Below are 53,364 nucleotides of genomic sequence, written 5' to 3'. Positions count from 1 at the left end.
TCAAAAAAATTTGGTTGTTTGTCGATAAGAACCCGTTCCCATTCGTCGGAGAATTTGAGTTTTTCCCGGAAAGCGGCAAGGCCGATTTGGCGATGCGCGTGCGCGTTAATACTTACAGCGATATTCGCGCCATTGCAGAAACCAATGACGGCAAATTAAGCATGGCAAAAAAGTTTGTTAAAGCTAGCGGCGGCTGCTCCGCGCCGATTGGTGCCGATCTGGATGAGGCTATGAAACGGCTCGGCAAGGTTAAGTTTCGTCTGGATGACGGCGTTAAGACAGGAGAGCCGGTGTTGACGCAGTTGATGATAAGTCATCCTAACTTGACTGGTATGCAGATGGATCAAATGACCCGGTTTGTCAGAAAATCCCATTTTATTGATCAATTGAAAGTCACGTTTAACGGCAAGCCGGTACTCAATGCCAAAATCGACATAGCGATCAGTGCCGACCCGAATTTTCGCTTCTATTTTGTGCCGGATAAAGCCGGCGAGTTGAAGGCCGAATTTACCGATGTATCCTGCGAATCGCCAATAAGCCGTAATGTGTGCAGTAAAGGTAATAGTTACTCGCAAAGCTATTCGGTAATTCCCTAATGGAGAGGTCTCTCGTTAGAGAGGGCTTGCTGGCGTTGGGTATGCTGGCTTTCGTCAGTGATGCCTTTGCTCTGCGTTGCGGGCATCAATTGGTCCAGATTGGCGCTTACAAGTCCGAAGTGCTGGAAAAATGTGGCGAACCGGATTCTGTAGAGGAGCACAGAGCGGTACGCGGCAGTCGTTTGCGGCACCCTTATGGCGCATTGGAGATCGATCAGTTTGAAGAAGTGTTGATCGAAGAATGGATTTATAACTTTGGGCCACGCAAATTTCAGCAGCTTTTGGAGTTTGAGGACGGTGAGCTGAAAAATGTCCGCAATCTGCATCGCGGGTATTGATCGGGTCCCGGGCGGTTTTGGTGTCCGGGATCACTGTTTACATGGAATTTTAGTTTGTAAGGGAATCGATTTTCATGGCGCTGCCAATGGTGGATAACTTCAAGATCCAGACCGACGTATACTTTGCGGCAAAAAAAATGAACACAAAGACAGCAATAAACAAAATCCCGTTTTCGTTATTGTGCATCGAATTATCGCAAATCCATTGGTCGAAAAGTGAAGTTACGCCCGCGCGATTGCAGTTGAAACATTGACTGAAACCAAACGGCAGGCAGGTGAAGCAACGCCCGACTTGGCTGATTTGGTTGGGGCTAGGCTAGCGGTTTGTTCGGAAACTGAAGACGGCGCTGCATTGGCTGAATCGCTGGTAAAAAGTTTGGTGGGTGGCGATGTGATGAGTGTTCGCAAATTGCACGGCTCACCATTTCAGTTTACACCGCAACTAAAGCTAATGATGTTAGGCAACCACAAGCCCATTATTCACGGCAATGACGATGGAATCTGGCGACGGGTGCGCTTAATTAATGACGGTAAACCCCCGGCTATGCCGGGGGACTCCCAAAGGTTTGACCTATAAGGCGGTCAATCGGATTCTCGGAAACTTGATCAATAGTTTGGAGAATCCGAAATGATAGAGTACCAAAGTCTGAGTCACGCGAGATGGAATTGCAAATATCACGTCATGTTTATTCCGAAACGAAGGCGAAAAGTGATGTTTGGTCAATTGCGTAAGCATTTGGGATCGGTATTCCATGAGTTGGCGAAGCAAAAGGGCTGTGAAATTGTGGAAGGGCATTTGATGGCTGATCATGTTCATATGTGCCTGAGCATCCCGCCCAAATATGCGGTATCGAACGTTGTAGGCTTTATCAAAGGCAAAAGTGCGATATCGATTGCCAGAACATTTAGAGGGAAGACGAAGCACTTCACGGGTGAAAATTTCTGGGCAAGAGGTTTCTTTGTTTCAACGGAGGGTCTGGATGAAGAGATGGTTAGAAATTACATCCGAGAGCAAGAACGTGAAGAGGAACGTTACGAGCAGTTGAGCCTTTGGAAAAGCTGATCGCCTTCAGGCGATTCCGATAATCGGCCCCTTTGAGGGGCTAACAATAATAAGCCCCGGCTTTGCCGGGGGTGATTTAACTCTCCGTTCCGCTTCGATATAGGCTTGGTTTCGGCTCATGGGTGCTCCTGTGGTCGCTGGGCTGCAAGTATCGGACGTGAAACTCTACCTAAAAAATCCTGATTAGCCGCCACCCTTAAAATTACCGCGCCACGAGTCCCGACCACCGACAGCTCCTAAAGTTTGGCGGCCCTGCCATTAACTTTAGTGAGCGCAGGGCGGCATTTGCAACCTCGCCCCTAAGGTTTCACCAATCGCAAATGCTCCCCTGACGCACATTGGTAAACGTTACGAGCGGCGGAAATGAGCCGGTTTGCAGTCGATCCTCAATGCGTGTTCTATGGCGGCTTTTGGCCGGGGTGTGAGCCAAAGAGGACGTAAGTTTGCTTGCCGAAAAGCCGCCATTCGCTGAACTTAGGGATAGAAAATTTTTCCATCATCCTCAGTGGCCGGTTTTGCTCAGACATGAACTCGACAAAACGATTTTTGACTGGCTGTGATTTAGCAGAATGATTGTCAGAAGTGGGATTTGGTGGGATTTGGCGGGATTTGCAGGAATGGCGCGGGTTGCGATGGGATTGGCGAAAAATTAGATTTTGCAGATTTTTAACGCAAATTTAAACGAACCCGGAACTGCGCGACAAATATCGCGCAAAGAATTTCGCAAAAATTAAAGGCTCTTCCCCACCCATACGACGCGGCCAATAATCTGTTGATGCTCGTTGTTCTCGTTGTCCAGCGCAAAAGCCTCATACGCTGAATTATCAGAGATAACTTTGAGTTTTTGGCCTGTCACGCGTTGAATGCGCTTTATTAATAAGCTGCCATCCAGCCTCAAGCAGTAAATACCGTCTTCAATCACGTGAGTTTGCGAACGATCCAGCATCGCCACGTCTTTTTTATGCAGCAACGGCTCCATCGAATCGCCGGTGACGTTGATCAGACAGCAATCATCGGGGTTTAAGCCCATCTCACCGCGCAGCCACTCTTGTTTAAATGGCAGCCTATCGATGACTTGCTCATTGTCAATCAAAGCCCCGTGTCCAGCGCTGGCATAAACATCATAAAGTGGAATGTAGCAGTAAGCGTCTGAATCGGGCGAGGATTTGACACGCCCAGCAACATGATAATGATTTGATTTGTCGGTTATCCCATCAGGCTTGCGCATTGGGCCTTCGTCCGTAGCAAGCCAGTCGAGCGAATGCCCGGAGACGGCGCATAGCCTAGCCAAAACAACGAAAGGCGCTTGAACCTCATCCCGAATATATCGCTGAAGCGAATCAGTCGATACGCCCGCCACAGATGCCGCAGTTTTTCTATCCCCAATCGCCTCGCAAACGACAGATATTCTAGTTCCGAGTTTGGGCATAGAACTCGGAACTAACTCGGAACTTTTGTTCGCTGCTTTTTCTTCAGTTCCTAGTTCCATAAATACTTGATTCTCATAGATAAATAGAAAATATTCTTTGTTTAGTCAAATCTTCTAACTCGGAACTAGAAAAAGTTCTTTACACGGCTAGAATATTTGCGTATCGTTTAAACCATGGACAAGTTAAACAGCACAAAAAAAGCCAGCCTTGAAGACTGGCATCCGGCCGACATAGTCGCTTCGTTGCGGAAGGCAGGATGGAGTTTGCGGAAGCTATCAGTCAGTCATGGCTTAGCCCCTGGCACACTCAAAGTTGCATTGTCTTTGCCGTATCCAAACGGCGAAAGATTGATCGCGCAGGCGCTAAAGCTAAACCCATGGCAGATATGGCCGAGCCGGTACGACCGGAGCGGAAAACCCAACAGGGGGCGGCGTCCACGTTATTTGTTGCGCCAGTCTAGTGAAGTTAACGCCCCCTTGCAATGTAAAAGTTAACGCCCCGTTTAAACATGAAGGACGTCAAAGACACACAAACATTAGACATCTTTTCGATACCGGAGGCGCATATCAGCGAGCCAGGCGAATGCAGTTACAGCCGCGAGGTTGCGGAGATTGTGGGGTTGATGCTGGCCGAATCCGGCTATTCAGACCGGTATGCGATCAGCGCCGACATATCAAGGCTCAGCGGTAAGGATGTGAGCAAACACATGCTGGACGCCTACGCCAGTCCGGCCAGAGTCGAGCATTCATTGCCGTTTTGGTTGGGACCGGTTTTGGAAGAGGTGTGCGGATCGCACGAATTAACGAACTGGTTAGTCGCCAAGCGCGGCGGCCGGGTCGCCTACGGCAAGGATGCCTTGAAACAAGAGCTGGGCAAGCTGGTATCGCTGAAAAATCAAGCGATGAAGGACTTGAACAGCCGGATTAAACATATAGAAGCATTGTTGGGGAGTGAGTGATGAGCGATAAAACCGGTATTGAATGGACCGAAGCAACCTGGAACCCGGTTACGGGATGCACCAAGGTTAGCCAAGGCTGCAAGCATTGCTACGCGGAACGCGATTGGGGTCGGATGGCAAAAGTGCCGGCTTATATTGGGCGCAAATTCACCGATGTTAGATGGCATTACGATAGGCTTGAAATTCCTTCGCGCTGGAAAAAGCCGCGCCTGATTTTTGTCAATTCGATGTCCGACTTATTCCATGAATCGGTGCCGTTCGATTTTATTCTGCAAGTTTTTGAAGTGATGATCGAAGCGGATTGGCACACCTATCAGATTTTGACCAAAAGACCGGAACGAATGCTGGAGTTTGTTAACTGGTGCTGCAGTGAGATTCCGGACTTTATTTGGATAGGCGTCTCCGTCGAAGACCAAGCCACCGCTGACGAACGCATTCCACTGCTATTACAAACACCGGCAGCTGTGCGGTGGATTAGTGCTGAGCCGTTGCTTGGGCCTGTTGATCTGAGATTTACAAACGGACTGGTACACGGCTGCGATGCCGCAGATTATTTGCTTGACTGGGTAGTCGTCGGCGGCGAATCCGGGCCGAATGCGCGCCCGATGCATCCCGACTGGGCGCGTAGCTTGCGCGACCAATGCGCCGCCGCCGAAGTGCCTTTCTTGTTTAAGCAATGGGGAATGTGGACTACACCGGAGTCTGCAACTAGCTCTCCGTTTTTTAAGACGATGAACGCCGTGAAAGGAAATATTGTTTTTGATGGACAACGAATGATTGCCGCATCAAAAAATATAACAGGACGCCTGCTCGACGGCGTTGAGCACAACGGTTATCCAACCGTTTAAGACGCCATGACCACCGAACACTTCTACACCGCCAAACAACTCGCCGGCCTGCCTGATATGCCAGGAACCGAGCGGGGTGTAAACAAAGCGGCGGCGCGTGATAACTGGCCCCATCGCCAACGCGAAGGACGCGGCGGCGGTCGCGAATATGCGGCTTCTGCATTACCCAAGGCCACGCAAAAAGCACTGCAAGCCCAGCGCGAACAAGATACAGCCAAGGCGGTTTTACAACCGGCAGCGATACAGTTGCCGGCGATTACCTTAAAAGAATACGACATCCGCGACTGGCAGCGCACACAGCGCGACGCTCGCGACGGCGTCTGCCAGGCCATCACACGCTTGATGGAAAACGGCATTAGCATGGAAAAAGCTTACAAATTGCTGCTAGGCCAATCGCTGGCCGCCGGCCCGGATAGCCACGAATACAAAATGTTAGAGCGTGCCAAGGATGCTCGCGGCCTGAAACGTGCCGTGGGCGATATCGACTTCCCTTCCCTGCGCAGTATTCAGCGTTGGATGGAAGCTGGCGATTTGACCCCAAAAGCGCGCAAAAAAGATACGGCGATACCCGCCTGGGCGGGTGATTTTCTGGCTTGCTATCAGCAGCCGCAAAAACCCAGCGTGGAAGAAGCGTATGGCGAGCTGTGCAAGCATTATGGAAACCGGGATAAGCCGAGCGTGCACCAAGTACGCCGTTTCTTGAGCAAACTGCCGGCCATCGTCCGCGAAAAAGGCCGGATGGGATCGCGGGAAATCAAAAACATTAAGCCCTTCGTGCGCCGTACCTTCGAAGAGCTGTGGCCGAATGACGTGTGGAGCGCCGACGGTCACACCTTCGACGCCGAAGTGCAGCACCCGCTACATGGGCGACCATTCCGGCCAGAGATTACCAGCATTATCGATATCGGCACCCGCAAAATCGTCGGGTTTTCGGTGGGTTTGGCCGAGTCGGCCTTATCGACAGTGGATGCCTTGCGGCACGCGATAACCACCCACGGCGATTTGGCGATTTTTTACGTGGATAACGGCTCTGGCTTCGATAACGAAATGTTGACCGACGAGGGCGTGGGCTTGTTAAGCCGGTTTGGCGCTACCGTGAAACATTCTCTGCCGTACAACTCGCAAGCGCGCGGCGTCGTCGAACGGCTGCATCGCTCAGTGTGGGTGCCGGCCGCCAAAACGCTACCTAGTTATATCGGTGCGGACATGGACCGGGAAGCTAAGCAACTGAATTACAAACTGACCCGCACCGGCGACAAAGATGGCGTAGTGCGCATGCCGATCAGCTGGCAAAACTTTATTAAATTGTGTGAAGACGCTATCGAAGCCTACAACCAGCGCAGCCATAGCGGTTTGCCCAAGTTCGTGGACGAAAACGGCAAGCGCCGCCACTACAGCCCCGCCGAATACTGGCGGCACCGGGTGGAAAGCATCGAGGGCTTTAACGCCGATATCGTTAAACCGGAAGTAGCGGAAATGCTGTTTAAACCCCGCATCAAACGCACCGTGGCACGTGGCGAAGTGCAGTTGTTCAACAACAAGTATTTCAGCCAAGAATTGGCGATGTACCACGGCGAAGAGTTGCAGGTGGCGTATGACATTCACGACCCTGATTTCGTGTGGCTTTACAACGCCGAGGGCCAGTTTATTTGCAAAGCGGAATGGGGCGGCAATGAAAAGGCTTATTTTGCGCAGCCTGTCATCGAACTGGCCCGCGAGAACCGCTCCACAGGCCGTTTGAAACGGGCGGAAGCCCATATGGAGGAAATCATTGCGGAACGCGACACGCGACCAGCGCTGGAAGCCATCCCGGTTAACGAACTGCCCGGCATGGAAATCATCGCCAAGAAAATAGAAGAGAAAGTATCCACCAGGATGGCTGTCACCATCCCGGAAGACCCCCGCGAGCGCCATTTGTTCTGGCGCGAGTGGACCCAAAAATCTGCAAACGGGACGGCAATCCCGGATGAATTGCAGATGTTTATGAGCAGCTACCCAACGACCGCCAAATATAAGTCCTGGGAAGCGTATTACAACGCCGGCCGCGATTCCGCCACCGGTTAACTACGGAGACAAAATGATAGCAGAAATCAACAGCCCCGGTATCGCGCATATCGGCAACATGATGCAGTGCCAGACCGCGTTGGAGCGCGCCATCGAGCGCAACGCCAACTTGCCGGGCATGGTGTGTTTTTACGGCCCCAGCGGCTGGGGCAAATCGCTGAGCAGCAACTACTTGTGCAACCAGATGCGCGGCTATTACATACAAGTCAAAAGCATCTGGAGCAAGAAAGTCATCCTGCAAAAAATCCTGGGTGAAATGGGCATCAAGCCGGCGCAAACCACAGGCGAAATGTTAGACCAAGTGTGTGACCAGCTGAGCGCCAGCCAACGGCCTTTGGTGATTGATGAGATGGACCACGTGGTGGATAAAAAAGCCGTCGAACTGGTCCGCGACATCTATGAGGGATCGCAAGCGCCGATCCTGATCATCGGCGAGGAAAACCTACCGCAAAAGCTGAAAAAGTGGGAGCGCTTCCACGGCCGCATCCTGGCCTTTGTGCCCGCGCTGCCTGTCGATCTGGAAGACGCGCGGCGATTGTCCAGCGTCTACGCGCCGGGTATCGAATGCGCAGACGAACTGTTGCGCAAGCTGGTGGCGGATAGTCACGGCTCGGTAAGACGGGTTTGCGTCAATCTGGATCAAATCCGCGAAGCCGCTGCCGAGCACGGCGCGAAAGGCATCGATCTGGGTTGGTGCAAAGCTCACAACGTCACGTTTTACAGCGGCGAAGCGCCGAAGCGGAGGGTGGTGTGAAAGACCATAAAGATGTCGAAGAGCAAGCCATCATGGTGGCAAGGCAACTCATCAGCTACTCCGAGTGCGCAACAGAACAAGACAAGGCCAATGTATTGATGAAACTAGTTAGCGTCTGCGGCGTGGAAATGTGCCGAACTGTCGGGTTTTCTGAAGCGATTACAAGGATGCAAGGCACCACGGACTTTATTGCCAATTTGCCGGCTCGCGCTGGAATAAAGGCAGATGTAACAGATGTAGTGGAAAAAATCACTTGGGTACCAGTTTCTGACCGATTGCCAGACGATGACATGGCTGTATTGATATGCCATCCAACATTGAACGAACCGGTATGGCTCGGCGTTCATACTCAAGGGAAATGGAAACTTCTATCTACATTGGGTGATTTTTTGAATCCCGGCATAGTTATACATTGGGCTGAACTGCCAGTAGGTATCGAGGTGGGAGTATGAGCCACGGACGAAAACCCGCGCACCTGGAATTCAAAGGCGGCAAGTCGCCGCGCCAGTTGATTTGGGAAAAGATCAGGGAGTTAAAGCGCTTCGAATTCAGCGATTTGGTAGGCAATTTGCCAGGCACGATTCATCGGGATACCACTCGCGGTTATGTCAAAGCATTGGTGCTTGGAGAGTTTCTCGCAAGGGTTTCTGATGATGTCGCATTGGTCGATTACGAGCTAATCAAAGACAACGGCGTAGAAGCCCCGCGCGTGCGCAGGGATGGCACACCGGTAGACATGGGCCGCAAACAGGAAAACCTGTGGCGCACCCTGCGCACTATCGGCCGGCCGGTACGCTTGTTCGAACTGTCGGCGCTGGCCGCGACGGAGGCGCACCCCATATCGCCGGCTTTCGCCAATGACTATGCCCGCAACCTGCACCATGCCGGCTATCTGAGCAAAACCGAAGATAAATACCAGCTGATCCCCAGCAAAAACACCGGCCCGCGCCCGCCCATGATTCAGCGCATCAAGCAGGTATATGACCCCAACCTGGGCAAAGTAGTCTGGTCGGAAACCAAAGGAGACGACGATGAGCGATAGCCTGCAACGCCTGAAACAAGCGGTCGACGACAGCAGCATCACCAAGGTCGCGGACAAGATCGGCGTTAAACGCTGCACGTTATCGCAAGTTGTAAACGGCAAGTATGGCGTGAATAAAAACCGCCCAAATGGTGCGAATCCCAAGAATATTCTGGAGAAGTTCGAAACCGCTTACGGCGGCGTGGAATGCCCGCACCTGGCGCAAACCTTAACCCACGAGCAATGCCGCGACTACGCCACCAAGCGCCGACCCAGCAACCCGCTTGGCCTGCAACACTGGCGCGCCTGCCAAAACTGCCCGCACAGAGGAGCTTAATTATGACTCACGTGATTATCAGCCTAGACGATCAGCCAGACGGCAGCGTCAGCATCAAAACCCTGGCCCATCCCGCGCGAATCGGCGATCCGCTAACCAAAACGCCCGCTACCGAGCTGGGGGATTTTCTGCAAAAAGCGATTGAAGCTTGGCGTAGCACCCAAGACATGAACATGCAGCAAGCTGCCGCGTTTGTGCAATCCGTTACAACCAAACCAACCATCAATTGAGGGGGCGATATGGCAAAACAACCCAATCAGATCATCGTCAATGTGTCGTTCGATACCGGCTATCCCGCCTATTTGCAACGCCTGAATGCCTCGCAAAAAGAGTGCATCGCCGATTTGCGCCAGCAACTGAGTCAAGCGTCAGATAACAAATGGTCTTGGCGTGTCGCGGCCATCGGGCTGGGCATCGCCTGCGTGCTCATGTGGTTTAACTGGCCGGCGCCGGTGTGTGTGATATGAGCACGCGCGTAAAAGGCTATATCACCCAAAAGCAAGCCGCCGAACGGCTGGGTGTAAACAAAGATGCGCTGAGCAAAGCCATGCCCTATCTCGCCGGGTTTCCGGAAAAAGAGCAAAGGGGCAAGGCGCGGTTGTATCTGGAAAAAGCCGTGATGAACTGGGCAAAAGATCGGGACGTGCCGCAACTCGTTAAAGCCGCGGTCGCGATCAGTCGCGGCGGCAAAGCGGCTTTGTTGCATACGTTTAACGCCAATTGCCGGCGCTTTATTACCGGTCAATTTGCAGCGGCCGAGCAACGCAATCAAATCGAGCTGAAAAAGCTGGTCGCCCGGCAATGCCGCAAACCCGTGCGGCGAGTCGTGACCATCATCCCGGATTGGACGCAAGATCAGCGCGGCAACGAAATACCCCAAACCAAAATCATAGAGAGGACAGTATGAGCCTGATTAAAAACGCTATTACCTACAAATGCGACCTGCCGGCAGCGGCCACGCTGGATAAGCACCTTGCCGAGCATCCCTTCCGCGAACTGGGCGAAGCTGAGTTTTCCATAGCCGGCTTTGTGCCGGTTAAGGATGATCGCTACGTGTTTCCGTTTCCGGATGGCTACTGCTTTCGGTTGCGGTTTGACGAAAAGATACTGCCTAATACGGTCATCAAACAAGAAACCAACAGACGCGTAGCCGAGATAGAGGCAGAGCGCGGAGGCAAAACGCCGATTAGAGAATGGCTGCGTATTCGAGACGATGTTTATAACGACCTAGTTAAAAAAGCATTGATCCAAACCCGCCATATCACCGCCTTTTACCGGCCCAAAGACCGGCTATTGGTAGCCAATACCGCCAGCAAATCACTGGCGGATGTATTGAGCAATCGCTTGGTCCACGCCGTTGGCAGCATCAAGGCCACGACTATCTATATCAGCGGCATTAGCAACGGCCTCACTTCCAAGCTGCATAGCTATCTAAACGGCAGTGAAGGCTTGGCCGGGTTTGAAATCGGCGGTGTCTGCAAGCTCAAAGGTGAAAAAGGTACCGCTATATCCGTTAAGGCCCATGAAATCCATGAGTCCAAAGATGGCCTGTTAGAAGCCTTGATGCAAGGTTACAAAGTCACCGAGCTGGAGATCGGCAACGACGACGTGCATTTTCGCTTGAACGAAAAGTTCATCAAAAAAGGCATCTTTTTCAATTTCAAAGAAGAAGACGAATACAACGGCGACGACGATATCGACCAATTTCAACACGACGCATCCTGCGAAATGCTCTGGCTAGCCAACGCCTGCCAGCAGCTGTTGACCTTGTTTGAATACAAAGAACCCGTTGCCGATCAGGAGAAAGCCGCATGAACGATTTAGCCCTAGAAGCATTATCAGAACAGCAGCTGGAAGACTTGCTGGCCGCTAAGCGCAAAAAAAAGCAGGAAACACGGGATACCTACCAGAAAATCACGGAGGAAACCGTCGTCAGCGCATGCAAGCAGCTGGCCGGTATTTCTGTTGTTTTGGCGCAAGCGAAGCGGGATGTCTTTTCATCGTTTAAAGCTGTGCTCCAACTGAAAGAAGACGTGTTCGGCATTAAGGAAAAGCAGCGCAGCCACACGTTTACGACCGATAAATACAGCATCACCATCGGCTACCGCGTCAACGATGGCTGGGACGATACGGTAACGTCCGGCGTCGCCAAGGTTAATAAATTCATTCAGTCCCTGGCGAGAGACGACAACTCGGCAGCCTTGGTGGAGACAGTGTTTAACCTGTTGAAGAAAGATGCCAACGGCAATTTGCGAGCGAATCGGGTCATCGAGCTGCAAAAGCTCACCAGCAAATTTAACGATGCCGAGTTTACCGATGGCGTTTCAATCATCATGAATGCCTACAAGCCGGTACGGTCGTGCTGGTTTATCGATGCATTCTCGTTCAACGATGCCGGCGAAAAAGTCAACATCCCGCTATCGATATCGGCGGCGGATTTTCCGGAGGATTTTGATCTGAGCTTTTTCGCTAAGCCTGTGCAGGCGGGCGGTGCGGCATGAGTTACTGGGCCCTAACAAATCATCCCGAAAAAGGTGTGTTGCCAAGTCTACGGGAATCTGAGTACACGATAAGTCAATGCACGACTACAGAACGTATCGTCGAATTGCGCAATGCCGCCAAACAACATGTTGAGCAGGCGAAGGCATCAACCCGTTACGAAGAGTATTTTAGCCTTCGTCAAAAGGCGCGCCGGCTTGTCGATCAAGCCGATCAGTTGCAACTCGGTTTGCAAGGTGGTGAGGCATGAGCGCTCAACCACACGTCCACACCAACCCTAAACACCAAGCCCGGCGTAATGCCGCCATTGGCAAAATTCATATTGGCAAAGAACAGTTGGGCATGGATGACGAGACTTATCGCGCCATGCTGTTGACCCAAGGCGGCGTGAAATCCAGCAAGGATTTAACTAACGAGGGCTTGAACAAGGTGCTGCGACACCTGGAAAAAGCCGGCGCCGTGTTTACCACCAAGAAAAAGCACGGTCGCAAGCCCAACAACCTGCCCAGCGGCTCCGACCGCAACGCCAAGCTGAGCAAGATAGAAGCGCTATTGGCGGAAGCCAAACGGCCGTGGGAATACGCCCACGCCATGGCTAAACGCATGTACAAAAAAGATGCCCTGGAGTTTTGCGACCACCACGAGCTGACCGGCATTATTGCGGCGCTGGTGAAGAATGCTAAGCGGTAAGGTGGGAGGACTGAATGAATTTAAGTAAGCATGCAATTGCAGAATTAAGACACATAAAAGAATTCCCGGTACCAACTTGCTCCATTAATCCCGGCGTAGCCTCCAAATTGATTAGAGAGGGGCTTGCAATAAGTGTGATGTTGAAAAGCCCATTTAAATCACATAAGGGCGGTGATTGTCCTCATCTGCAAATCACCGATGCTGGAAGGGGAATGGTATGAGTCTGGTATTAGCAATTCTGGTCTACTGGTTGATACACGATATCAAGGGCTGGGAGTTTGCCTCTGGGTTGGCGTTCGCCTGGGTAATTCAGGAGGTAGTGCGTGCAGCTCAATAGATGCCCCGTCTGCCACACCCGCATTAGCCTGGACGCGATGGCACAGGACGAAGCTGGCCGCGAATTGCTGGGCATCCTCGCCAAGCTGGACGGTGAAACCGGCTTTGCGCTAGTGGGCTACTTGGGCTTGTTCCGCTCCCATACCCGCGATCTTGCAAGCGATAGAGCTTTGCGCCTTGCTAAAGAAACGCTAGCGCTGTCCGAATCGCTGCCGGCGCTGGCCGAGGCCATGCGTATCACCGTCGAGCAAATTCGCGCCAAGGGTGGCGATCCGTTGAGCAATCACAACTATCTGCGCAAAGTGTTGGGGGATTGCCACGGGTTTAAAACCGATATCGGCGCGGGTCAAGCTGTTAAGGACCACATCGACGGCTTAACGGTTTATGGCTCCAACAAAAAAACCAGCAAAACCGCGCAAGCCTTGCAATCGTTGGAGGACTTTGGCAATGGACGCGCTTAATCACGCAGATGACGAAACCGATTGGTTACGGCAAGCCATCGCCAAAGGGCTTAGCGGCTTGCTGGTCCTGCATCTTGAAGGCGGGCCGAGCGCTGAGACGGTGGCAAAAACCGCCGGCGTCTGGTTTTACGTGATGTGCTCTTGGCCTATCAAGTGGCACGAAGAGCTAGACCGACCCCGGTTGCGAGCAGCGTTTACCGCGCTGGCTAGCCAGTCACGCCGCTGGCCCAGCCCGTCTGAACTGCGAGCGTTGCTACCGTCGCGCGTTTATCCGGACGACCAACTGCCGGCGCCGGAATACCCGGAAGCCAAAGCCGCAGCCAACCGCGCCAAGATCAAGTTTTTACTGGGTGCGACATTTGAGCTGCGGGACTTGAAAGACGACTTTGCCAAGCTGGAAGCCAAGCACCAACAAGCGCCCAGCGAAAACAGCCTGGAAGCTCTGACCGACCTGCAAATCAAAATCGATACCTTGCAAACTCAAATACAGGAGGCACAACAGCCATGAACACCCCGCTGCCCAAACACCTGCTGCCCGATAGCCTGTTGCAAATCGCCGAGTATTGCGGCGAGGAAACCATGTGGCTGATCTGGCGGGCCTACGGCGGCGGGCATTTAACCGTGCCGGTAAACGTTACGCCCGATCACCGCCTGGCCGAATTGCTGGGCATGGAATTGGCCGCCAAGTTTTGCGAGATGTTTGGCGGGGCCACGGTGTATCAAATCCCCAAAGCCCACGCGGCCATGCTGGCGATGCGTAACGAGCGCATCCGTCACGACCGCAGCAACGGCATGGATAACTTTCGTTTGTGCCGCAAATATGGCCTAACTGAGAGGCAAATCATCACCATCGTTGGCCAGGTCACACCAGCCGCAATTAATTTCGATTTATTCGAGGATTAAATGTTTTTTTACCAACCGGAGACATCCCCTATGAGCACCAAAGACATCATCAACACCCTACAAGTAACCCGCTATACTTCGGCGATTTTAACCAAGGAGCACGTATGAAAAGCACATTGATAGTCGCGTCACTCTGTTTTGCATTGCTGGGATGCACGACGAATATGCGATACCCAAACTGGGAATATGTTCGTCTGGAAGAAAAAACCCCGGAAAACTGCGTCTATAAAATGCAGGAAGCCTGCGCAAAGCCAGGTTTGCAGTGTTACGACTGGTACAAACAGCGCGCCACTACATTTGGCGCCAATACGGTAGTGATTGGTCAAATTTCCAAAGATGAGAAGGCATCAAGCTCAGTTCTGACGGGCAATTATCAGCGTACCGTCGAGGGAAGCATGTTAGCCGAGTATTATTTTTGCACGGGCGAAAAGAATATTTTGCCGCCGAAAAACTAGGCATTGCGCTGAATTTCATTGTGCGCTATCCAGCAGATAAAAACCGGGGACCAATTGCCGTTCAACACGACCAGGTCTATTTCCCTTGCGGGTCTTGTATTACCCTATCCCCGGCGGGTTGAGTGTAGACCACCATTTATTTCTTTGGAACCAGTAATGGCGACAGCTGATTGGAGGATCGCCTATCGGCATCCAGTTAAACCAGGCGCTGCCGCGTTAACTTTTTCCCATTTTTAAACATTTTCAAGGCCGGTTAACCCGGCCTTTTTCATGTCCGGCAAATTTCGGGTAGGATAGCGTCTTCCTCCCTCTGTAAAGTCCGGTTTGCGAAGCGCTTCGCATACGGCGCTTTCCCCCGGTTCCGTAAACTCTCGCCATCACTTCCGAGCGAGATGCCATGAACACCGACAATCCCTATGATGCTTCCGAGGCCGCTGTCGAGCTGATTACGCAGTTCGAAGGTAAGCGTCAACAAGCGTATTTATGCCCGGCCAACCGCTTAACCATCGGCTGCGGTCATGTGATTTTGCCCAAGTGGGATTTCGGTCTGTTCCGTATCGATGCCGGCACGCTGGCCCGTATCGTGGACGAATGCCAAAGCCGCCGTATCCTTACGCAAGAAGCGCAAGTGGTGCTCACCATCAGTCACGAACAGGTCAAGCAGCTGCTACATCGCGATGTACAGCAAACCGCGCTGTTCCTGCGTTCCATTACGCCCGTGCTCATCAATCAAAACCAATTCGATGCGTTGGTCTCGCTGATTTTTAACATCGGCCAGGGTAAGTATGCGCAATCGACGCTCCGCCACAAGCTGCACGGCCGGGATTTTGCCGGCGCTGCCGCCGAGTTCGACCGCTGGGTGATGGGGACTATTGACGGCAAAAAAGCCCCCTTGCCTGGTCTGGTAAAACGCCGCGCCGCCGAGCGCGCCTTATTCGAGAAGCCTGTATGAAACAAAATCCGTTAATGCAAAAAGCCACCGTGGCCGAAATGGAAGCCTATTTGCTGGGGCATGAACTCGCCCGCGCCAGGCATCGATTGGAGGTGGCAAACAAGGATGTCCGCTTTTATGTCAGCCAAGCAAGCATCGTGGAATTCAAGTATTTGCAGGCGGTTGCAGACAAAAACTCTAGCCATCTGGATTTAATGAACAGCGGCATCTCGCATCGCGAATATCTGCGCTTCGTGCGGAGTACAGAGCCGTGCCGGAATTATTGATACACGTTTTCGGCTGCCTGGTGGTAGCCGTTTTTTGCCTGTTTTTCCTGCTGTTGTACCTGGAGTACCAGCATGCGGGAGAAAAACCCACCCGCGTTGTGCTGCAACTCAGCTTCGCGGATTACATCACTACTATGGAACCTTACACCATGAAACGCATTAGCTCATTAGTTTCTCAATTTATCGTTACCGCGCTGGCACTAACCAAGAATGTCGAATCCGCCATCATCGACGGCGCTATCAGCATCGTCTCGTCCGATCCGAATGTGTTGCTGGTCACGCCAGTGGGCGGCGGCCAATTTTTGGTCAAAGTGGTCGGCAAGGGCTTGGTGACCTTAACCGTCAGCGGCGATGCCGATCTAGGTGACGGCATTAGGATAATTAGCCAATCATTCGAATATGAAGTGTACGACGGCGATACCGAGGCCGATCACTTCGACCTGACCATTACCGAAATTTTACGCAGTGACGAGCCTGGCGCCAGCCCCGAGCCGGATGCCGGCGCTGGCCAAGACGCCGCCGAAAACGACAACAGCGAAGCCGCCACCTCCTAAAAAAACGGCGGACACTCAAGCCGGGGCAGCGTTAAGTTTGCTTAACACAAAAACACTTACTGTAAAGCCGACTGTTGCCTCGGCTCTTTTTTGACAGGAACAGACATGGATAACGCCAAACACATACTGGATAGCAAAACCTTTTGGTTCAACGTGGCCGCAGCTGTATTGCCATTGCTTGAAGCGAATCTGCATTTAATGCGCGATTACCTGCCGGACGGCGGGTATCTGTTTTACATGTGCGCGGTGTCGGTTGCCAATATCTATTTGCGCAGCATTACGCGCGTGCCGGTCACGCTAAAAGGTTGAGTGAGGGAGCATGTTTTTAACCAACGCCATTTGTGTAGTGGTTTTGCACAGTCGCCCGGCCATTTTGCCCAATCCATTACGTATGCCCGCGCAGCAATGTGTGGTTGCCAAAAGCAACAAGCGCCGCCGTAGTCGATTTGCGCAAAGGGGGTGGTGATGAACGTCGATGCAAAACTGTTGTGGGACGTGGTGCAGACGTTGTTGATCGCCGTGATTGGCGTGATGAATTTTCTGAATAATCGGCAGCGGGTTACAACTGCCACGATTACGAAGCTGGAATCTAACATCGATACCCGGCTGGACGATCACGCCGAACGCGTGACTCGGCTGGAGCAAGATCTTAAAAACGCACCCAGTCATGCTGATTTGGCGGAGATTTACCGGGAAATGCGCAAGCTCAACGATTCGCTATCGACCATGAATGCCGCCATATCGGCGCAAACCGCCACATTAGGCAGTCTTAAAGAACAGGTCGCGCGGATGGACAGCTTTTGGCGGAATAAAAGCTAATGAGCCTGCATCTGGCCCCTTTAATGCTGCACGCCAGAGGTTATCCGGATAGCGTGGATGTTGAACGGCCGCTGCATAAAATGCATGAAAAATATCGATACCACATTGTGGTGTTGATTAATGACTTGGGTGTAGCGCGGTTGGAAGGGTTGGATGATCGAATTACTCATAAAGACCGGCGGGAGATGCAGCGGAAGCTGCTTGCGTTTGGCGTAATTCGGGCGGAATGGCGACACAACGGTATTGAAAAACACAGCAATTTGGTGAAAAAACATGGAATACAGCGAACATATGACAGCCCGTAGGCGATTATCGATTCTAGTGATATTGCGCGGCGTACCGACATGCACCATGCATGAAGTGGATCTGAAACGCACATTGGCCGATGACTTGCAAGCCGTGGATACAGAGACCTTGCGTGACGATTTGCGCTGGCTGCACTCGCGTAACATGGTTTTGGCTACTCAACCAGGCGGCGTTTGGTTCGTCACATTGACATCTAAAGGCGACGATGCGCGGCAAGGTTTGATTAACGAACCGGGTTTGTTGCAGCCGGAGTTGAAGTAATGCCACCCCGTAGTGCCATCGACACCCTGCCGGACAGCGTCCTAAGCGCGCTTAACGAACGTTTAATCGGCGCGCGTTTCAGCGATTACGAAGGTTTGGCCGCCTGGTTACAAGAGCAAGGGTTTCAGATTAGCCGGTCGGCAGTGCATCGGCATGGCTCGGCGTTGCAGGCGGCTATGGAAAAGTCGATAGGTCGCGCCAGGGAACGGATGGAGATTGCCAAGGCCATGGGCGGCATGAGCAACGAGGATAAAGCCGCGTTGTTGGAAGCCAGCGAGATGGTCGCCATCGATCAATTAATGGACGTACTGGAAGGCATGCAAGGCTGGGATCTGGAAGATAAAGCCGTTGTGATTCCCAAACTGGCTAGGGCGATATCGACCGTCGGTCGCGGTGCCGTGGGTTCCGCACAATGGCGCAAGGATTTTGAAGCAGAAGCCCAACGTAAGGCCCGCGAAGAGGCCGCGCAAGCTGCCAGCGCCGCCGCCAAAGCCGAGGGCGTATCGGAAGCCGGGGTGGCACGGATTCGCGAGGCGTTAGGGATGGCGGCGTGATCAGGGAAGTCGCTATTATGATTTTTATCGCCGCCGGCATTTACTTGTTGTCGTTTCTTAGCGAATGCTTTGCTCATCAAGTTGGCGAATGGTTGTCTCATGGGTAACGCCCGCATCATCCCCGCCAACCCCGACGCCATCTTCCTGCCCTTTCAAGAGCGCTGGATCAAAGACGATTCGCGTCTAAAGCTGATGGAGAAATCTCGACAGATTGGTATCAGCTGGTCCACGGCCTACAAAGCCGCCGAACGCACCGCCATGGTCGGGCAAAAGTGGGATCAATGGGTGTCCAGCCGCGACGATCTGCAAGCCCGTCTGTTTATTGAAGACTGCAAGCTATTCGCCAATATCCTCGCCATTGCCGCCGAAGACTTGGGCGAGCGGGTGATTGACGAAAAAACCAAGTTAACGGCCTACGTGCTGGAGTTTGCCAGCGGCAAGCGCATACACAGCATGTCATCCAATCCGGATGCCCAGGCCGGTAAGCGCGGCGGGCGTATCCTGGACGAATTTGCCCTGCATCCCGATCCACGCAAGCTGTGGAGCATCGCTTACCCTGGTATCACCTGGGGCGGCTCGATGGAGATCATCAGCACCCACCGGGGCAGCCACAACTTTTTCAATCAGCTGATTCGGGAAGTGCGCGAGCATAACAACCCCAAGAATATCAGCCTGCACCGCGTCACGCTGCAAGATGCGCTGGATTCGGGTTTTTTATGGAAGCTGCAAAAGGCTTTGCCGAAAGAGCATGAAGTCCACGAGATGGACGAAGCGGCCTATTTCGACTTTATCAAGGCCGGTTGCGCCGATGAAGAATCGTTCCTGCAAGAGTACATGTGCGAGCCGGCCGACGATGATTCGGCCTTCCTGGAATACGACCTGATCGCCAGCTGCGAATACGGCGAAAAGGACATCTGGGAAGTGGACCTCGCGGAATCCAAGCGCCGTGGCGCGCAACTATTTGCCGGCCTGGACATAGGCCGCAAGAAAGATTTAACCGTGCTGTGGGTGTTGGAAAAGCTTGGCGACGTGCTGTACACCAGGGCGATTATCGAGTTGCGCAACATGCCTAAGCCGGACCAAGAAAAAGTGATTTGGCCTATTTTGAGTTTGCTTGACCGCGCCTGCTTCGATAATACCGGCCTGGGTATCGGCTGGACCGACGACGCCCAAAAAGCCTTCGGCCAATACCGTATTGAGGGAGTGACATTTACCGGCCCCACCAAGGAAGCGTTGGCCTATCCGGTACGCGGTGCGATGGAAGACAAGAAACTTCGTATCCCCTATAAACCCGAAATCCGCGCCGATCTGCGTGCCGTCACCAAGGTGACCACCACCGCCGGCAACATCCGCTTTACTGCCGAACGCTCCGAAAACGGCCACGCCGATAGATTCTGGGCGCTGGCTTTGGCCGTGCATGCCGCCAGTAACGGCGCTGCCGGACCTGCTTATACACCGATGAGGTTGAAATGGTTATAGACCGCACATCCGATCAATTCCTGCTCGACGCCTATAGCGGCCAAGGCGGCTTTGCCTCCGGCGCGTACCTGATCCCGCACCTGCGTGAAGCCGACGAAAAGCTGAAACGCCGTAAAGAGCTGGCGGTTTACCCAAACTTTTCCCGCAAGATCGTCAATGTGATGATGGGATTTCTGTGGAAACAAACGCCCAGCCGCGAGAGCGATGAGCTGTACTCCACGTTTGCCATGAATGCCGACGGTGCCGGCGGCAAGCTGGATACCTTGCTCAGCAGTTACCAGCGCTTAGCCATGATCCTGGGCACCGTGTACGTGATTATCGACAAGCCAAAAACCCAAGGCCAAACCCGCGCCGATCAAGCCATGCCGTATATGGCCCTGCGCTTGAAAAGTCAGCTGGTCGCAGAAACTAAAAATGCCGCCGGCACCTGGATGTCGGTGACGTTTAGCGAATTGGACGGCAAGGAAACCCGCTATCGCACGTATACCACTACCGGGTGGATGCTGACCAAGGATCAGGATGGCAGCGACGTGATTGAGCAAGGCGAATACAGCATTGGCCGCGTGCCGGTGGTGCGCCTGCATATCGCCAAGCCGCTTAACCCTACCGACAGCGCCGCGCAAAGCTTTTTCTACGACTTGGCCGGTTTGAATTGGGATTTGTATAACGCCCGCTCGGAAATGCGCGAGCTGTTCCGCGCGCAAACCTTTGCCATTTTGGCCCTGCCGGTCGCTGATGACAACGAGCGCCAACGGCTGACAAACCTGACGATCAGCACCGAAAACGCGCTGACCTACAACCCGGCCGGCGGCGGCAAGCCTGAGTTTTTAGCGCCACCGCCCGATCCGGTACAGTTGTACATGGAGCAAATCGCCAATACGGTCACGGACATTTACCGCGTGGCTAACCTGGAGTTTGTCGGCGGCGTGCAGCAAAGCGGCGTGGCGTTGAGCTTCCATTTTCAGGAGTGCAATAGCGCCTTGGGCGACATGGCTGAAAACTGCGAAGCGGCGGAAGTGGAAATCGCCAGTCTGGTCTATGCCTGGCAAGACAAGCAATTCACCGGCAATATTGCCTATCCCAAGGACTTTAACCTGTCCGATCTGCAAACAGCCATCAACATCGCCATGGATTCCGTGACGCTGGGCATGGGGCCGGAGTTCGACAAAGCCATCAAAAAACGCCTGGCGAAGCAGATTCTGGCAAACGATACCGCGCCCAGCACGATGACGGCGATTGATAAGGAGATCGATGCGGCGGGTGATACGTATGGCGATAGGATTGCGCAGCAGGCAGTAGCATGATCGAGATTGATATCGTCGAGGACAATATTGTTTATCTCAGCGTCGTTCGCGCCCGATGGCAGGTTGGCAAATGTAAGCATCAACAAATCGAGATCGATGAAGTTTGGCCGAGGTGACATGTACTGCATGTGGCGAGCGGCTTAACCCTATTGCTGTATTAGCCAGATTCGCAAATGAAGAAACTCAGTTGGCAAGAATACGAGAAGAAATTAAAGAACATCGTGCGGCACTGGATAAGAAAATCCGCTGCAAGTGTCAGCACTGCGGAAGAATGACAAGGGTAAGAACTTAACAGAAATTATTTGGGTTAGCTTATCACCCACGAGATAGGCATAAACGGAGATATATACATGAGCGTTATGCGAGCAAAATTACAAGTCGGATTTGTACAAGAACATTTTTATGGAAACTTGGGCGAAAAATCACAAGAAACTTTGACGATGCATGCAGTTGCAGCATCACAATATCCAGAAGATGGCCGAGATGAGGACAACATCTACGCTAAATTTAGTCCTGGAGCTAATCTACAAATCAATGTGGCAAACCCCGAATTATTTGGGAAATTTAAAGTTGGAGAAAAATATTACGTAGATTTTTTGAAAGCCGAGTAATTAACAAGCCGCCATTTGCTATGGCTTCTGGCGGCTTATCATTTATTACCAATTCACATGAATTGAAACGACTACATGGCCGTCAGCAAATTACCCAACTCCACGACATTTACCGTCGAACAGGCTTTACAGTCCGCGCTTCACGATGCCGAAAAGCTCGACGAAGTGTTGATCGTCGGCACTTACAAGGACGATGACTCGCTGTATGTCGTTTCGTCGCGCCTTAACCGGGCGCAAGCGCTCTGGCTGGCGAAAATGGCTGAGCTGCACGCGCTCAATCAATGACCGATTACCCTGTACTCTACCGCCGCCTGGCGCAAGAAATCATCAAGCACGAAGGGCAGCTGACAGCGGACACCCAACAATTTGTTGCCGACCTGGTTAAACAACTCCGCAAAACCGGCTATGTTTTAACGCCGGAATCGGAGGATGTGATGAGCAAGTACATAGACGCGATGAAAGCAGCCATCGGCTTAGGGATCAGCAAAGCCGCTGCCACGGCAACACAGCAACCGATGCAGTCTGAAGTCGTACTAAAGCTGGCCGAGCAATCGTTTAGACAGCGATGGCCGGATGGCTTAACGCTAAGCGATCGCTTGTGGAAGTGGGACAACGCGACTCGCGACGGTGTAGCCCAAGTGCTGCAAGACGGCATTCGCACCGGCCGGGCCGTGGATACGATAGCGATGGACATGCAACGCACCATCGAACGCACGGCCGGCGAGCAGCGTTTTAAGATCGTCTCCGAGCACATCGACGATTGGGTAGCCGAATTACACAGCGCCGCTCTGGAGTTGATCCACGATCCCGCCGCCCGCGCCGATTGGAATGCAGCGGTAGAAAACGCCCGAGAAATTATCGACGGCCTAAAAACCACGGGTAGCCGATCCGCCGCCGAGCGGGTGTTATCCGAAATGCAAAAAGCCGTGGAAAAAGGCCGCGAAGAGTTGCTGGATAAAGCCGTGAAGTGGTGGACCTACGACAAGCAGTTGTACAACCTGAAGCGTATCGCCCGCACCGAGATGGCAAACGCCGGCCATCGCGCTGTGATCGATAGCACGATCCACGACACGACCATCATCGGCTACCAATGGAGGCTATCGGCCAGCCACCCGGTAACCGATATCTGCGACTATTACGCGAGCATCGACATGGGTCTGGGCAAAGGGGTGTTTACCAAAGACACCGTGCCCAAAACCAAAGCCCACCCGCATTGCATGTGCCTGCTGATTCCGCGCGTATCGCCGGTCATGGAGCGTGGCGATAAGAATTATGCAGATTGGCTGCGTAATCTGTCGCCGGAAAAGCAACAGGACGTGTTGCCGGATTGGGCGGCCAAAGCCATTGAAAAAGGCGTGTCGGTCGATAAATTGATTCGGCCAGACGGTTTGGGGTTGATAACGGAAAAGGAATTGGAAAATAACTAGCTGTTTGTATTGACAAACAAATAAATCGCTGTATACTTTAACCGTGCTTTAGAGAAACACACCGACCTAGCGGAACTGGGAACCTGATCTGGAGAGACATCATGCCAACAATCACTATCAAAATCGACTACAACGATTTCTTTTTTGTTCAAGACATCCTACGGGCTAGTGGTACATGGAATAAAAAAGAAAAATCATGGACGGTTGATGCCGAAAAGCTTTACGCGAACACATACGGCGCAAAAAGCCCGATCATCAACGGCGCTGCAAAAATTTTTGAAGGCATCATTGAAAAATCTGTTTGGGACAAGGTTGTTGCTAACGAAGGCCAAATCGTTGAACAAGCCGCCGCACAGCAAGCCGAAGACAAGGCAACTGCTATTGCTGATCAATCAAAAATGATTGCTGAAAAAATTGCCGAATTTGGCGAAAAACGCATTGACGCCGATCTGTTAGACGCTTTGGTGGGATACAAGGAACGTGCAAAACAAGTTATGAACGGCGAAGTGCTAATGACGAGCGCCGAGAAAAATCAATTTTTGACATACGCTCAATAAGAACCGAGCCGGCGAATACAAAGAGAAGTAAACATTTCTAAGCTGCCTGTGCGGCAGCAACATCACAAAGTGTCAACTATACATTTCTAAGCCACTTGTGCAGCGGCGAACTAGCCGACTCGGCTTAAACATTATATGAGGAACGCAAAAATGAGCAATTTAAAATTTAGACACTTCGTCGGCAGCGATTTGAATCAGCAAAATATTGCCGTATACGGCGATGACCAAGACAATAGAATTCTGATTCTTGAAAAATCAGGCTCGGAAGCCGGCAGAATTACAATGACAGCCGAAGAATACAGATACTTGCGCGATGAATGGAGTGAAGATGGAAAGCTGCAAGACGACGATGTGCAAATCACATCTAGTGCGTTAGATTGGTTTTACGAGAATCGCCCTATTGGCGCGCAATACGGCAATACTAATGCTCAGATTGCCGATCAACCGGCAACTAGTCAGCTACAAATCCGCTGCACACCGGCAGAAAAGGCGTTATGGGTCCATGCCTCTAGCGGTGAAAAATTATCAGAATGGGTTAGGTCAACGCTCAACGCTGCCGCAAATCGAAAATAAAGCGATTTAAGCGCCAAAAATGGACGGGGCCGCATTCGTCGTATCTGAAAAAGTCACTACCCCCCGTTAAACCCCCGTTAAATTCGCCAGAAACGGCATGCGCGATTAAAGTCGTGGTATAAATTCCCCGCTAATCGGCAAACCTTCCTAAATCCCTCCCTTCCGAAGCGCTTCGCATACCGATGCAAAGCCGCGCTTCGTATCCTGTCGTCGAATTCAATTTCCACCAATCCGACACGGGATCACGAACATGTTTAAAGTCCGTCATGTATTACGCAACGACGACGCCGGCCAATCCGGCGGCGGCGCGCCCAACAATGCCCCAACCACAGCGAGTCAGTCCGGCGCGGGTGCTCCCGCGCCGGTTGTGGATGTGCAGGCTCAAATCAATGCAGCATTGGCGCAGCAACAAGCCGATTTTGCGGCTCAATTGGAAAAAGCCACCGGACACAAAGACATCAAGTCGTTGACCGACGCGCAGCTGCAAGCCCAAGGCAAGTTGCAAGAGTTGGCCGATGCCAAAGCCGCCGAAGCCAACACCTACAAAACTAAATTTGAAGGCGCGGCGATCAGCAATGCGCTGTTAGCGGCATCAGCCGAAGCGGTTGACCCGGCCACCGTCAAAGACCTGCTGGCAGGCAAAGCCAAAGTGGACGACGCCGGCAATGTCACCATCGACGGCAAATCGGTTGCGGATGCTGTGAAAGCCCTGTTGGAAGCCAAGCCGTTTTTAGCCAAAGCCCAGGGTGGCACCGGTTCCGGTGCGCCGCAAAATACCAGCGGTAACACACCCAGCAAATCCCGCGCGGAATTCGCTGCGCTAGACCCATCCTCGCAAGCCAAACACATTAAAGACGGCGGCGTCGTTACCGACTAAGCCCAGCCTCAAAATTTTGGAGTAGACCCTCATGGGACAAAATACATTAACTAATTTAATCCCCGATTTGTACGCGGCGCTGGACGTTGTATCGCGCGAACAAGTCGGTTTTATTCCGTCTGTTACCCTGGATGCCGCCGCCGACCGGGCTGCGCTGAATCAGGTGGTGCGTTCTCCGGTTGCGCCCGCCTCATCTGCCAGCGATGTAACGCCCGGCGTCACGCCGCCGGATGATGGCGACCAAGCGATTGGTAACAACAGCATTACGATTAGCAAGTCTCGCCGTGTGCCAGTGCGCTGGAATGGCGAGCAACAAAAAGGCATCAATACCGGCGTTGGCTATCTATCGTTGCGCGCCCAGCAATTTGCGCAAGCGATGCGTACGCTGTGCAATGAGGTCGAAGCGGATTTGGCGGCGTTGTATAAAACATCGTCTCGCGCTTACGGTACCCCAGGCACTACACCGTTCGGCACCGCCGGCGATTATTCCGATGCGGCGTTTGTGCGGCAAATTTTGGTGGATAACGGCGCGCCAATTAGCGATTTGCAGCTGGTCATTAACACCACTGCCGGCGCTGTGTTTCGCGGCAAACAATCCCAAGCGCAAATGGCTGGGGATATCAGCTTGCAGCGTCAGGGAGTTTTGCAGGATTTACACGGCATGCAGGTTCGTGAATCCGCTCAGGTGAAAAATCACACCAAAGGCACGGGTACCAGCTATCAATCGAACAACGTCAGCGGTTACGCCAGCGGCGCTTCGACAATTGCAGTCGATACCGGCTCCGGCACTGTTTTAGCCGGCGACGTGGTGACATTTACCGGCGATGCCAACAAGTATGTCGTCGGCACAGCCTTATCCGGCGGCAACTTAGCATTGAATCAGCCCGGTCTGCGTCAAACCTTAGCAGATAACATCGCTATGGCGCTGGGTAATAGCTACGCGGCTAACCTGGCGTTTGCCCGCTCGGCTATTGTGTTATCTACCCGTGCGCCTGCGTTACCCGACGAAGGCGATATGGCGGCGGACCGCTTTTTGCTGACCGATCCCCGTAGTGGCCTGACATTTGAAGTGGCGATGTATTTGCAATACCGCCAAGTGCAATATGAAATCAGCTTGGCATGGGGCGCGGCTAACTTTAAGCCGGAACATACCGCCACCTTGTTGGGTTAAGCCATGGCAACGCCTAAAGCGGATAAAGCCGCTACTACAGAAAAAACCGTTAGGGAGCTGCCGGCGCCGGATGCGCCGAAGTCTCCCGCCTTGGAAGGCGAAATCATTACCAGCAGTGAGGCCGCTCCAACGGTTATAACCGAACAACCAACCATAGAAAGGGAGCCAATGGCGGACACCCCGTCGGCGGCTCCCGCCTTGGTGGGCGAGAATACAACCGAAGCCACGGAAGGCGCCTTTATTGCAGGGACCGATACAAAGGACAGCGCCTTCCCGACCACGGATGGAACGAATGAATCGGAGAAGGATTTGCATGCATCGAATTTGCTGGAGGATGAGGGCGGAAACGGTGGGCCAGCGCCTAGCGTGTTGTTTGTCTATTGGCCGAATATCGCAGTTTTGTCGCCTAATGGTGGTTTCGCATTCGACGAGAATGGCACCAGCCAACTTACCGAATGGCAAGCGGCGTGGATAGCAGAGCAAATAGCGGCCGGCAACTTGCCGGAACCGCCTGAGCATAGCCTGCCTGCGGACCCCGTTGATTACATCGCGATGGTTCGTGGTGAGCCGCAGTTCGATGACGGCCCGACCACCGCCGACGTGCATCCGGATGAATTAGCCAATTGGTTAGCGGCCGGCTGGGAATTATCCCCTCACCCTAAAGCAGAAGGTGGCTAATGCTATCCATCAGCCTTGATACCGGCAATGTGCCGTCCGTGCTAAACGCGTTGCGCGATCCGCGTAACGCGCAGATGGTCGCGAATGCAATGGCTGAAAGCTACGTGGATGATATCCACGACTGGATCGGTGCGGGCCATGCCTTTAATCCGCATACAGGACAATTGCAGCAATCTATTAATTGGTTGCCAGTCGGCGGCGGTACTTCGGAAGTTTATGCAAACGCGGCATATGCCGGATGGGTCGAGGATGGTACCGAACCGCATGTAATAGCCCCCAAAGCCGGCCGAAAAGGGTTAAAGATTCCAACGGGCGGCGGCGGTGGCTATATCCTCCGGCGTTCCGTTAATCATCCGGGCAGCAAGCCTTATCCGTATTTTTTCGCCGATACCGCAACACGTGAACTGCACATGCAAGAACGAGGCTTGTCGGTGCTTGCCGCGCATTTGGCGCGGGCTGGGGCTTAATCATGGGTAAATATTGCACACTAGCCGATTGCACCGATCCCGTTGTGGTCGTTACCGATGCGCATTTGGCCGGCGCGGATGTGTATGTCGATTTGGCGCTGGGTACGGCGGGTATATCGCCGGCCGATGCGGCCACCATTACCCTGCCGAACACAGTTCTAAAAGAAATCGCTATCAACTGGGCCAAGCGGCTGGCGGCGATTGACGGCAGCATGGGCGATAACTCGATGATGATCGATAAAGCCAATCAATACAAAACCAGCGCGGATATGCTGGCTAAACAACTAAACCGCGCGGCCCTGGGGCTGTCGGAGCCGACCACCGGCAGCGGTTATGGGTCAATCAACTTGGGAAGAGCATAAATGAAAACGTTGACTGCGCCGGATAAAACCGGGGAATTGTTACGGGCTGGGAAAGTGCTGGATATAACCGGTAACGCTTTGTTGCAGTGGGTTGGAAATGGCGGCGCTTTACAAGGACCGATCAAAATTGTTTCGTCTAAAAAAATGGGGCCATTTCCTACGGATGTACAATTTATAATTACAGCACTGCCCGAAAATTGTAATTATCAAATTATTGATCATACAAACGATATCTCGCCAATGGAAGACACAAGGTTTCCTACGGGCGTTGTACCCGGCGTGATGTCGAACTACGTATCGCTAGCCAACTGTATTCGCAGAACTATAGCCGGTGTTTCAAATACACGGATTTTAGTTTGCGGCGATTCGAGAGCGGCTGGGGAGACTGATATCGATACTAATGCTATTTCAAGAAGCTTTTTAGTGCGTTTGGCCGAATTGCTGAATAACGGCCTTTGTGCGGCGGGTTGGCAGTCCCATTACGGCACTAGTAATCGTAATGATAATGGCAACGGCGCTAGTGTGGCGATGACATATTCCGACGCTCGCATTACGAATATCGGATCGGGATGGAGTGCGTTCGATCAAGGTACCGGAATTTGCGGTTCCGTTATTAATAACGCATCAACGATATTCGGCCTTTGTAATTTTGCGCCGACTGTCGTGACAGATACTATCGATGTGTTTTATATCGATGGTGGCGCGGGTTATGATCCGTTTAATATAAAGTTGCAAGATGGGACAATAATTGGCAGCGCTGCACCAAACGGTGTTGCTAACGGATTGCCATCCGGAACATCTATTAAAAAGGCAACGGGTTTAGCGTCGTTGGGTAGCAATGTTTACGTGCCGGCTGCTCGCGCAGGATCGGGCAGCAATGCAATTATCGTTGGTTGGGAATGTTACGATTCCAGCAAAAAACAAATCTTATTGAGCAATGCGGGGATCGGCGGAACCTATGTTGACAGCTGGCTGGCTAAAAACCCTAGTCAAGCCTGGCATGCGTTACGCGCATTAACCGATCCCAGTTCTGCTGTAAAATTCGATGCTGTTATTTTAGATTACGGCACTAATCATTGGTTGGGCTATCCTGCCAAAACACCAGACGACTTTTATATAAAAACACTGTTAGCTGTTGATAAATTGAGAACGGCAAATATTCCGGTCATTATTCATATACCGGGGCCGTCGGCAAAAGTTACCAAACCGATAGAGTTTCAGCGGTTATTTGTTGATAAATTATATTTAATTGCAAAAGCTTACGGATTATTAGTCGTTGATTCGTTTAGTGCCTGGGGCAGCCATGAAAATGCATTTTCAAACGATTGGATGAGCACTTCGGTAAACCCACATGAATCGGTAACCGGGTATGCATTAAAAGCGCAGTATTTTTTTAACGCCATAGAGTATCTGCTGCAGCATTAACATCGCAGCATTTGCGAACCCCTTCACATACCCCGCTTCATCCTCTCTCTATAGACTATCCCCAACACTAAGCACTCCGTCCGGTTCGCCGGCGAATGCTTGGCTTTTTGGTTTTAACCTCGGGTTAGTCGATGAGCATCAAAGCGTTACAAGCCGCACGCAGCAAGCTGATGAACGATGCGCCGCTGAATGCCTTTTGGCAGACGCGTTACGGTCGCGCGGCCCGGCATTTGATTGGCTACAGGCGGCCGGTTAGCGCCAACGATTACCCTTCAATCTGCTACGTTCCCGCGAACGGCACCCGTGCTAGTACGGTTGGCGGTCGGCATCAAGAGCGCGTCAGTCTGGTGGTCGGCATCCACGAGCCGGACATCACTGACGACGTGTTCGACGGTGTTACTCAACTCGATCTTGTTGAGCAATTGATATTTGACTGCTTGGAAGCCGGCGAGCTTGGCCCCGGCGCGGTTTATCTTGGCGAAGCAAAAACCATTCACGACTTATCGGTGCGGCATCCGTTTCACGAAATGGAAATCTCGATGCTGTTGGCCGCGCGTTAACTTTTTTTATTATTTAACTGTTTGGAGACCGATATGGCCGCAACCACCAAAACCAGCAAGTCGGAAGATGCTCAGCCGTTAGAGCCTATGGCGGAAAATCAAGCGCCTGTCGCCGAGGAAAAACCGCACGATCCCAATCACGGCCGTTGGATACTCGACCCCATCACCGGCGAAAAACGCAACAACAACGAGGATTAATCGATGTCGTTATTAACGAATAAGCGCGTAATTATCGCGAAACTGGAATCTACCTATGGCGTGGACGCCAGTCCGACCGGCGCGGATGCATTGTTGCTGCGCAACTTGGATTTAATGCCGTTGGAAGGCGACGTAGTGCAGCGGGATTTTATCCGGCCGTATTTCGGTTCGTCTGGCGAGATACGCGTCTCTAACTTTGCCAAGCTGGACTTTGAAGTCGAGCTGGTCGGCTCCGGCACTGCTGGGGTTGCGCCGCCGTGGGGCAAATTGCTGACCGCCTGCGCGTTTACCGAAACGTTGTTAGCCAGTGCCGTGACCGGAACCGCCCAGGCCGGCGGCTCTAGCACGACTATTAAATTGGCGGCCGGCGCATCGGCGGTGGACGGTGCTTACAATGGCGGCACTGTGTCGATTACGGCAGGTGCATCAAATGGCGATTCTCGAGAGATTATCAGCTATAACGGCACGACTAAAATCGCTACTGTTTCAAAGGCGTTCACGACCACGCCGGACGCGACAAGTTCGTACAGCATCGGCGCCATGGCGCAATATGCACCGACTAGCGCTTTCGGTACCAGTACCTCGCTATCGCTGTATTTCAACCTAGACGGCACTCGCCATATCCTGCTCGGTGCGCGCGGCACGTTTACGATGGACATGAGCGCCAAAGCCTTGCCGGTGATGAAATTCAGTTTTACCGGCTTGCTGGGGACGATCTCCGATGCCGTGTTGCCGTCGGTTTCGTTCTCTGGCTTCCAGGTGCCGCAAACCATTTCTACGGCCAACACTACCAATCTGAATTTACAGGGTTACAACAACGCAATTTTGGAAAAATTGACGTTCGATATCGCCAACAGCGTGACCTATCGCCAGCTCGTCGGTGCGGAGTCTGTGTTAATTACCAACCGCAAGCCGACCGGCAATGCGAGCATTGAAGCAGTTGCTGTCGGCACCAAAGATTGGTGGACGGCTGCGAAAAGTGCCGCGACCGGCCCGTTCGGCGTCAAACACGGTTTAACCCCCGGCAATATCATTTCCGTCACATCGCAATCCATGCAGATTACCGCGCCGAAATATTCGGACTCGGACGGCATCGCGATGTTCGAATTTGGCATGCAGTTTATGCCAATCAACGGCAACGATGAATTTGTGATTGTGGCGAAATAACTAAGAGGATTACACATGTTCCAACTCGTAGGTCAATCCGACGAAATCAAGTGGCCGGTTAAAGTGGCATTTGTAGATGGCAGCGGTAAAACCATACCCAAAACGTTTGTGGCCCATTTTCCGCGTCTGCCGCAATCTGAAATCGATGAAATCGTCAAACGAGCGCGGGCATCCGATGAAAGCGACAGCGCCGACGACAAACTGACCGACGATGAGCTGGCTAAAAAAGTCCTGGTCGGCTGGGAGGAAGTGACCGACGACCAAGGCCAGCCGGTAGAATTTTCGCCGGCTATGCGCGACAAGCTGCTGGAGATATTCCCGGTGCGGCCATCGGTGATCTCGGCCTGGTTTGAAAGCGTTTCGGGCCAAAAAAGAAAAAACTAATCGAGGCGGCGCAATGGTGGGCGAACGGGGGCGGCGGTAAAGCTCAGCAGTTTAGCGACGATTGCGCCGCACTTGGGATCGAACTGCCGGCGGACTTTGCGCAGCCGGACATCAGCTTCAAAGTCGAGGCGGAAAACTGGGATGCGGTGATGCTGTTTTTATCACTGGATACCCAATGGCAAATTGGCGCAATGGGTGAAGTGATTGGGCTGAATTACGCAGGCGTTGAAGCGGTGTTCCGGATTAAACGGTTCAAAAACCGGGCAGAGTTGTTTGACGATCTGCAAATCATGGAACGCGCGGCGGTAACGGTATTTAGAGAACAAAGGGCGAAGAAATGAGCGATATGGAACTGAAACTGAGGATTACAGCCGACGGCAAAGTTGCCGTCGCGTCTGTTAATCAAGTAGACCGTTCCGTGATCGATCTGGGCAAGGATGCCCAAAAAGCCGGGGCCGATATGGCTGCTGGTATGAATGCTGCCACCCGCTCTACCCAAGAACTTGGCAAAGGCGTGTCTGCGGTACGATCCCATGCCGCTGAGCTGGCATCTGAAATGCAGCGTAGTATTACTCGTATGGCCGGTAGCATTTTATCGGTCGGTGTGGCTGCTACGCTGGCCCGCGACATTTTGAACACCAACCGCAGCATGGAGATGCTTCGCGCGCAGTTGACATCGTTGACCGGTTCCGCCCAGGCCGGCGCTATCCAGTTTAAATTTATTCAGGACTTCGCCACCCGCACCCCTTACGAGATTGAGGGCTTAACTAAAACCTTCGTCACGCTGCAAGGCATGGGCCTGAATCCGACCCGCGAAGTGATGCAGGCTTTGACCGATCAAGCCAGCAAATTGGGCGGTAGCCAGGAAACGCTGACCTCTATCGCTTTGCAATTGGGCCAAGCCTACAGCAAGGGCAAGTTGCAGCAAGAAGATATGGTGATCCTGGCCGAGCGAGGTATCCCAATTTATAAGCTTGCCGCCGATGCGCTGAATAAAACCGGTGCCGAAATCATGGATATGTCGGCAAAAGGCGAAATGGGCCGCGATGCGATTGATGCCATTATCAAAAAGATGGGTGAGTTGTCGGCGGGCGCCAACGCCAATGCGATGGAAACCCTGAACGGCAAAATATCCAACCTGTCAGATGCCTGGCATCAATTCGAAGACACGCTGTTGCAGGATAAAAGCGAGGGTTTGATTAAAGGCATTGTCAATTCGATGACCAATAGCCTAAATATCTTGCGGCGCAATATGAGCAGTGCGGTTGACGATCAAATCGCCCACCTGGAAGCCCGGATTAAAACTTATAACCAATCCGGCGTTATCGGTAAGACGATATCGGATTATTCGGGCTACGACATCAATTTGGAAAAAAACCGGCTTGATATGCTGAAGAAGCAAAAAGCCGCCGAGGACGAATTGGCGAAATCCGAGCAACAGCGTGCCGCCAGCCGTGCAGCGGTATCACAAACTCAAGGTTGGCTGGATGAACTGGCCGGCATTGATACCGAAAATCGCAAAGAGGCCGATAAAAAAGCGAAAGCCGATGCAAAGGCCGCAGCGACTAAAGCGGAACATGCTGCCCAGCAAGCTCTGAATAAAGCCAAGCAAGAAGCGTTGAAAATTGAAGAACGCTATCAAGCCCTACGCGATCAGGCGCGTACGTCCGACCAGATGTTTATTGATACCGTGGCGGAATATACCCGGGCATACAATACCCGCAATATCAGCTTGGAACAGTACATCATGCTGCTGGCGAAAGCCGACGATGCCCGCGACAAATCAGCGCAAAAAGCCAATCCTACCGTGCAGGCCGTTCCGTATTTCACAGAAGGGGGGCAGAGCCTCAGCGCGTACTCAACAGCCGATAAATCAATCAATGCCGAACTTGATCAGGCAGCGAAATCAGCGGAAGAATACGACAAGTGGCTGAATCAGGTCGATAGCAGCTTGAGCAAAATGGGCGCTACCAGCGCCGATGTGTTTGATGGTGCGCTCGGTGGTATTCACTTATTAACTGGCGCGTTTTCTGACCTGACTAGCCAGATGAACGCCTATGCGGAAGCGCAAGCGGCGAACGCTGAGCAGCTGGCAAAAGCCCAAAAAAACCCGCTGGCCAATGCGGAGTTAATTGCCAAGGGCATGGCAAAAGAAAAACAGCTTGCTAAGGATAAAGCGGCTGCGGAAATAGACGGCGCTGCGCGAATCGCCGGCGCAACGGCCACGCTTTTCGAGAAAAAGACCGCTGCTTATAAAGCGTTTCATACTTTGGAAATGGGCCTATCCGCGATCCGGATGGCGGCACAATTGAAAGAAACGGTTATCAGTGTGGCTGCCGGCGCCGCGAAGTTTTTCAGCCAATCCGGTTGGCTGGGTTTTGCCGGCGTGGCAGCGATGTTGGCGGTAATGGCAGGCCTGGGTTTTTCTAAATCCGGCACGTCGTCTGTCGGTACCGCGACCATACCTACCTCGCCGGACAGCGGCACTGTTTTGGGCGATCCGAACGCCAAGTCCGAGTCGATCAATAATACCTATCAACTGCTGAAAGACATTCACGCGAAAGAGTATCGCGAGTTGCGCGGCATCAATGCCGGCGTCGCGGCATTGAAGCAAGGGATTACCGATTCGATCACTCGGCTATTTCAAAGCGGTGGACTGCAATTGCCGCCCAATTTGAATCTTGGCACGGTATCAAATGCCAAAACTATCCTGCCGACTAAAGACCCAATCGGACAATATTTGCTCAACGGCCTGTTCGGTACGACTAAACGCGAAATTACCGGCAACGGCATTTATCTGAATGCGGCCAATCTGGCTGAGCTGATGAACGGTGGGCAAATAACCGGACAGCAATACACGCAAATTACGACGACGAAAAAGAGTTGGTTTAGCAAAAAAACCACGGTTTCCGAGATCATGGCTGCGCTCGATCCGCAGTTTACCGATGCGCTGACGAAAATGTTTCGTGGCATGGGATCTTCTATGCTGTCGATGGCCACGGAGTTTGGTCAGGATATGACCACGGCTGTGAATCAGTACGTGATTCCCGGGTTGAAAATCAATCTATTCGGCATGACCTCCGATGAGATGATTAAAACCCTGAACAACGTTTTATCCACTCAGTTGGACACGATGACCACGCAGATATTCGGCGCGCTGATCGCCAAATATCAAAAGCTCGGCGAAGGGATGTTCGAGACGGCTACGCGCTTGGTTGCAGAAAAAGCTGTCGTGCTGGATGCCATCGACCTGGTCGGCAGTTCGTTCAAAGGCGACGCGGTGGAAATGGCTGACGGCCTGATCACGCTGGCCGGCGGTATCAAGGAGTTTCAAGGACTTTTCCAGGACTATTACAGCAAGTTCTACAGTGAGTCCGAGCAGCTGGCCAATACGACGCGCCGCCTGATTGCCAACTTGGGCGATTACGGCTTGATGCTGCCTGATACACGTCAGGCTTACCGCGATCTGGTTAACGCCCAGCAGCTAGACACCGAAGCGGGCCGGGCGCGTTATAACCAGCTATTGTCTCTGGCTGAAGCAGCAGATACTTACTATGCAGCGAATGAAAAGCTGCGGGATAGCATGGAGTTGCTGAGCAAAGACACGTTCGCGACGGCGGTCGATTATACCCGCTATTTGCGCCTGGCTCAGCTGGCCGGCATATCCAAAGCTGATGCCTTATTGCCGCCGACGCCGGACAAGGTATTTATTCCAACAGGTTTGCCAGGTCAAACTCTGCCCGGTATCAATGCAGGCACGACGATGAGTAGTGCTTTTACGACTGTCGCTCAAAGCAACCAAGCCGTATCCGATGAAATTCGGCTGTTGCGCGAACAGATGCAAGCACAAGAAATTGCGATTGCACAAAACACGGCTGACACGGCAAAGATATTGAAACGCTGGGAAGGCAATGGGATGCCGGAAACGAGGACTACAGCATGATGCTTGTTCGGCCGGCGTTGATTAACGATGCTGCAGTGTATGCGTGCAATATCCCTGAAACGGACTATACGGCTTATTCCTCCGGAACGACATATGCGCAGGGTGATCGAGTGCGCGTGGTATCCGCCGATGTGCATAAAGTCTATGAATCGCTGCAAGCCGTCAATCTCAATCATACGCCTGCTACATCCCCAACGTGGTGGCTGGAAGTGGGGGCTACTAACCGTTGGAAATTATTCGATCAGTCGATCACCGATCAGGCTACCAATGCTGACAGTATCGACGTGACGCTAAAACCGTCCGGCCGGATTGACTCCGTCGCGCTTATGAACATTGAAGCGGACCATGTGCGAATCGTCATGACTGATTCAGTGGACGGCACAGTTTACGACCATACCTATTCACTGGTTTCAAACTCCGGCGTGCACGATTGGTATGCGTATTTTTATGAGCCTATTGTCCGCAAAACCGATTTTGTTGTTTATGACCTTCCGCCCTATAACAACCCAACGTTGCGAGTAATAGCGACCGATATCGGCTATACCGTGGCGGTTGGTGCTTTGGTGGTTGGGTTTAAAAAAATCCTGGGAGGAACACAATACGGCGCGAAAGTGGGGATTCAAGACTATTCAGTCAAGAAGCGTGATGATTTCGGAAATTATTCGATTCTTGCCCGGGCATTTAACAAAAATGCAACGTTCACCTTTTTTGTCGACAGCGCTTTTGTTGATCAATTGCACGCATTGCTGGCAAGTTATCGAGCGATACCGATTGTCTATGCCGGCACTGATATTTATAGCTCGACGGTGATCTATGGGTTTTTTAAAGATTTTGGCATAACGATTAGTTATCCCACTGAATCTGTTTGTTCAATTGATATAGAAGGACTTACGTAATGGCTATTAGCACACCACCCGCCGCGCCGTCGCGCAGTGACCCGCCGGATGTTTTTATTCCAAAAGCCGATGCGTTTTTAGCCTGGCTTGCGACGGCGGCTGTTGAGTTTAATACGGCTGTTGAAGCGATGAATCTCAACGCTGTGACAGCGAACAGCTCGACGAGTTTGGCGATTGGCACCGGCTCTAAATCGCTGACAGTGGATGCTGCGAAAAGCTATGTGCCGGGCATGACTGTTAAAGTTGCGGCTACCGCTGATGGCACCAAATGGATGTTGGGCGATGTTACGTCGTATAACTCGACGACGGGCGCACTTGTCGTTGTCGTATCCGTTGTGCAAGGCTCCGGCACGTTTGCTGCGTGGACCATTACCCAAGCTGCACCTGGCGGGGCGGCGCCGGGGGCGAATCATGATATTACCAGTTTGGATTCGCCCGATATCGGCAGTGCAATAGCGGTCACCCAGGGCAACGGCGATAATTCAACCAAAGTGGCTACTACAGCCTATGTTGATCGGGCCGTTCCGGCCGGAGAGGTTATAGGTTACGGCGGTTCAACTCCGCCGGCTGGCTTCTTGGCAATTCCCACGGCACCCACTAACGTGAGCCGTACCACATACGCCGCGCTTTTTGCCGCGATTGGAACTACATGGGGTGCGGGCGACGGCTCCACGACGTTTGGAATACCCTGGGTGCCTGTTGGTTACACGTGGCTGCAAGGTAGCTCCGTCGGCTCGGCGACTGTCGGTCAAAATCTGGCGCACACACACACTGTTAATTCGCTGCAAGGCGGCACAGGAGGCATCGATCTATTTGGTGGCGCCGCGTCTGTCGCCGGTCCTACAGTAACGACATCCAGTCAGGGCGGCAGCGCAAACTTAGCGGCCGGTCACACGATCAAGTTTTGCATTAAATACTAAGGCTAGCTATGAAAACTGTTTATCTATATGACGAGAAAAGCGGCGCGTATACGCATGAATACGAAGCGCAAGAAAGCCCCTTGGAAGAAGGCGAATTTATTAAGCCGATTCATTCTCTTGATGTTGCGCCAAATCTTAACCCCGGATTGTGGCCGGTTGCCGTCGACGGCGTCTGGACATACGTGGTTGACCATCGTGGTGTGTATTATTTGCCTGATGGCTCCGAGCATTTCATTACTGATATAGGCGTTTCACGGCCAGCCGGCGCGACTGTAACTGTCCCCGATATCGGCATTCGCAATGCGAAAGTCCAACAAGTAAATGCTGAACGCGGTCGTCGTTGGCGTGGCGGTACGCCGTTGGTTATTGATGGGCTAACTAAGTGGTTTCATAGCGATGAATTCAGTTTGATACAGCATTTAGGGCTGAAAGATAAAGCCCGTGATTTGATTGCGGCCGGCGGCGCTATGTCAGATGTTATCAGTATCGATGGCCAGGCCGTTTTATGGTCAACGATGGATGGATCGCAAGTGACGATTACTGTGCAAATTGCATTCGATTTAGTCGCGGCCGATGGCGCAAGGCAAGATCAAATTATGGCTGTTTGTCGATCGCATCTGCTGGCGATAGGCATAGATGCTACACCTGCCGATTATGATATTAGCGTCGGATGGCCGGCTATTTTTGGCGAGGATTTTGGCTGATGATTCTGACGAATCAGATTTGGATTTTGATGTGGCTGATTTTTCGTGATCGCACCGGAATTTCGGGCGTTAAAATCTGAAATTATTAACGACAAAAATCGCGCAAAATTGCGACAAAAATCGCGCGGCGTTACACTGGCGTTCAAGCCGGTCATATTAGAGGCATTCATTTGAAAGATGACTTCTCAAGGTTGCCCTGAAAATTTCAGGCATAAAAAAAGGGCCCACATTTTCATGTAAGCCCTTAATTTATTTGGCTCCCCCGGACGGGCTCGAACCGCCGACCTAGTGATTAACAGTCCGACGAATTCAATAATTTACAAAACAACACAACAAACAATAACAATTAAATCAATCTGTTAGCCTGTTACGTTGTTTGTGACATGTTGCTGCTTGCTGCCTTTATTTATCCGCAAGTGTCCCGCCAGTGCCCCATGAAAATCTATTGCCTACTTGTAATTTTTCTAAGTAAAGATGATAAAGTCAAAAAACACTCATCACAGGAATTTGTATGTTAACCAATGCAAGAATGTTATTCGTAGCCCTGCTGACGATTGCTGCAACAACAAGTATTGCGGAAATTAATGACCCAAATAAAATTATATCGTTTTACGGGACTGGGGCAGACTCTTGCGGCGCACTCGTACTTGAATTTAAAGAAAATAGCCCAAGGGACATGCTTAAATATAAAGGAACTACCTATAGCACAAAAGCCAATGTTTACGCACAATGGCTGTCGGGATACCTTTCTGCTTATAACTTGTTTGTTTCAAAAACTGGTGACGTTAACAGTGCCAGCCACGATATTTGGGGGCCGCTAGAATGGATTCACCAATATTGCAAACAAAACCCAACTGATACAGTTATTAGAGCAACAGGAAGTTTAATTCTTTTTTTATCGCAACAACAAGAATTGCAATTACCGGCAAATAATCAATAGGTGCGAAAAGCCAATACCCGAAAAGCCAAACAAGAAAGCTCCCTGATTGTAACAATATTGCATAAAATAAAAGCGCCATACTATGCGGATTTCAGCCATTAACCAACCTTGAAAACATTTCGACATATTGCTTAACCAAGTCAGGGGTGGCATTCTCCAATTCTTCCGGCTTTACATCATCATCAGGACAACCCGCCATTGTCTTAATTGCCTTTACATCGACTTTAAGCCGGTTGCAGACTTCGACAATTGCCGATTCGAGCGCTAAGCATTTTGCCAGGAACCGCAAGGCCGGGGCTTCGGCTTCCTGCTTGCCTTGGTCGACATAATCGCAAGCTATCAGCATCAGCGTTCGATTTTTCCAATACTCGATGCCATATTGCCCTACAAGCGCCGTTAGTGCGTGAATGCGCCTTGTGTAATCGGCGTGGGTGGCTATGTAATGCTTACGCTCGACTTGTTCCATAATCGCATCAGCTTCGCTCTCGTCAAGCCTTGCAGCGGCTTCAGTGACTAGCGCCGCTTGTTCGTGCGGTGTCAGCTTGGCATAAAGTTTATTCACTTGGGCGGGTTTCATCTTCTGGACTCCAATAGTTTTTCAAGACGTTGCAAGCGGTCGGCCATTTCCTGAAATTCAATCAATTTGCCTTGCTCAGCTAATGCCCTAATCAGCATCGAACCAATATCCGGGGCAATGCTGCCGTTTAGCGTGGCATTAACGACATTACCGCCGGTTTCAGGCAAGGTTGCACCGGTTTCGATATTGACCGGCAAGGCTTGCGGCCTGAGTGGTGGGCATATCCTATCAAGCAACACCTTTGCCGCTTGTACATCGCCGCCCTTGGCTAACCCGACCAAGGTTTTAACGATTTCCGGCATATCATCGGCTATCGACTTTCTAAGCAATGTAGCCGGGGTTTTGTCCTTAGGGCGGCCTGCCGGGTTTCCGCTTTGGCCGGGTTTGAATTTTGGCGTTGGCATAGTGTTCTATCTCTGCATGTTTCAGTGAGGTTTTAACCAGTCTGCGAGGGTGGACAGGTTACCGGACAACCGGACACTTCTATAGAAGTGTGTCCGTGTCCGTCCGGCTAATAACCCCGGACAACTTTTAATTTTGTCCGGTCCTGTCCGTTGTCCGTCCGCTATCATTCGAAAATCCGCCAAGCGTACGCATCGTATTCAACGGTAAAGCCCTGATTTAGTAGCTTGTCGCGGCATCGCTTAAACGCTTTACGCTTGGCATCCTCGGTATGGGTATCAACCACGATGGCCTTGTAGGCCAGTTCCCGCCAATGCTCGATATTGACGATTTTTTGCTGATTGCCGCGCAAGGAATCAAAACCGCCAAACTTGGCTTTTATCTCGGCGGTCGGCTCTACCCCGTGCGCCGCGATGGCTTCGCTTAGACTGGTTAAAATGGCATCGTCCCGCGCCGATAATTTCCGCTTTTTGGCGGTGGGCTTGGCTTCGCCGTCATGCTCCAAATAAACGCTGGTCAGCGGTTCGCCGTCATCGTCGCACCATTCCAAATCAATCGGTTTTAGGCTGAATTGCAGCGGTTTGAAGGCTTCGAAGTCTTTGGCCTTGTGGCAAGCCAGGACAATCGCGCTGCCGTCCTTGGTGGCGGAAAATTCGCCGTCCATGGCCGCGCGTATGCTGGAACTGCCGCGGCTCCGCTGTTTATCACCATGCCCGCTATGGTGAACGACCAAGACCGCCGCGCCCAAAGGCTTAAAAAAGCCGTCCAGGTTGGCGATAAACCGGCCTATGTCTTGACTGCTATTCTCGTCGCCGTCCATGTTCCGGTGCAAGGTATCGACAATCACCAAACCAGGATTGGAACAACTGGCCTTGATGCTGTCGGCTATCCATTGCGCGTTTGTCCCGTCAATCAGGTTGGCCGGTCGTTGGCTGATAAATAACCGTTCCGGCGCTTGCCGTTGATATTTTGACTCTAACGCCTTAAGCCGCCGCGCCATGCCTGCATGCCCTTCGCCGGCCACGACAACGACATCAACCGGCTTGGTGCGGTAGCCGTGCCAGGCTATACCCGCCGCCATGCAAAACGCCCAATCCAAGGCGAATAACGACTTGCCCGCACCCGGCTCGCCAAACAGCAAATTCAGGCTGCCGCGCTCGATGATGTTTTCCAGTAGCCAATCAATCGCGACCGGCTCTGCGGTCAAACGATGCGCCGGAATAAGCGGGAATGGCTGCCATTCTGCCGCTTGCCTTGCCTCGGCTTGTCCAGGTCGCTCGCCGCCGCTCTGTGGCAATTCTGGCGCGATTCCGGCCTGTTCCTGCCTGTGTAGCCGCTGATTGTGTTGCGTGATTTCAGGGTTCCAGTTAAGCGCCGCGGCAAAGTCGCCGCCACATTCCAGCAAGCGGAAGCAATCGAAGGCGTCGTGCGCGAAGCCGTCGTTCAACAGGTCGCCGCCGTGCGAATAAATCCGCTCGATACCGTCGGCACAATCCCGCATGATGGCAACGCCCGGCGCTTTGGATGCGCTGCCCGGTCGGATGAATCTATCCCGGCCTTTCTGCTGGTAGCCGTTCCGGGTCAGAACATCGGCCAGCGGAAAAGACTGGTTAAACGCTTGGATAGGGTCACGCCTGCCGGCTAACTGTTCGGCTGGCTGTGGCTGCCGTGGTGCAATGTCCGGCGGTTTTGGCTCGATACCCAACGCCGAATCAAAACAAGGCTTCCAGGCGTCCCAGTGTTGCAGCATATCCAGCAAGACCGGCGGCGCTTCCGGTATCGCTGCCGGATTACCGACAAACTGATACCGCTGGCCGGGGTAGTCCGGATGCTCGCCGACAATGACATCTTGCGCCCCGTCGCCGCATCGAAGCTCGAAAATCACATCGTATTCTTTCGGCTTGCCGGCTTTGGGTTTCTTGCACTGCTTCACGCCAGGGGCTTGGAATCCCGCCGGCAGTTTGAACAGCAACTTCGCCCGGTTCGGCTTCGGGCTTTTGACTTCGGCCCGCTGTTCGCTTTCTAGCCAGTCAAAAAGCTGGAAGTCGGTCAGCTCTTCGAACACCTTTCGCGCCCGTTCCACATCATCCAGGTCGAGCGCCAGCGTATTCGATGCGCCATGATGCAAACCAAAGTTAAAGCCCGCTCCACAATTCGATAATGCATCAAGGTTAGAGCTATAGCCGTTTGGATTGTCTGCGGTTCTCGGCAATTGCCAACCCTTTGCGCGTGGTGCTTTGGTGGGCCTGCCGTTTATTGGTGGGATTGGCACTAAAGCCAACCCCGCGCCGATATAGGGCGCAAGGTTAGTATTATTCATATCAACGTACCCCAGGCTATTCGCCACCATACCGCCAAGCGGATAAATTCCTGCTTCACGCGCTTGGTTGATTGGGTAAAATGGCCTTGCTGTTGTTTGATATTGGCCGCCTTTGCATTGCCGTGCAGGGTAGCTTTTCTTTCTCGGGTCATTTTTCCCCCTTCGCTTCGAACCGTTTAACTGCCTCGATAAAGTTATCGAACCGCTCTCCCATTTCAGCCCTTACACTCCTTAAAAACTCGGGGTCTAGGCTGTAGCGGGAATAGGTGGCGTTTCTGCCGATAGGGTCTTTCGTTGGTGCGGTTTCTTCGGTGGATTCAATCGGCCAGCCGTGGCGGTTGCGTAACTGTTCGATGTAGCCTGAAAGCCGATAGCTTGCTGTTTCGTTCTGATAGTCGCGGTGGGTGAATTTGCGACCGGTCATTAGACGCATTAGGGCGCGGCCTGTCAGGGTGTCGGTTCTGGGTAGTTTAGGGGCGGCCATTTTATTTACCCCCTTGGTTTTGCTCGTCGACAACACGGAAAAATTCGCGCTCGTCCACCAATACACGGCGGCCAACACGCTTAAACGCGGTGGCAAATCCGTTGGTTTTTTCGTTGAAGATTAAGTGACGCAAGCCCCCGACTGGAGGCCATGAATGGTGTTTATTCCAGTCTGGAACGGGAATCAGCCGGTTAGCGGGCTGGGCGGTAAGTGTTGCTGTAGCGGTCATAAATTATCCCTTACATTCAATTTTGATAAAGATTGATGTTTCGCCGCTTGGTGTTGCTGTTTGCGGCTTGGGGTAATTTGTAATGCCTGTTTTTTCCCGAGCTTTCCCGTGCATGAATCGGGAAAAACTGCCGGGAAATACAGTCGGGAAATTATTTATCTATAGGGGCTTGACACGTTTTTTAAAATCTTCCGATATTATGTTTCCTAATCTCTTATAACTCATATCATCTTCAATATTGCCAGTTTTCCAATGGAAGCCACCATCCCGTGAACCGGCTCCCCAATGCTCAATTATCGGGCTGCCTTTAATTCCAATAGTTTTTTTTAGAATTCTGAAAAATACTCTAGTTTCAGGCGCCCCTTTTTCAATCCACAAATCATAAAGCCATTGAACTATAACGCGAGGGAATTCCTTATTTTCGCTAATATCATGTTTTTTGATGTCACTTCCAAGAGTCTCGACTGGCGCCTGTAAATTGTCGTGTTTAGCCTTTTGCCAAAATGCTTGCCAGTTGGCTGGGGAGTCAATAAATGTCCTTTCACCTGCTTGGTTAATTTCTTTCCCAATATGGCCTAGTTGCATTGACTGTGTAAAATAATTCACCTCATTAGGAAAATGAGAACGCACTTGTTCGGTACTTAACTGAAAAACAGGCTTGTAACCCTGCAAGATATAAATGGCATCAACCCATGACCACGCCGCCCGCCTATGGTAATCCTGCTTTACTTCATTGGTTAGTGGCTCTAACGGCTGAATATCAAAGCAATGCTTGCTAGCTTCATCAATCCTTTGTTTTGTTACGGCCTCCCGCATTCTCACAGGCGCATCGTTGCCTAACTCTTCAACTAGGCTTTTTAAGCTCCATTGTTTGCACCGGTCATCAAGCCAGGCAGCTTTGTCTTTAACCTTTAGTAATAACTCCTCACTTGGGGTTTTTCGATTGCGGCTACCCTCCGCTTTTGCTTCGATAAAGTAAGTTATTTTTGCGGCCTCTTCTGATGTAATGGATGTTCGATCAGACCAATAAGCCCAATCAATCGCATCACCGTTTATTAGTATTTCGTAAACCCATGTTTCAAATTCATCGTTTATATCGATATTTTCCGTTTTCGGCTCTGTCCAATGGCTCTCTATTGAATGCGTCATCAAACACCCCCGAAAATCTTAGCGTTCATGCTGGCAACCACGTTGCTTACATGGCCGTCTGACAGGTGGGCGTAACGCTTCACCATGGCTAAGGTTTTGTGGCCCAAAACTTCGGCAATTTCGGCCAAACTAGCGCCGTTCATAGCTAAATAAGACGCGGTGCAATGCCTTAGGTCATGCCAGTGGAAATCATTTATTTGCGCCGCTTGTAGGGCATTTTCAAAGGGTTTTCTCAGGTCTATCGGCTTGTGTGCGTGAATGGTTCCGGGGAATAGCAAATCGGTATCAAGCCGCCTAACCTTGGCATGTTCTCGCAATAGTTCCAAACCATGACCAGCTAAAGGAACCCGCCGCCGTTCGCCGTTCTTGGTTTCGTGCAGAATAATGAACCCGTCTTTAAGGTTTACGTCCTGCCATTTAAGGCCCATCAATTCACCTTGCCGCATGCCGCTAGAAAGCGCCAGGATTACGCACAGATAAAGCTGTTTATTGGTGGATTGCTGACATACTGCTAAAAACCGTTCCCGCTCGACATCATCCAAGAAACGAACCCGCCCCCGTGACTCTTTCGGTTTTTTAACTTTTCGCATGGGTGAATCTTCGAGCCATTGCCATTCATTCACGGCGATAGTAAAAGCATGGGACAGCGCCGCCATGTATCGAACCACAGTGGCAGGGCTTCGGGGTGTTCCTCGGTAGGTTTCGCCGCTGGCTAGTTCATCCCGATATTGCACAATCATGGCCGGGGTTATGTCTGCAAGGGCATAAGAGCCAATTTTGTTTTTCCACCATTCAAGCTGCTGCTGTTGCTTAGTTGCTTGTTTGGGTTTAGTAGGCAATACATCCTTGATGTATCTATCCACCATTTCGGCCAGTGTGTGCTTTTTGGCTTCGGCGGTTTTGAAGTGTCGACCTTCACGGATTGCCGATTCTGTAGCCGCTGCCCATTTTTTGGCATCGGTCAACCGTTCAAAGGTTGCGGATTGCGCTGGGTAGCCTTTCAGCCGGACTTTAACCCGATAGGATTTATCGCCGGTGTCGGTGACGCGTGTTTCGATAGTTGCCATGTAATCCCCTTGGGGCAATGGCGGTATAATTTGCGGTAGCCATTGCTTAACCCGATTCGTTAAGTGGTGGTTAGGGTCTGGCGGTGTTGGTAGCACTTCCAGACCTGTTTTTTTACTTCGTCAAAAGTCTACAACAAAGACCAAAAAACGGCAACAAGTGATACATAGTCACCCATTCAAATTAATTAATCTATTGATTTAAATAATAAATAATAATTACATTTGAGATTTGGGACAATTCAGGGACATTTTATGCGCAAAAGGACGCTACCCGGCATTATTCCGGCCAAGTATTGAATGGTTTTTTAGGGGACTAGAAGAAAGAGGAGGGGCTTATAAAAAAAAGCCAGGGTATCGGACTGGCTTTTTGGGTCTGGAGTTATCTTTTAAATTTATGCTGCCTTTTGTTTTACTTCGACCATGGTTTGGCAGCTACGATAATACACATCTTTAAAACGAGGCCCCATTGCTGAAGCGCTTTTTTTGGCTGCAAATCTAATGGCTTCCATAACTTGGTTCTCGTTCCCACTAATAGCAAGACCTAGAGAGGTCGTGCTTTTCAGATTGATTATCATGTGATTGCTCCGTTTTAATTTTAAATTACTAACAAGGGCTGAACACAAGCCACCTGCCCTCGATTGAAGTCTCAACGCCCCTGATTGTGCCAATTGCGTTGATTGTTGAAAATACATCATGCATTCCCCGAAGAAATGCAACTAAAACGTCTGTTCTGCCATATATTTTCAGCTTATTAGCATTATTTACGTTTTTCGTCAATGCAAAAATCCCGCCTAGTGCCGTAGTGAACACTTCCAGTCTTTTGGTTGTATTGATTTCGTTGTCAGTACTCGTATCAATTTCTGGGGACATGTAAATGTCCATTAGCTTTATCCAAGTTGAGGAGCCTTGTCGTGATTGAACAATATTAACAATTGCCCACACCTTGTCTTCACCCTCAATAACTTGATAGATTGGCACGTTGAAGCGTTCATCTAGCGCACCCCAAGACTTTCCTGCAGTTATTGTGTCAAAGAGTTGCGTATATTCAGCTTTGAAGACATCATGATTGCTCTCTTGCAACAAATCAAGCCATGCAACCTTGATTTGATCAAATTTTTCTTCGTTAGCTTCTTGTAGCTGCATTTCGCTCAATTGCATGCCTGTAGTCTTAGTAATTTTTATAACAGCTGCTCAGTATATAGCAACGAAATTGCAATCCACAACTTTAATCGTGCTCTATTGTGGGGTGTTAAATAAAATTGTCCCGCCAGCGTCCCAAGCAGGCAAAAAAAAGGGCCTACATCGCTGCAAGCCCTTGATTTATTTGGCTCCCCCGGACGGGCTCGAACCGCCGACCTAGTGATTAACAGTCACCCGCTCTACCGACTGAGCTACAGGGGATTAATATTTTTCGCATTCTCGATATGGCGCGCCCGGAGAGATTCGAACTCCCGACCGCTCGGTTCGTAGCCGAGTACTCTATCCAGCTGAGCTACGGGCGCTTATCTGAGCCGCTTATTATCGTTAAGATTCAAGTCAATGTCAAGACTTAATTTAGTGCGGAAGAGGGTTTGAGTTAGCAATGCGCTTTTGGCGCATGAGTCCTCAATAGAGACGCTCCTTCAGCAATGCTTACTAACTTAAGTAGATTTCTACCAAATTTCCTTAAGTTAGTGCTCTTCGAATCCGAAGTCTAATCCACTCCCGCATTTTTAAACAGCGATAATAACCGGTCCATTATCTAATATTTTTGTGTAGCACCGCAAATGTTTTTGCATTATTTTTGACGCTGCATTTCTTTGTACACTTATTCCGGGAGTAAAAGAATAGTGATAAGTTTTTAAAAACATAGGTTAATCTGGCAATGTTAACGCGCTACCTTAATTTTTCATGTTGCCACCGTTTGAATTGTCCGAGCCAGAGTCAATTACATTTTGCGAACTTACTGAACATCGCCCATACACCGACTACCGTCGTCATTCATTTGGGGTTAATGCTCATTAACAAAGGACATTTGTTTTCCACGGTAGCCGATACTCTCGGTGTGACTAGCAGACAAAAGTAGCCGACTCAGCAACTTATCTCAAGGCGCGGCGAAACGAATTGGGATGCGTAACTATATGGATGTAAGGTTTTTGCCGCTTTGTCAGTGATCGCTTGTATCGCAGGTTGATTTGCCGGCTTTGTTAACTTTACAACAAACGCTCCCAGCCCGGTTTTCAGCATAACCGACTTTTCATTGCCGGTTATCGCTTGGTTTGGACGCCAATTCGTTGCCTGCACAGATCAATATACTGATTTGCGCCTTAATACTGTTATTTAGTGTTAAACGGAAACTTTGGAACAAGTCTTGCTGAGTAATCTAAAACACGGATTACTTAGCGAGGTTGAAATGACTATACACATTGCATCCATGATGCCGGACCGCGCACTTGACGAAAGTGCAATCGGTAAAGCCATCATTAAAGCCGCCATCGATTTAGCCGGATTGCGCGACGAACCGATACAAAAAAGAGCGCCGATTTTGGACTTAACTTTTTTATTGCCCAGCCGCCAGGAAAAAGCCGACTTCGAAGGTTTACGTTTGCATTCGTTCGATAAATCCTCGCAAACCCTGCGGATTGAATCGGCCGTCCCGGAAAAAATGGTGGCATCGACGCATGCGGAGCGTTTTGTCGTTGCCGTGATGCTGGACGCCATTGATGCCGCCGCCGAATTTTTCACCGAACAACGGATATTATTCGACGCTGCTGGGCATTTGGCGCTGGTAGAGTCTCTGGCGACACCAAAGCAATATGCGATTAACTGATCGATGACTGGGTGTGTTAGACGTAGAAAGCGTTGTTTCAGGACAGTCACGGCGCAACTTGATTAAAGTTTGAGATAGTAAACGGGGTCGAACTCAGCTGGCTCTAATGTACTTGCCGTATCCGCCAGATCCAACAGACACAGTACATTCAACTTAATCGCCAATCTCGTCAGTTCAATATCGCTATTTACACCCAATTTGCGTTTGATCAGGTAATGACAATTGCTCACCGTTTTCGGGCTGATATTCAGGGTTTTGGCAATATTCTCGGGGGAGTTGGCTTGAACCAGCAACTGCAATATTTCGAATTCCCTGGTCGTTAAGCTGTCCAGCGCAAGGGTTTCGCTACCGAGTTTTTCCAAAGCCAGGGCTTGAGCGATGTCGGGGCTGAGGATATGGCGGCCGGCGTAGACTTCGCGAATCGCGTGCAGCAACATCTCCGGCACACTGCTTTTGCTGACGTAACCCAAGGCACCGGCGCGGCAGGCTTGGTGGGCAAAACTGGGGTTTTGATGCATGCTGAACACCAGGATCCTGGCTTTACTATCGCGTTGTTTGATGCGGGCAATCAACTCCAGGCCGCTTGAGCCGGGCATGGTCAAATCGGTGACGACCACATCGGGTTGGTGTTCTTTGTATAAGCGATAGGCATCTACGCCGTTCGCCGCTTCCGCGATTACTCGCAGATCGGCTTGTTTGCCGAGCAGGGAACGGTAACCTTCCCTGACTATCGCATGATCGTCCACCAACAAGATGCTGATTGTTTGCCGAGCGTTCATCGGCCCGATTCCGGCTGAGGCAGGGGTAGCCGGGCGTCGACGATCAAGCCGTGCGGTTTGGCGATGCTCAAGTCGAAGCTGCCGTTCAAAGCCAGTACACGTTCGCGCATACCAAGCAGGCCGATGCCGGGGCCTGTCGCAAACGGCAAGCGGGCGGCATTGCCGTCATCTTGTATCGTCATCGAAACTTGGTTGGCGGCAATGCTGAGCGTGATCTCGGCTTGTCCGGCGGAGGCGTGTTTGGCGATGTTATTGACGGCTTCCTGAGCGATGCGAAACAGGTTAATGGCGAGCGGACCGGGAATTAAATTACAGTCTCCGACGATGCGTAGTGCAAAACGAGTCCGGCCTAAGCGGTTCCAACGCGCCGTCAGGCTACGTAGGCTGGCGTCCAAACCCAACTCATCCAGCTCCGCCGGTCGCAACCGGCTTAATAAATCGCGTACGCTGTTCTGCATGGCCTGGGTAAAGCGGCTGATTTGTTCGGCTTCCACCGTTAATTCCGGACAACGCTGTTGCGCGGTTTGCGCCATGCCCGTAGCGACGGCCTGAATCGCGCTTAGGCATTGACCCAGTTCGTCGTGCAGCTCCCGTGACAGATGCCGGCGTTCTTCTTCTTGCAAATTCATCAGCATTACCGCCAGTTTTTGTCGCTCATGTAATAGCTGTTGCTGATCGTCGGCAAGTTGGTTGATCGCCGACACGGTTTGCCGCCATTCCAGCAATTCGAAATCGGGTAGACGGTAAGCCAAATTCCCATGGCGCAGGCGATTCAGGCCGGCGACGATGATCTGAGCCGGGTGCAGGGCGCGGCTGACCACTAAATAGACCAACAGGCAAACTGCCGTTATCGTCATCACGGATAGTGCCAGCAAATAGCGGATATTTTCCCACGCTTGGGCTATGGCCATTTCCGCGCTGACCGACACGGTCAATACCCCGTAAACCTGGCTGTTGAAAGTGATCGGCCGCCGCCATGCGATATCCGGTTCGAAAAGTAGCCGGTACAGTACGGCAAAACTTTGCGGATAGCCATGGGCGGATAAATCAATCCCCTTGCAATAATTGCGCACCGTTGCGCCGTCTATTGCTAGATAGCTGGCGCAAATACCGGGTTCGCTGCCGGTTTGTTTCCATAAATCGAAATCCGGGAATGGAGTGGCGGGTTTTTCTCCGGCGCTGACCCGTAGTAGCTGAATCTCCAACTGTTTACTCAACGCAGCCAAGGTGTTTTGCGCAAGTGTTGCCGATTGTGCCGCGCTGTGATGCAGCACGTAAGCCAGCGTGGCCAGCAAGCATAAAAATGCGACTGCTGAGACACGTGACAATAAATGCAATTTTAGATTCATGGTCGGTTTATCCGGGTGCATAAAAGCCGGAGCGGTTCGGCATTTGGGCATTGTAGGTAGTCGCGGATGTGCTGCAAAGCCAGTCGGCGAAGCACGGGCAATTTGCCCGAGTTCGCCGGGCTATTTTCGGCTTACCTTTGGCTGCCGGGAGTTTACGCTGATGTCTTCTTAAACAGCTAAATCCGGAGTTTATGTGATGCTTAAATCAGTGAAAGTGAGTATAGCCATGCCGATAACGGTTGCGCGGGTTCGTGCGGGGATAGCGGACATCGAAGTTTTACATTGGTGGATGCCAGCAATCAGTGTTTGTTTGGTCATCGGTAACAGCATCGGTACCTTGCGGATTTTAAGCTTGGCAGAGGAGGCGGCATGAATATTGTTAAATCCACCGCAGCTATGTTGGTTTTGGCGATTTTATTCGGTGCCTCTGCCGGTGCCGAAACGCGGATAGCGGTATTGAATTTCGAGTTGAACGACATTACGTCGATGCCGAATACGCCGGCGGAATTAAGGCGTACGTCTACCATGGCGCCTTTATTGATGGAGGCTCTGGCTCAGTCCGGCGTTTATCGAATTGCTGCTGTCGATACCGACAGTCAGAAAGCCGCCAACGCCGGCTTCGGTTATCTGTTTCGATTTCACGATCTGGCTGCGCAGTTGGGCCGCCAGCAAGGCGCGGATTGGATTTTGGTCAGTCAGCACAGCAAGCCCAGCTTCTTGTTTTCGTATCTGTGGGTGTATCTGATCGACGTGAAAAAGCAGGCAGCAGTGGCGCGTTACGACATCGAGTTGAAAGGCAATCATCCGCAAATAACCAGGCATGGCATAGACGCTCTGTCCGGAAAGATTCAAGCTACGCTCGCGGCTTATCGGGGTAAGTAGTGTGAAATAGCAGGGGTCAGCGAGAACGCCTTAATGAGGTAGCAGCGTGATTGGGCTAGCGGAATAGCTCATGTTTCAGACGATAGCTTATTAGCAAAAACCGCATGCCAGTCCTGGCTGAACTTTTCCACGGCCATGTCGGTATGAGGCGTCGTCAGAATCTGCTGGGCTATGTCCAAAGGCAAGGTTACCGCCGACACTCCGAGCTTTAACACCTGCAAAACCTGATTGACGTTTTTGAAACTCGCGACCAAAAGTTTACTAGGCAGTCGGTATTGGTTGATGAATGTTTGCAGATCGCTAATCACGCCAACGCCATCGCACCCAAGATTGTCGATACGGTTTAGATAAGGGGCGAGGTAATCCGCGCCGTTTAAAGCGGCCATCATGCCTTGTTGCACATTATAAATTGCCGTTGCCAACACCGGAATAGACTTTGCTTTGAGTTGTTTGATTGCGGTCAATCCGGCACTATGAGCCGGGATTTTCACGACAATATCAAACGGTAAGGCATTGAGTTCGTGTGCTTCGGCAACGATGCCATCGATGGTGTTAGAGACTACCTGGACGTGGTAACGGCCCAGCGGGCCTAAGATTTCAGTCAGCGCCGTCAATAGTGGGGTTAAGCCGATACCACCCGTTGCGAGTATAGAGGGATTGGTGGTTACGCCGGCCAGGGGCAGGGCAGGGGATAATTTGGCGATACCCGCTAAATCGGCGCTATCTAAGTATATTTCTAACATAAGGGTGTGGGGTGGCAGTGGATGAGGCAGGGTTACGGCCGGATGTCGCAGCAAGCGACAATCCTAGAAATTAACTTCGGTAAATTTGGCGTTTGACGTGAGCACCTGCAGTTCTTTTAACTGATTCAATTCGATCCTGTGCGGCGTTTTGCCTTCAATCAGCAAATATTCGCGTTTGTCTATGGTCTGGAGGTCTAGCGCTTTGCCTTCGACTTGTTCGCCGCCGTTCAGCGACAGTTTAACCCGGTAGCCATACAAGCAGGCAATTTCCAGGTAATCTTGCAAGTGGCAGGAAATGGCGCATTCGTTCATATCGGTTTCCGAGAATCGTTTAGCGGAAGCATCTTACCCACAACGAAATTCATTTCAATCGATTTCTCCATGACAATATAAAGAATTGAGTATCGATGCGTTTCCGGCAGCGGAATCCACTGAGGCAGCAGCCAAATTAACTGTCACGCGGTCGGGTTAGCCCTTGATTCGGGAAGTCGGTTCGGTCCCGGACTGCTTGTGCTTCTGCAGTTGCGCTAAAAAATAGCTTTGGTAATTCCAGCCGGGGCGTGGCGGTGGCGGTTGGCGAATGAGCGGCATAATACCCTGCTTGGTCATGAACGGTTAAAAACGCTCCCGCAGTCTCTGCAACGATGCGCTCGATTGCTTGGTTGAGGCCGCGGGAGCGTTAACAGGAAATAATGAAATTAATGCACTGCGAATCGGAATGTACCAGTCGAAATTCGACAAGCAAGGACGGGCGCTGATTTTAGTGTCTATTACATTAGAAAGTGGGGCGGATACTGCCTTGGCAATGCCGCTAGACACTGGTCGTATAGGCGTTTGTCGGGCCAGTGTTGAGGCTGATGTGGACGATCTTCTCAAGGGTAAACCGTTGAGAAGATCGTCCATAACTCGGAGTTTCGAGTTAAGGGCAGTTGCTGAGTGCGCAATCCGGTGTGGTGGATCGCTAAACCGCAAACAGCAGTTGTTTTACGCCGCCGCGAAGCCGTCGATCTGTTCGCGCGGAATTTGGATACCTATCAATTTTTCCACCAGACGCAGAGCTTGATATTCGTCTTGCGATACCAGCGAGACCGCTTGGCCGTTTTGGCCGGCGCGGCCGGTTCGGCCGATTCTGTGCACGTAATCCGCTGAGGAACGCGGCAATTCGAAATTAACTACATGCGGCAATTGGGCAATATCGATGCCGCGCGCAGCGACGTCGGTTGCTACCAACACCCGGATTTCACCGGATTTAAAACCGGCCAGCGCGCTGGTTCGGGCGCCCTGGCTTTTGTTGCCATGTATCGCCGCAGCTTTAATATGCGCGGTGTTGAGTTTTTCGGTGAGTTTGTTGGCGCCATGTTTGGTGCTGGTAAACACCAGCACTTGTTGCCAGTCCTTGGTTTTCACCAGATGCGTCAACAAGGCGGTTTTCGCGGTTTTGCTGACCGTATACACCCGTTGGTCTA

Annotated in this window: 74 protein-coding genes and 2 tRNA genes (2 of these 76 only partly in view); 58 read left to right on the top strand and 18 right to left on the bottom strand. The window is 51.6% G+C overall.

Going from position 1 to position 53,364, the window contains the following annotated elements:
• The 4 genes from ACH50O_RS11860 to tnpA form a co-directional block, all read left to right on the top strand.
• Positions 1-596 carry the 3' portion of a quinoprotein dehydrogenase-associated SoxYZ-like carrier gene (locus ACH50O_RS11860; RefSeq protein WP_446808004.1) on the top strand. It extends 238 nt beyond the left edge of the window, so 596 of the gene's 834 nt are visible here — the last part of the coding sequence; the start codon falls outside the window, past its left edge; the stop codon is at positions 594-596.
• Positions 596-934, top strand: coding sequence for a DUF2845 domain-containing protein (locus ACH50O_RS11855; protein ID WP_446808003.1), 339 nt, complete (start codon positions 596-598; stop codon positions 932-934). The genes ACH50O_RS11860 and ACH50O_RS11855 overlap by 1 nt, the downstream gene beginning before the upstream one ends.
• 250 nt (positions 935-1,184) lie before the next feature.
• Positions 1,185-1,511 carry a DUF5906 domain-containing protein gene (locus ACH50O_RS11850; protein WP_446808002.1) on the top strand — a complete coding sequence of 109 codons (327 nt, stop codon included), beginning with the start codon at positions 1,185-1,187 and terminating at the stop codon, positions 1,509-1,511.
• Positions 1,512-1,562: 51 nt separating this feature from the next.
• Positions 1,563-1,997, top strand: a complete 435-nt coding sequence (tnpA, locus tag ACH50O_RS11845; RefSeq protein WP_446808001.1) for an IS200/IS605 family transposase — start codon at positions 1,563-1,565, stop codon at positions 1,995-1,997.
• A 730-nt stretch (positions 1,998-2,727) separates the two neighbouring features.
• Here the strand turns inward: tnpA and ACH50O_RS11840 are convergent.
• Positions 2,728-3,486, bottom strand: a complete 759-nt coding sequence (locus tag ACH50O_RS11840) for a LexA family transcriptional regulator (protein WP_446808000.1) — start codon at positions 3,484-3,486, stop codon at positions 2,728-2,730.
• Between the two features lie 114 nt (positions 3,487-3,600).
• Between ACH50O_RS11840 and ACH50O_RS11835 the strand changes: the two genes are divergently transcribed.
• The 51 genes from ACH50O_RS11835 to ACH50O_RS11585 all read left to right on the top strand — a co-directional run bounded on the left by ACH50O_RS11835 (position 3,601) and on the right by ACH50O_RS11585 (position 39,108).
• Positions 3,601-3,921 carry a helix-turn-helix domain-containing protein gene (locus tag ACH50O_RS11835; RefSeq protein WP_446807999.1) on the top strand — a complete coding sequence of 107 codons (321 nt, stop codon included), beginning with the start codon at positions 3,601-3,603 and terminating at the stop codon, positions 3,919-3,921.
• Positions 3,922-3,935: 14 nt separating this feature from the next.
• Positions 3,936-4,385, top strand: a complete 450-nt coding sequence (locus ACH50O_RS11830) for a hypothetical protein (protein ID WP_446807998.1) — start codon at positions 3,936-3,938, stop codon at positions 4,383-4,385.
• Positions 4,385-5,233: a DUF5131 family protein gene (locus ACH50O_RS11825; protein ID WP_446807997.1), complete on the top strand. Its 849-nt coding sequence runs from the start codon at positions 4,385-4,387 to the stop codon at positions 5,231-5,233. Before ACH50O_RS11830 ends, ACH50O_RS11825 begins: the two co-directional genes overlap by 1 nt.
• Before the next feature lie 6 nt (positions 5,234-5,239).
• Complete coding sequence (locus tag ACH50O_RS11820; protein ID WP_446807996.1) at positions 5,240-7,297, top strand: Mu transposase C-terminal domain-containing protein; 2,058 nt, start codon at positions 5,240-5,242, stop codon at positions 7,295-7,297.
• A 13-nt stretch (positions 7,298-7,310) separates the two neighbouring features.
• A complete protein-coding gene (locus ACH50O_RS11815; RefSeq protein WP_446807995.1) occupies positions 7,311-8,051 on the top strand; it encodes an AAA family ATPase in 741 nt (246 codons plus the stop codon).
• Positions 8,048-8,503, top strand: a complete 456-nt coding sequence (locus ACH50O_RS11810) for a hypothetical protein (protein ID WP_446807994.1) — start codon at positions 8,048-8,050, stop codon at positions 8,501-8,503. The genes ACH50O_RS11815 and ACH50O_RS11810 overlap by 4 nt, the downstream gene beginning before the upstream one ends.
• Entirely contained in the window at positions 8,500-9,093 is a 594-nt protein-coding gene (locus ACH50O_RS11805) for a hypothetical protein (RefSeq protein ID WP_446807993.1), read from the top strand. The genes ACH50O_RS11810 and ACH50O_RS11805 overlap by 4 nt, the downstream gene beginning before the upstream one ends.
• Entirely contained in the window at positions 9,083-9,409 is a 327-nt protein-coding gene (locus ACH50O_RS11800) for a hypothetical protein (RefSeq protein ID WP_446807992.1), read from the top strand. The genes ACH50O_RS11805 and ACH50O_RS11800 overlap by 11 nt, the downstream gene beginning before the upstream one ends.
• 2 nt (positions 9,410-9,411) lie before the next feature.
• Complete coding sequence (locus ACH50O_RS11795) at positions 9,412-9,639, top strand: hypothetical protein (protein WP_446807991.1); 228 nt, start codon at positions 9,412-9,414, stop codon at positions 9,637-9,639.
• Between the two features lie 9 nt (positions 9,640-9,648).
• Positions 9,649-9,876: a hypothetical protein gene (locus tag ACH50O_RS11790; RefSeq protein WP_446807990.1), complete on the top strand. Its 228-nt coding sequence runs from the start codon at positions 9,649-9,651 to the stop codon at positions 9,874-9,876.
• Positions 9,873-10,316, top strand: coding sequence for a hypothetical protein (locus ACH50O_RS11785; protein WP_446807989.1), 444 nt, complete (start codon positions 9,873-9,875; stop codon positions 10,314-10,316). The genes ACH50O_RS11790 and ACH50O_RS11785 overlap by 4 nt, the downstream gene beginning before the upstream one ends.
• Positions 10,313-11,224: a recombination-associated protein RdgC gene (gene rdgC / locus ACH50O_RS11780; protein ID WP_446807988.1), complete on the top strand. Its 912-nt coding sequence runs from the start codon at positions 10,313-10,315 to the stop codon at positions 11,222-11,224. The genes ACH50O_RS11785 and rdgC overlap by 4 nt, the downstream gene beginning before the upstream one ends.
• A complete protein-coding gene (locus ACH50O_RS11775) occupies positions 11,221-11,910 on the top strand; it encodes a DUF3164 family protein (protein WP_446807987.1) in 690 nt (229 codons plus the stop codon). Before rdgC ends, ACH50O_RS11775 begins: the two co-directional genes overlap by 4 nt.
• Entirely contained in the window at positions 11,907-12,158 is a 252-nt protein-coding gene (locus ACH50O_RS11770) for a hypothetical protein (RefSeq protein WP_446807986.1), read from the top strand. Before ACH50O_RS11775 ends, ACH50O_RS11770 begins: the two co-directional genes overlap by 4 nt.
• Positions 12,155-12,598: a gp16 family protein gene (locus ACH50O_RS11765; RefSeq protein WP_446807985.1), complete on the top strand. Its 444-nt coding sequence runs from the start codon at positions 12,155-12,157 to the stop codon at positions 12,596-12,598. The genes ACH50O_RS11770 and ACH50O_RS11765 overlap by 4 nt, the downstream gene beginning before the upstream one ends.
• Positions 12,599-12,612: 14 nt before the next feature.
• Entirely contained in the window at positions 12,613-12,819 is a 207-nt protein-coding gene (locus ACH50O_RS11760; RefSeq protein ID WP_446807984.1) for a hypothetical protein, read from the top strand.
• Positions 12,820-12,921: 102 nt separating this feature from the next.
• Positions 12,922-13,395, top strand: coding sequence for a hypothetical protein (locus tag ACH50O_RS11755; RefSeq protein WP_446807983.1), 474 nt, complete (start codon positions 12,922-12,924; stop codon positions 13,393-13,395).
• Positions 13,382-13,903, top strand: coding sequence for a hypothetical protein (locus ACH50O_RS11750; protein WP_446807982.1), 522 nt, complete (start codon positions 13,382-13,384; stop codon positions 13,901-13,903). Before ACH50O_RS11755 ends, ACH50O_RS11750 begins: the two co-directional genes overlap by 14 nt.
• Complete coding sequence (locus ACH50O_RS11745; protein ID WP_446807981.1) at positions 13,900-14,298, top strand: Mor transcription activator family protein; 399 nt, start codon at positions 13,900-13,902, stop codon at positions 14,296-14,298. Before ACH50O_RS11750 ends, ACH50O_RS11745 begins: the two co-directional genes overlap by 4 nt.
• A 104-nt stretch (positions 14,299-14,402) precedes the next feature.
• Positions 14,403-14,753: a hypothetical protein gene (locus ACH50O_RS11740; RefSeq protein ID WP_446807980.1), complete on the top strand. Its 351-nt coding sequence runs from the start codon at positions 14,403-14,405 to the stop codon at positions 14,751-14,753.
• Positions 14,754-15,150: 397 nt separating this feature from the next.
• Positions 15,151-15,705 (top strand): lysozyme, encoded by a 555-nt coding sequence (locus tag ACH50O_RS11735; protein ID WP_446807979.1) that lies wholly within the window; start codon positions 15,151-15,153, stop codon positions 15,703-15,705.
• Positions 15,702-15,971, top strand: a complete 270-nt coding sequence (locus ACH50O_RS11730) for a hypothetical protein (RefSeq protein WP_446807978.1) — start codon at positions 15,702-15,704, stop codon at positions 15,969-15,971. The genes ACH50O_RS11735 and ACH50O_RS11730 overlap by 4 nt, the downstream gene beginning before the upstream one ends.
• A complete protein-coding gene (locus ACH50O_RS11725) occupies positions 15,956-16,525 on the top strand; it encodes a hypothetical protein (protein WP_446807977.1) in 570 nt (189 codons plus the stop codon). Before ACH50O_RS11730 ends, ACH50O_RS11725 begins: the two co-directional genes overlap by 16 nt.
• Positions 16,526-16,630: 105 nt before the next feature.
• The gene (locus ACH50O_RS11720) at positions 16,631-16,834 is read left to right on the top strand and encodes a hypothetical protein (protein WP_446807976.1); all 204 of its coding nucleotides are present in this window, start codon (positions 16,631-16,633) and stop codon (positions 16,832-16,834) included.
• A 156-nt stretch (positions 16,835-16,990) separates the two neighbouring features.
• Complete coding sequence (locus ACH50O_RS11715) at positions 16,991-17,344, top strand: DUF2730 family protein (protein WP_446807975.1); 354 nt, start codon at positions 16,991-16,993, stop codon at positions 17,342-17,344.
• On the top strand, positions 17,344-17,649 hold the full coding sequence (locus tag ACH50O_RS11710; RefSeq protein ID WP_446807974.1) for a hypothetical protein: 306 nt from the start codon (positions 17,344-17,346) through the stop codon (positions 17,647-17,649). Before ACH50O_RS11715 ends, ACH50O_RS11710 begins: the two co-directional genes overlap by 1 nt.
• On the top strand, positions 17,636-17,911 hold the full coding sequence (locus ACH50O_RS11705; protein WP_446807973.1) for a hypothetical protein: 276 nt from the start codon (positions 17,636-17,638) through the stop codon (positions 17,909-17,911). The genes ACH50O_RS11710 and ACH50O_RS11705 overlap by 14 nt, the downstream gene beginning before the upstream one ends.
• Positions 17,911-18,465, top strand: a complete 555-nt coding sequence (locus ACH50O_RS11700; protein ID WP_446807972.1) for a phage protein Gp27 family protein — start codon at positions 17,911-17,913, stop codon at positions 18,463-18,465. The genes ACH50O_RS11705 and ACH50O_RS11700 overlap by 1 nt, the downstream gene beginning before the upstream one ends.
• A 99-nt stretch (positions 18,466-18,564) precedes the next feature.
• On the top strand, positions 18,565-19,944 hold the full coding sequence (locus ACH50O_RS11695; RefSeq protein ID WP_446807971.1) for a phage terminase large subunit family protein: 1,380 nt from the start codon (positions 18,565-18,567) through the stop codon (positions 19,942-19,944).
• Positions 19,935-21,248 (top strand): hypothetical protein, encoded by a 1,314-nt coding sequence (locus ACH50O_RS11690; RefSeq protein ID WP_446807970.1) that lies wholly within the window; start codon positions 19,935-19,937, stop codon positions 21,246-21,248. Before ACH50O_RS11695 ends, ACH50O_RS11690 begins: the two co-directional genes overlap by 10 nt.
• Before the next feature lie 350 nt (positions 21,249-21,598).
• Positions 21,599-21,859, top strand: a complete 261-nt coding sequence (locus ACH50O_RS11685; protein ID WP_446807969.1) for a hypothetical protein — start codon at positions 21,599-21,601, stop codon at positions 21,857-21,859.
• Positions 21,860-21,934: 75 nt separating this feature from the next.
• Complete coding sequence (locus ACH50O_RS11680; protein WP_446807968.1) at positions 21,935-22,144, top strand: hypothetical protein; 210 nt, start codon at positions 21,935-21,937, stop codon at positions 22,142-22,144.
• Positions 22,141-23,286 carry a hypothetical protein gene (locus ACH50O_RS11675; RefSeq protein WP_446807967.1) on the top strand — a complete coding sequence of 382 codons (1,146 nt, stop codon included), beginning with the start codon at positions 22,141-22,143 and terminating at the stop codon, positions 23,284-23,286. Before ACH50O_RS11680 ends, ACH50O_RS11675 begins: the two co-directional genes overlap by 4 nt.
• A gap of 101 nt (positions 23,287-23,387) precedes the next feature.
• A complete protein-coding gene (locus tag ACH50O_RS11670; protein ID WP_446807966.1) occupies positions 23,388-23,843 on the top strand; it encodes a hypothetical protein in 456 nt (151 codons plus the stop codon).
• Between the two features lie 150 nt (positions 23,844-23,993).
• Complete coding sequence (locus tag ACH50O_RS11665; protein ID WP_446807965.1) at positions 23,994-24,416, top strand: hypothetical protein; 423 nt, start codon at positions 23,994-23,996, stop codon at positions 24,414-24,416.
• A gap of 250 nt (positions 24,417-24,666) precedes the next feature.
• On the top strand, positions 24,667-25,293 hold the full coding sequence (locus ACH50O_RS11660) for a hypothetical protein (RefSeq protein ID WP_446807964.1): 627 nt from the start codon (positions 24,667-24,669) through the stop codon (positions 25,291-25,293).
• A 31-nt stretch (positions 25,294-25,324) separates the two neighbouring features.
• A complete protein-coding gene (locus ACH50O_RS11655) occupies positions 25,325-26,464 on the top strand; it encodes a P22 phage major capsid protein family protein (protein WP_446807963.1) in 1,140 nt (379 codons plus the stop codon).
• Between the two features lie 3 nt (positions 26,465-26,467).
• The gene (locus tag ACH50O_RS11650; protein ID WP_446807962.1) at positions 26,468-27,142 is read left to right on the top strand and encodes a hypothetical protein; all 675 of its coding nucleotides are present in this window, start codon (positions 26,468-26,470) and stop codon (positions 27,140-27,142) included.
• Positions 27,142-27,609 carry a hypothetical protein gene (locus tag ACH50O_RS11645; RefSeq protein WP_446807961.1) on the top strand — a complete coding sequence of 156 codons (468 nt, stop codon included), beginning with the start codon at positions 27,142-27,144 and terminating at the stop codon, positions 27,607-27,609. Before ACH50O_RS11650 ends, ACH50O_RS11645 begins: the two co-directional genes overlap by 1 nt.
• Positions 27,610-27,611: 2 nt before the next feature.
• Entirely contained in the window at positions 27,612-27,971 is a 360-nt protein-coding gene (locus ACH50O_RS11640) for a hypothetical protein (protein ID WP_446807960.1), read from the top strand.
• Positions 27,972-29,396: a hypothetical protein gene (locus ACH50O_RS11635; RefSeq protein ID WP_446807959.1), complete on the top strand. Its 1,425-nt coding sequence runs from the start codon at positions 27,972-27,974 to the stop codon at positions 29,394-29,396.
• 131 nt (positions 29,397-29,527) lie between these two features.
• Positions 29,528-29,956, top strand: a complete 429-nt coding sequence (locus ACH50O_RS11630) for a hypothetical protein (RefSeq protein ID WP_446807958.1) — start codon at positions 29,528-29,530, stop codon at positions 29,954-29,956.
• Between the two features lie 33 nt (positions 29,957-29,989).
• Positions 29,990-30,154 carry a hypothetical protein gene (locus tag ACH50O_RS11625; RefSeq protein ID WP_446807957.1) on the top strand — a complete coding sequence of 55 codons (165 nt, stop codon included), beginning with the start codon at positions 29,990-29,992 and terminating at the stop codon, positions 30,152-30,154.
• Positions 30,155-30,157: 3 nt separating this feature from the next.
• On the top strand, positions 30,158-31,321 hold the full coding sequence (locus ACH50O_RS11620; protein WP_446807956.1) for a hypothetical protein: 1,164 nt from the start codon (positions 30,158-30,160) through the stop codon (positions 31,319-31,321).
• Positions 31,322-31,336: 15 nt separating this feature from the next.
• On the top strand, positions 31,337-31,705 hold the full coding sequence (locus ACH50O_RS11615; RefSeq protein WP_446807955.1) for a hypothetical protein: 369 nt from the start codon (positions 31,337-31,339) through the stop codon (positions 31,703-31,705).
• A 146-nt stretch (positions 31,706-31,851) separates the two neighbouring features.
• Positions 31,852-32,046, top strand: coding sequence for a DUF1799 domain-containing protein (locus ACH50O_RS11610; RefSeq protein ID WP_446807954.1), 195 nt, complete (start codon positions 31,852-31,854; stop codon positions 32,044-32,046).
• Entirely contained in the window at positions 32,043-35,648 is a 3,606-nt protein-coding gene (locus ACH50O_RS11605) for a tape measure protein (protein ID WP_446807953.1), read from the top strand. Before ACH50O_RS11610 ends, ACH50O_RS11605 begins: the two co-directional genes overlap by 4 nt.
• Entirely contained in the window at positions 35,645-36,544 is a 900-nt protein-coding gene (locus ACH50O_RS11600; protein ID WP_446807952.1) for a hypothetical protein, read from the top strand. The genes ACH50O_RS11605 and ACH50O_RS11600 overlap by 4 nt, the downstream gene beginning before the upstream one ends.
• On the top strand, positions 36,544-37,464 hold the full coding sequence (locus ACH50O_RS11595) for a phage tail protein (RefSeq protein WP_446807951.1): 921 nt from the start codon (positions 36,544-36,546) through the stop codon (positions 37,462-37,464). The genes ACH50O_RS11600 and ACH50O_RS11595 overlap by 1 nt, the downstream gene beginning before the upstream one ends.
• Positions 37,465-37,472: 8 nt before the next feature.
• A complete protein-coding gene (locus tag ACH50O_RS11590; protein WP_446807950.1) occupies positions 37,473-38,168 on the top strand; it encodes a DUF4376 domain-containing protein in 696 nt (231 codons plus the stop codon).
• A 511-nt stretch (positions 38,169-38,679) separates the two neighbouring features.
• On the top strand, positions 38,680-39,108 hold the full coding sequence (locus ACH50O_RS11585) for a hypothetical protein (protein WP_446807949.1): 429 nt from the start codon (positions 38,680-38,682) through the stop codon (positions 39,106-39,108).
• Positions 39,109-39,199: 91 nt separating this feature from the next.
• On the opposite strand, the gene ACH50O_RS11580 is transcribed toward ACH50O_RS11585, so the two are convergent.
• The 12 genes from ACH50O_RS11580 to ACH50O_RS11525 all read right to left on the bottom strand — a co-directional run bounded on the left by ACH50O_RS11580 (position 39,200) and on the right by ACH50O_RS11525 (position 46,838).
• A complete protein-coding gene (locus ACH50O_RS11580) occupies positions 39,200-39,685 on the bottom strand; it encodes a hypothetical protein (RefSeq protein WP_446807948.1) in 486 nt (161 codons plus the stop codon).
• Positions 39,682-40,089, bottom strand: coding sequence for a DUF5681 domain-containing protein (locus ACH50O_RS11575; RefSeq protein WP_446807947.1), 408 nt, complete (start codon positions 40,087-40,089; stop codon positions 39,682-39,684). The genes ACH50O_RS11580 and ACH50O_RS11575 overlap by 4 nt, the downstream gene beginning before the upstream one ends.
• A gap of 164 nt (positions 40,090-40,253) precedes the next feature.
• On the bottom strand, positions 40,254-42,407 hold the full coding sequence (locus tag ACH50O_RS11570; RefSeq protein WP_446807946.1) for an AAA family ATPase: 2,154 nt from the start codon (positions 42,405-42,407) through the stop codon (positions 40,254-40,256).
• Positions 42,404-42,559, bottom strand: a complete 156-nt coding sequence (locus tag ACH50O_RS11565; RefSeq protein ID WP_446807945.1) for a hypothetical protein — start codon at positions 42,557-42,559, stop codon at positions 42,404-42,406. The genes ACH50O_RS11570 and ACH50O_RS11565 overlap by 4 nt, the downstream gene beginning before the upstream one ends.
• A complete protein-coding gene (locus ACH50O_RS11560; RefSeq protein ID WP_446807944.1) occupies positions 42,556-42,891 on the bottom strand; it encodes a hypothetical protein in 336 nt (111 codons plus the stop codon). Before ACH50O_RS11560 ends, ACH50O_RS11565 begins: the two co-directional genes overlap by 4 nt.
• A 1-nt stretch (position 42,892) precedes the next feature.
• On the bottom strand, positions 42,893-43,120 hold the full coding sequence (locus ACH50O_RS11555) for a hypothetical protein (RefSeq protein WP_446807943.1): 228 nt from the start codon (positions 43,118-43,120) through the stop codon (positions 42,893-42,895).
• A 159-nt stretch (positions 43,121-43,279) separates the two neighbouring features.
• Complete coding sequence (locus ACH50O_RS11550; RefSeq protein ID WP_446807942.1) at positions 43,280-44,269, bottom strand: hypothetical protein; 990 nt, start codon at positions 44,267-44,269, stop codon at positions 43,280-43,282.
• On the bottom strand, positions 44,269-45,234 hold the full coding sequence (locus ACH50O_RS11545; RefSeq protein WP_446807941.1) for a tyrosine-type recombinase/integrase: 966 nt from the start codon (positions 45,232-45,234) through the stop codon (positions 44,269-44,271). The genes ACH50O_RS11550 and ACH50O_RS11545 overlap by 1 nt, the downstream gene beginning before the upstream one ends.
• Before the next feature lie 494 nt (positions 45,235-45,728).
• Positions 45,729-45,911: a hypothetical protein gene (locus ACH50O_RS11540; protein ID WP_446807940.1), complete on the bottom strand. Its 183-nt coding sequence runs from the start codon at positions 45,909-45,911 to the stop codon at positions 45,729-45,731.
• Between the two features lie 28 nt (positions 45,912-45,939).
• Positions 45,940-46,494, bottom strand: coding sequence for a hypothetical protein (locus ACH50O_RS11535; RefSeq protein WP_446807939.1), 555 nt, complete (start codon positions 46,492-46,494; stop codon positions 45,940-45,942).
• Positions 46,495-46,661: 167 nt separating this feature from the next.
• Positions 46,662-46,737: transfer RNA gene (locus ACH50O_RS11530), tRNA-Asn, on the bottom strand.
• A gap of 24 nt (positions 46,738-46,761) precedes the next feature.
• Positions 46,762-46,838 (bottom strand) — tRNA-Arg (locus ACH50O_RS11525).
• 890 nt (positions 46,839-47,728) lie between these two features.
• On the opposite strand from ACH50O_RS11525, the gene ACH50O_RS11520 reads away from it, so the two are divergent.
• A complete protein-coding gene (locus ACH50O_RS11520; protein WP_446807938.1) occupies positions 47,729-48,145 on the top strand; it encodes a hypothetical protein in 417 nt (138 codons plus the stop codon).
• A 62-nt stretch (positions 48,146-48,207) separates the two neighbouring features.
• On the opposite strand, the gene ACH50O_RS11515 is transcribed toward ACH50O_RS11520, so the two are convergent.
• Positions 48,208-48,924, bottom strand: a complete 717-nt coding sequence (locus tag ACH50O_RS11515; RefSeq protein WP_446807937.1) for a response regulator — start codon at positions 48,922-48,924, stop codon at positions 48,208-48,210.
• The gene (locus ACH50O_RS11510; RefSeq protein WP_446807936.1) at positions 48,921-50,273 is read right to left on the bottom strand and encodes a sensor histidine kinase; all 1,353 of its coding nucleotides are present in this window, start codon (positions 50,271-50,273) and stop codon (positions 48,921-48,923) included. Before ACH50O_RS11510 ends, ACH50O_RS11515 begins: the two co-directional genes overlap by 4 nt.
• Positions 50,274-50,469: 196 nt before the next feature.
• Between ACH50O_RS11510 and ACH50O_RS11505 the strand changes: the two genes are divergently transcribed.
• The gene (locus ACH50O_RS11505; RefSeq protein WP_446807935.1) at positions 50,470-50,646 is read left to right on the top strand and encodes a hypothetical protein; all 177 of its coding nucleotides are present in this window, start codon (positions 50,470-50,472) and stop codon (positions 50,644-50,646) included.
• Positions 50,643-51,155 carry a DUF2380 domain-containing protein gene (locus ACH50O_RS11500; protein ID WP_446807934.1) on the top strand — a complete coding sequence of 171 codons (513 nt, stop codon included), beginning with the start codon at positions 50,643-50,645 and terminating at the stop codon, positions 51,153-51,155. Before ACH50O_RS11505 ends, ACH50O_RS11500 begins: the two co-directional genes overlap by 4 nt.
• Positions 51,156-51,223: 68 nt before the next feature.
• Here the strand turns inward: ACH50O_RS11500 and ACH50O_RS11495 are convergent, their stop codons facing one another.
• From ACH50O_RS11495 to ACH50O_RS11485, 3 genes are all read right to left on the bottom strand, one after another.
• On the bottom strand, positions 51,224-51,898 hold the full coding sequence (locus ACH50O_RS11495) for a transaldolase family protein (RefSeq protein WP_446807933.1): 675 nt from the start codon (positions 51,896-51,898) through the stop codon (positions 51,224-51,226).
• 63 nt (positions 51,899-51,961) lie between these two features.
• Positions 51,962-52,210 carry a Rho-binding antiterminator gene (locus ACH50O_RS11490; protein ID WP_446807932.1) on the bottom strand — a complete coding sequence of 83 codons (249 nt, stop codon included), beginning with the start codon at positions 52,208-52,210 and terminating at the stop codon, positions 51,962-51,964.
• Positions 52,211-52,882: 672 nt separating this feature from the next.
• Positions 52,883-53,364, bottom strand: the end of a protein-coding gene (locus ACH50O_RS11485; protein WP_446807931.1) for a DEAD/DEAH box helicase. 658 nt of this gene lie beyond the right edge of the window; 482 of the gene's 1,140 nt are visible here — the last part of the coding sequence; its start codon lies beyond the right edge, outside the window; the stop codon is at positions 52,883-52,885.

The sequence above is a fragment of the Methylomonas sp. 2BW1-5-20 genome, from assembly GCF_052474515.1.
This window is presented reverse-complemented; position numbering and strand designations above follow the sequence as displayed.

Bases quoted from the DNA above. Each gene is read 5' to 3' on its own strand.
- ACH50O_RS11585 (WP_446807949.1), top strand. From the start codon at position 38,680: ATGTTAACCAATGCAAGAATGTTATTCGTAGCCCTGCTGACGATTGCT.
- ACH50O_RS11575 (WP_446807947.1), bottom strand. From the start codon at position 40,089: ATGCCAACGCCAAAATTCAAACCCGGCCAAAGCGGAAACCCGGCAGGC.
- ACH50O_RS11740 (WP_446807980.1), top strand. From the start codon at position 14,403: ATGAAAAGCACATTGATAGTCGCGTCACTCTGTTTTGCATTGCTGGGA.
- ACH50O_RS11705 (WP_446807973.1), top strand. From the start codon at position 17,636: ATGACAGCCCGTAGGCGATTATCGATTCTAGTGATATTGCGCGGCGTA.
- ACH50O_RS11785 (WP_446807989.1), top strand. From the start codon at position 9,873: ATGAGCACGCGCGTAAAAGGCTATATCACCCAAAAGCAAGCCGCCGAA.
- ACH50O_RS11490 (WP_446807932.1), bottom strand. From the start codon at position 52,210: ATGAACGAATGCGCCATTTCCTGCCACTTGCAAGATTACCTGGAAATT.
- ACH50O_RS11500 (WP_446807934.1), top strand. From the start codon at position 50,643: ATGAATATTGTTAAATCCACCGCAGCTATGTTGGTTTTGGCGATTTTA.
- ACH50O_RS11635 (WP_446807959.1), top strand. From the start codon at position 27,972: ATGAAAACGTTGACTGCGCCGGATAAAACCGGGGAATTGTTACGGGCT.
- ACH50O_RS11835 (WP_446807999.1), top strand. From the start codon at position 3,601: ATGGACAAGTTAAACAGCACAAAAAAAGCCAGCCTTGAAGACTGGCAT.
- ACH50O_RS11605 (WP_446807953.1), top strand. From the start codon at position 32,043: ATGAGCGATATGGAACTGAAACTGAGGATTACAGCCGACGGCAAAGTT.
- ACH50O_RS11790 (WP_446807990.1), top strand. From the start codon at position 9,649: ATGGCAAAACAACCCAATCAGATCATCGTCAATGTGTCGTTCGATACC.
- ACH50O_RS11710 (WP_446807974.1), top strand. From the start codon at position 17,344: ATGAGCCTGCATCTGGCCCCTTTAATGCTGCACGCCAGAGGTTATCCG.
- rdgC (WP_446807988.1), top strand. From the start codon at position 10,313: ATGAGCCTGATTAAAAACGCTATTACCTACAAATGCGACCTGCCGGCA.
- ACH50O_RS11650 (WP_446807962.1), top strand. From the start codon at position 26,468: ATGGCAACGCCTAAAGCGGATAAAGCCGCTACTACAGAAAAAACCGTT.
- ACH50O_RS11550 (WP_446807942.1), bottom strand. From the start codon at position 44,269: ATGACGCATTCAATAGAGAGCCATTGGACAGAGCCGAAAACGGAAAAT.
- ACH50O_RS11750 (WP_446807982.1), top strand. From the start codon at position 13,382: ATGGACGCGCTTAATCACGCAGATGACGAAACCGATTGGTTACGGCAA.
- ACH50O_RS11730 (WP_446807978.1), top strand. From the start codon at position 15,702: ATGAAACAAAATCCGTTAATGCAAAAAGCCACCGTGGCCGAAATGGAA.
- ACH50O_RS11805 (WP_446807993.1), top strand. From the start codon at position 8,500: ATGAGCCACGGACGAAAACCCGCGCACCTGGAATTCAAAGGCGGCAAG.
- ACH50O_RS11645 (WP_446807961.1), top strand. From the start codon at position 27,142: ATGCTATCCATCAGCCTTGATACCGGCAATGTGCCGTCCGTGCTAAAC.
- ACH50O_RS11695 (WP_446807971.1), top strand. From the start codon at position 18,565: ATGGGTAACGCCCGCATCATCCCCGCCAACCCCGACGCCATCTTCCTG.
- ACH50O_RS11760 (WP_446807984.1), top strand. From the start codon at position 12,613: ATGAATTTAAGTAAGCATGCAATTGCAGAATTAAGACACATAAAAGAA.
- ACH50O_RS11620 (WP_446807956.1), top strand. From the start codon at position 30,158: ATGTCGTTATTAACGAATAAGCGCGTAATTATCGCGAAACTGGAATCT.
- ACH50O_RS11715 (WP_446807975.1), top strand. From the start codon at position 16,991: ATGAACGTCGATGCAAAACTGTTGTGGGACGTGGTGCAGACGTTGTTG.
- ACH50O_RS11600 (WP_446807952.1), top strand. From the start codon at position 35,645: ATGATGCTTGTTCGGCCGGCGTTGATTAACGATGCTGCAGTGTATGCG.
- ACH50O_RS11855 (WP_446808003.1), top strand. From the start codon at position 596: ATGGAGAGGTCTCTCGTTAGAGAGGGCTTGCTGGCGTTGGGTATGCTG.
- ACH50O_RS11615 (WP_446807955.1), top strand. From the start codon at position 31,337: ATGTTCCAACTCGTAGGTCAATCCGACGAAATCAAGTGGCCGGTTAAA.
- ACH50O_RS11680 (WP_446807968.1), top strand. From the start codon at position 21,935: ATGGCCGTCAGCAAATTACCCAACTCCACGACATTTACCGTCGAACAG.
- ACH50O_RS11800 (WP_446807992.1), top strand. From the start codon at position 9,083: ATGAGCGATAGCCTGCAACGCCTGAAACAAGCGGTCGACGACAGCAGC.
- ACH50O_RS11580 (WP_446807948.1), bottom strand. From the start codon at position 39,685: ATGAAACCCGCCCAAGTGAATAAACTTTATGCCAAGCTGACACCGCAC.
- ACH50O_RS11700 (WP_446807972.1), top strand. From the start codon at position 17,911: ATGCCACCCCGTAGTGCCATCGACACCCTGCCGGACAGCGTCCTAAGC.
- ACH50O_RS11505 (WP_446807935.1), top strand. From the start codon at position 50,470: ATGCTTAAATCAGTGAAAGTGAGTATAGCCATGCCGATAACGGTTGCG.
- ACH50O_RS11795 (WP_446807991.1), top strand. From the start codon at position 9,412: ATGACTCACGTGATTATCAGCCTAGACGATCAGCCAGACGGCAGCGTC.
- ACH50O_RS11510 (WP_446807936.1), bottom strand. From the start codon at position 50,273: ATGAATCTAAAATTGCATTTATTGTCACGTGTCTCAGCAGTCGCATTT.
- ACH50O_RS11520 (WP_446807938.1), top strand. From the start codon at position 47,729: ATGACTATACACATTGCATCCATGATGCCGGACCGCGCACTTGACGAA.
- ACH50O_RS11815 (WP_446807995.1), top strand. From the start codon at position 7,311: ATGATAGCAGAAATCAACAGCCCCGGTATCGCGCATATCGGCAACATG.
- tnpA (WP_446808001.1), top strand. From the start codon at position 1,563: ATGATAGAGTACCAAAGTCTGAGTCACGCGAGATGGAATTGCAAATAT.
- ACH50O_RS11660 (WP_446807964.1), top strand. From the start codon at position 24,667: ATGTTTAAAGTCCGTCATGTATTACGCAACGACGACGCCGGCCAATCC.
- ACH50O_RS11570 (WP_446807946.1), bottom strand. From the start codon at position 42,407: ATGAATAATACTAACCTTGCGCCCTATATCGGCGCGGGGTTGGCTTTA.
- ACH50O_RS11690 (WP_446807970.1), top strand. From the start codon at position 19,935: ATGGTTATAGACCGCACATCCGATCAATTCCTGCTCGACGCCTATAGC.
- ACH50O_RS11555 (WP_446807943.1), bottom strand. From the start codon at position 43,120: ATGACCGCTACAGCAACACTTACCGCCCAGCCCGCTAACCGGCTGATT.
- ACH50O_RS11820 (WP_446807996.1), top strand. From the start codon at position 5,240: ATGACCACCGAACACTTCTACACCGCCAAACAACTCGCCGGCCTGCCT.
- ACH50O_RS11825 (WP_446807997.1), top strand. From the start codon at position 4,385: ATGAGCGATAAAACCGGTATTGAATGGACCGAAGCAACCTGGAACCCG.
- ACH50O_RS11535 (WP_446807939.1), bottom strand. From the start codon at position 46,494: ATGCAATTGAGCGAAATGCAGCTACAAGAAGCTAACGAAGAAAAATTT.
- ACH50O_RS11515 (WP_446807937.1), bottom strand. From the start codon at position 48,924: ATGAACGCTCGGCAAACAATCAGCATCTTGTTGGTGGACGATCATGCG.
- ACH50O_RS11670 (WP_446807966.1), top strand. From the start codon at position 23,388: ATGCCAACAATCACTATCAAAATCGACTACAACGATTTCTTTTTTGTT.
- ACH50O_RS11495 (WP_446807933.1), bottom strand. From the start codon at position 51,898: ATGTTAGAAATATACTTAGATAGCGCCGATTTAGCGGGTATCGCCAAA.
- ACH50O_RS11565 (WP_446807945.1), bottom strand. From the start codon at position 42,559: ATGACCCGAGAAAGAAAAGCTACCCTGCACGGCAATGCAAAGGCGGCC.
- ACH50O_RS11770 (WP_446807986.1), top strand. From the start codon at position 11,907: ATGAGTTACTGGGCCCTAACAAATCATCCCGAAAAAGGTGTGTTGCCA.
- ACH50O_RS11595 (WP_446807951.1), top strand. From the start codon at position 36,544: ATGGCTATTAGCACACCACCCGCCGCGCCGTCGCGCAGTGACCCGCCG.
- ACH50O_RS11745 (WP_446807981.1), top strand. From the start codon at position 13,900: ATGAACACCCCGCTGCCCAAACACCTGCTGCCCGATAGCCTGTTGCAA.
- ACH50O_RS11665 (WP_446807965.1), top strand. From the start codon at position 23,994: ATGAGCAATTTAAAATTTAGACACTTCGTCGGCAGCGATTTGAATCAG.
- ACH50O_RS11630 (WP_446807958.1), top strand. From the start codon at position 29,528: ATGAGCATCAAAGCGTTACAAGCCGCACGCAGCAAGCTGATGAACGAT.
- ACH50O_RS11720 (WP_446807976.1), top strand. From the start codon at position 16,631: ATGGATAACGCCAAACACATACTGGATAGCAAAACCTTTTGGTTCAAC.
- ACH50O_RS11830 (WP_446807998.1), top strand. From the start codon at position 3,936: ATGAAGGACGTCAAAGACACACAAACATTAGACATCTTTTCGATACCG.
- ACH50O_RS11735 (WP_446807979.1), top strand. From the start codon at position 15,151: ATGAACACCGACAATCCCTATGATGCTTCCGAGGCCGCTGTCGAGCTG.
- ACH50O_RS11775 (WP_446807987.1), top strand. From the start codon at position 11,221: ATGAACGATTTAGCCCTAGAAGCATTATCAGAACAGCAGCTGGAAGAC.
- ACH50O_RS11655 (WP_446807963.1), top strand. From the start codon at position 25,325: ATGGGACAAAATACATTAACTAATTTAATCCCCGATTTGTACGCGGCG.
- ACH50O_RS11590 (WP_446807950.1), top strand. From the start codon at position 37,473: ATGAAAACTGTTTATCTATATGACGAGAAAAGCGGCGCGTATACGCAT.
- ACH50O_RS11540 (WP_446807940.1), bottom strand. From the start codon at position 45,911: ATGATAATCAATCTGAAAAGCACGACCTCTCTAGGTCTTGCTATTAGT.
- ACH50O_RS11840 (WP_446808000.1), bottom strand. From the start codon at position 3,486: ATGGAACTAGGAACTGAAGAAAAAGCAGCGAACAAAAGTTCCGAGTTA.
- ACH50O_RS11685 (WP_446807969.1), top strand. From the start codon at position 21,599: ATGAGCGTTATGCGAGCAAAATTACAAGTCGGATTTGTACAAGAACAT.
- ACH50O_RS11675 (WP_446807967.1), top strand. From the start codon at position 22,141: ATGACCGATTACCCTGTACTCTACCGCCGCCTGGCGCAAGAAATCATC.
- ACH50O_RS11625 (WP_446807957.1), top strand. From the start codon at position 29,990: ATGGCCGCAACCACCAAAACCAGCAAGTCGGAAGATGCTCAGCCGTTA.
- ACH50O_RS11765 (WP_446807985.1), top strand. From the start codon at position 12,155: ATGAGCGCTCAACCACACGTCCACACCAACCCTAAACACCAAGCCCGG.
- ACH50O_RS11560 (WP_446807944.1), bottom strand. From the start codon at position 42,891: ATGGCCGCCCCTAAACTACCCAGAACCGACACCCTGACAGGCCGCGCC.
- ACH50O_RS11640 (WP_446807960.1), top strand. From the start codon at position 27,612: ATGGGTAAATATTGCACACTAGCCGATTGCACCGATCCCGTTGTGGTC.